Origin of the sequence: Polyangium jinanense (genome assembly GCF_028435265.1) — a bacterium.
Lineage (GTDB): Bacteria > Myxococcota_A > Polyangia > Polyangiales > Polyangiaceae > Polyangium > Polyangium jinanense.
In genome coordinates this window covers 115,343-170,833 of the sequence record NZ_JAGTJK010000019.1, presented here as the reverse complement: position 1 = coordinate 170,833, position 55,491 = coordinate 115,343, and the positions used below count along the sequence as shown (strand labels likewise).

Sequence of the window (55,491 nt, the reverse complement as noted above, 5' to 3'; positions counted from 1 at the left end):
AAGCCCTGGGCGAGGTCCGCCGGGGTGACCGGCGTTCCCCAGATGTCACTCACGATCGTGCTCACGAGATCCGGCCCGGCTTTCACCTGCGTCGTTCCGAAGTCGTAGGCGGCGACGCGTGGATCGAGCAGGTCCGCGAGCGCGGGCGAGGCGTACGTGATGTCCTTGCCGTCGACCTGGGCGTCGTGGACCGTCTGGAAGAAGACACGCAGCGCGGCGTCGTCGTAGTAGGCGAGCACCACGTCGGATTCGTTCGCGAGGGAGAGGTGCAGGTGCAGAAACCCGAGCGTTCGTGACGACGGGAAACCAGGCTCCTGCTCCAGCGCGCCGTGGGCCAGGTGAATCGCCGCGTAATCCACGGGCGTCCTGCGACGCCAGAAGAGCCCTCGCGCCTTGTCGCTGCACGTGGCCAGGAACGACTCCGTCTGCCCGACGGGCACCAGCGTGTCCCAGTCGTCCTGCGGGATCATCACGTCGCCGTCGAGCCCCTCGCAGAGCGCATCGCGCCGCCATTTTTCGAATGCCGCCTCGTTGTCCGCAGGTGGGCCGCCCGTGGTCGCCTCGATGCGCCGACGATATCCCTCGAAGAAGCCGAGTTCGTCCTTGTACGGATACACCGCGGGGAGCGTAGTTTTCCAGTAATCGTAGAAATCGACGAAATCGGTTGGGGGATTGGCCGCGGTCACGGCGCGGATCGACTGCCCTGCGGGGCGCCTGCCGATGCCCGCGAGCGCCATGAACCCGCCCCAGGAGTTGCCATGCACGCCGATGCGCTCGGCGTCGAAGTCGGCCGCGTGCGCCGCGATGTAATGGAACGGCGCGGCCGCGTCGGCGGCGTCGTCCGTGAGGTCACCGCCCGCATAAAAACGGCCGAACGCGACGATCACGGCGTGGCCGTTCAGCAAGTGAAAGGCTTCGCCCTGGATCTGCGTCTCCGCGGGCACGAAGCCGTACGCGCAATTCTCCGTCGACGGTGGATCGAGCGGCGCGTCCGTGTCCGGATAGAAGCTGAAGGGCCCGGCGTTCTCGGTCGCGTGGCGGGTATCGACCTCCTCGCCGGTCCAATCGATCCCCGTGTACGGCGCCATGTCGACGATGACCGGGGCCTTCGTCTTCGCGGCCGGGATCACCATCAGATACGACGTCCCGCCGTCGGATCGATGTGCGGCGACGAGCGTGGCCTCGTAGGTCGTCATGTCGAAGGTCGCGCTGCGCGTGCCGAGCGTCTCGAATTCGTAGGTGATCGCGCCTGAACCGCCGCCGCCGCCCGCGCCGCCGGCGCCGGATCCGCCCGATCCCGCGGAACCACCCGCGCCCGAAGGCTCATTCCCCCCGCACGCCGCGAGCAGCCCGAACAAACCGACCAAGGAAAAAAATCGCATGACACGAGCATACCCCGGGCAGGGAATTCGAGGTGCGCCCGGTTGCAATGCCTATTGACTTCCCAGCCTGATCTCTGGTACCCAGGATCTTAACGAACGATCGTTCAGTAACCCGGATCGCGGTCGAGGTGAACGATGTCGCACATCTACGTCGACGGGTGTGAGATTCAGTACGAGGTGAAGGGGCGAGGGGAGGTCGTGCTCCTCTTGCACGGCCTCGGTTCGAGCCTGCTCGATTGGGAGATGCAGGTCCCGGCGCTCGCGGAGCGGTACACGGTCGTCACCGTCGATCTGCGTGGCCACGGTCGGTCGGGGAAGCCCGCGGGTCCCTATCGGATCGCGACGTTCGCCGCCGACGTGGCCGAGCTCCTGCGACGGCTCGCGCTCGGCCCGGCGCACGTCGTCGGTTTCTCGATGGGCGGCATGATCGGCTTTCAGCTCGCCGTCGACGCGCCCTCGCTCGTCCGGTCGCTCGTCGTGGTAAACAGCGCCCCGGCCTTCGTGCCGCGCACGTGGCGCGAGCACCTCGCGGTCGTGCAGCGCCTCGTCGCTTTGCGCGTGCTCGGCGTGCGAGGGTTTGCCCGGAAGATCGCCTCCATGAACTTCCCGCGCTCGGACCAGGCGGCGCTGCGCCAAAAGCTCGCTGCGCGGCTCGGGCAGAACGACGAGGCCGCATATCTCGCCTCGACCAAGGCGATCCTCGGCTGGAGCGTGGCCGAGCGGATCGGCACGATCCGGTGCCCGGTCCTCGTCGTCACGGGAGATCAAGATTATACCCCGGTCGCGGCAAAGGAAGCCTACGCCGCCCGGATTCCGCGGGCCCGCGTGGCCGTCGTCGAAGGCTCGCGGCATTGCACGCCGATCGATCAACCAGAAGCATTCAACCGGCTCTTGCTCGAATTTCTGGAGGAGCAGGCGACGGCGCCGGCAGAACACGCGGAGGTTTGTCATGGTACGTGATGCTTGGCGATTCCTGGTGCCTCTCGTCGTCCTCGCGGGCGGGTGTAACATCAACATCGAGCCGCCCGGCGAAGGCCCTGAGGCCGCCTCGGGCTCCAGCAGCGGCGTCGGCGGAAGCAGCGGCGTCGGCGGAAGCGGCGGCGTCGGCGGAAGCGGCGGCGCTGGCGGAGGCGGCGACGTTGGCGGAAGCGGCGGCGTCGGCGGAGACGGTGGTTCCGCGGGCGCGGGCGGCGGCGCCGGGTCGCGCTGTACCGTCTCGCCCCAAGAGGTCGCGTGTCCTTACGAGACGCAGAGCATCCCGGCGCAATCGGGGATCCTGCGGGACGTCGCCTGGCAGGTGCCGCTCGGGACGCCGCCCGCGAAGGGTTTTCCCGTCGTGCTCCTGTTCCAGGGCTCGTTTTACGGTCCCTCGATGATGTTCAAGGGCGCCGTGGATGGCCCCCACGGGGTCTATCACCTGGCGCTCACCATCAAGGGGCTCCTCGACGCCGGGTACGCCGTGCTCGCCCCGGAGGCGCATGCGGAGGGCTCGACGTTCTGGGACACGAACGTCCCCCCGTATTCGATCGCCTGGTCGACCGCGCCGGACCACGACTTCATGCTCTCGATCTTCGACTCGATCGCCGCGGGCTCGTTCGGTCCGCTCGACGCGTCGCGCATGTACGCGACGGGGATCTCGAGCGGCGGCTACATGACGAGCCGGATGGCCGTCAGCTACCAGGGGAAGTTCCGCGCGCTCGCGATCCACTCCGGGTCCTACGCGACGTGCAGCGGCCCGATTTGCATCCTGCCCGACGCGCTGCCGGCCGATCACCCGCCGACGCTTTTCCTCCACGGAGAGGCCGATCTCGTCGTCCCCATGAGCACGATGGAGAAGTACAACGCGCGCCTCGTCACCGAGGGCAAGGAGACGCGCGTCGTCACCGAGCCGGGCGTGGGGCACGATTGGCTCGCGGCCGGCCCCGAGGAGGTCGTCGGCTGGTTCGATGCGCATCCCTGAGACGATCTCGTTGACAGAAACGAACGCTCGTTCAGACAATCGGCCCATGAGTTCCCTCAGGGCCTCTCGTTTGCGGGCTGCCAAGGCGACCCTCCCTCCGTCCTCCGTGCCCGACGGCACGCGACGGCGCATCCTGGAGGTCGCCTTGCAGCTCTTCGCGAACGAGGGCTTTCACGGCACCTCGGTCCGCGACGTGGCGAAGGCGCTGGAGCTGCAGCCGAGCGCGCTCTACGCGCACTTTCCCTCGAAGGACCACGTCCTCGCGGAGCTCGTCCGCGTGGGCCACGAGGTGCACGCATCCGGCCTGCGGGCGGCGCTGGCCGGTGCGTGCGACGATCCGATCGAGCAAATCTGCGAGCTCGTCCGGGCCCACACCCTCGTGCACGCGAATTATCCGCACCTGGCCGTGGTGGTCAATGAAGAAATCTACGCCCTGACCGCCGATCTCGCCGCGCCGGCGCTCGCGATTCGCGCGCAATCGATGGCGCTCCTCCACGGGGTCCTCGAGCGAGGCGTCGCGATGGGTCGGTTTTCCGTGCCCGACAAGGCGGCGACCGCCGCGGCGCTCTCCGCGATCGGCGTGCGGATTCCGTACTGGTACGAGCCGTCCGGGGCGCTCTCGCTCGACGCGCTCGCCGACGTACATGTCGAACTCTCGCTTCGAATGCTACGCGCCTACCGGAGCCCTGACGGACGGAGGGCTTGACCGGCGCTCGCGTAGAATTCGAGGGGAACGACGGCGAAAGCCAGCAAAGAGGAAAACGGTTTCCATGAACGGCGAACGATTGCATATCGGGCCGTGGCCGCGCCACGCCCTCTTCCTTATCCATGAGCTTGATGATCGCGGGTTGCGGCGGTGAAACCGCGCCCGCGCCTTTCATCGCCCCGGCGCAGGCCGCGCAGGAGGCGGATCTTCCGGTGGGGATCGATTCGCTCGTCGCCACCCAGCAGGCGAAGCTCCTGGCGAGCGACGGGGCCATGAACAACCGCATGGGCGGGGTGGTCGCGATCGAAGGGGACACGGCGCTCGTAGGGGGCTACGGCGGCGCCAACGCAGCCTACGTGTTCGTGCGGAACGCCGGCGTCTGGACCGAGCAGGCGAAGCTCGTGGCGAACGACAGCACGGCGATCGATCAATTCGGCAGCGCGGTCGCGCTGTCGGGGGACATGGCGCTCGTGGGCGCCCTCGGCAAGGGCCCGGGCGCAGCGTACGTGTTCGTGCGGAATGCGGGCGTCTGGACCCAGCAGGCGAAGCTCGTCGCGAGCGACGGGACGACGGGCGATTGTTTTGGCAACTACGTCGCATTGTCGGGGGACACGGTGCTCGTGGGGGCGTATGGGGACGACCCCAAGGGCGAAAGCAGCGGCGCGGCCTACGTGTTCGTTCAGAATGGAGGCGTCTGGACCCAGCAGGCGAAGCTCGTCGCGAGCGACGGGGCCATGCAGGACTATTTCGGCGATTCGGTCGCGCTGTCGGGGGACACGGCGCTCGTGGGCGCGCTCGGCGACGACGACAAGGGATCTTACTCCGGTTCGGCGTACGTGTTCACGCGGAGCGGCGGCGTCTGGACCGAGCAAGCGAAGCTCCTGGCGAACGACGGGGCGGCGACCGATGCATTCGGCGATTCGGTCGCGCTGTCGGGGGACACGGCGCTCGTGGGCGCGTATGGGGACGATGACAAGGGCATGGATTCCGGCGCGGCGTACGTGTTCGTGCGGAATGGGGCGACGTGGGCACAGCAGGGGAAGCTCCTGGCCCAGGACGGGGCGGCCGGCGATCAGTTCGGCGCGGCTGTCGCGATCGCAGGGGAAACGGCGCTCGTGGGGGCGTACCTGGACAGCGACCAGGGCGCGGAGGCCGGCTCGGCCTACGTATTCGTGCGGAGCGGCGGGGCGTGGGTCGAGGAGGCGAAGCTCGTCGTGCAGGGCGGGGCGGGGGACCAGCTTGCTTCGTCGGTCGCGCTTTCGGGAAATACGGCGCTCCTCGGAGCGCCCAGTGACGCAGACAAGGGCGAAAAGGCCGGCGCTGCGTACACGTTCGTCCTCGCGTCGAGCCTGGGGGATGCGTGTGCGACCTCCGCAGAATGCGCGAGCGGCTTCTGCGTGGACGGCGTGTGCTGCGACACGGCTTGCGGCGGAGGCGCGACCGGCGATTGCCAGGCGTGCAGCGTCGCGGCGGGAGCGGCGGAGAACGGGACGTGCGCGCCGCTCTCGGCCGGTGTCGAATGTCGTGCGTCCGCAGGCGTGTGCGATGTGGCCGAGGCGTGCGACGGGCAAACCGTGGCGTGTCCCGCGGACGGTTTTGTGGTGGATGGAACTCCCTGCACGGACGGCGTCTGTGAAGCCGGCGCGTGCATGACGGGAATGGGCGGTATGGGCGGCGCCGGTGGTATGGGCGGCGCCGGTGGTATGGGCGGCGCAGGCGGCGCCGGTGGTGTCGGTGGCGCAGGCGGCGCAGGCGGTATGGGCGGCGCAGGCGGCGCCGGTGGCGCCGGCGGCGCAGGCGGCGCAGGCGGCGCAGGCGGTATGGGCGGCGCAGGCGGCGCAGGCGGCGGCGGTACGACCGGCGGCCAAACCTCCGAGGAGAGCGGCTGTGGATGCCGGACGTCCTCGCAGACCGGAAGCGCGCCCGCGCTCTCCATGCTCGCGCTTGGACTCCTCCTCGCATCGCGAAGGCGCGTCCGGCGCGCGTGACGCCTAGCCCCTCTGCTCGCTAGCCCCCGTCCTCACCGCGCGCGAATCGCTCGATCGCCCGCACCTCGTCCACCGGCAAAAACGGCAGCACTTCCTCCACCGCGCCCGGCTGCATCGGCGCCGCGCCGAGCCGGAGCGCCGCCGCCTTGCCCACGGCCGCGACGAACGGGCTCGGGCTCATGCAAAGCGTGAGTACCTCCGAAAGCAGCTCCCGCGTCCTCAGCATGGCCGCGAGCATCGCGGCGAGTGGACCCTCGTCCACGGCGCGCCGATGCCCAACGAGCGCGCCCCGCAGGATCGACGCCGTCTCGTGCCCCGGCGTCCGCGACGCCACCCCTCGATACCCCGCCGCCGGCATTCCGAGCTGCGCCGCTCCTTCCGGCGACTCCAGCATTCGCCGCGCCCGGCCCAAAAGCTCCGCGAACGTCGCCTGCGTCCCTTCGATCGACACCGCGCCGTCGAGATCGAGCGCCACCGGCTTTTTCGCCGCCGCGACGTACCCCGCGAAAGCCACCGGCAGTACCGTGATCGGCGCCGAAGCGGGACAAACCGCGCGATACGTCCGGCCGTCGACCTCCACGAAAAACATCTCCACGGAGCTGTCCTCGCTCACCGCGACCGTGCGGTGCCGGATCTGCGAGATCCGCGGCCACGGGAGGACCTCCGGTTTGCCCTCGGGATCCAGCACGAACCCCCACGGCTCGATCCGCATGGCCACGCGGCGGCCGAACGGGCTCAGATCTTTGGCGATGACGATGCCTCGAAGGGCCCCGACGAGCGGGAGGCCGAACGCGTACCAGGCACCACCTTTGCTGACGGCGTAAATCCCTGCGCTCACGCCCGCGAGGACCACCGTATTCACGGCGGCCTGGATCCACGGCCCCGCCCCGGGACCCGGCTCGAGCTCCACGTGGCGCAGCTCGTCGATGACGACCACGCGAGGCTCGGGGCGGGCAAGCAGCTTGGTCATTGGCAATCGTATTTCTGGTAGCTCACGCCCTGCTCGGTCCGCACCGAATACACGACGCCGCCCTCGTCGAGCACTGCCATGTCGCGGAACGTCTCCTCGGGCATCGTATTCACGGGCAGGACCGCCGTGCCCGTCGGAATGCCCTTGAGCGGCTCGTGGCAAGACAGGACCACGGACTCCTGGTCGTTCTGCACGAGCAACGTCGCCAGGTAAATGGTCCCCGTCTTGTCCGTATCGAGCAGCAAGATCCCGCGGATCTCGCTCCCTTGCCGGATCTCGCGCGTGTACCGGTGCTGCATCGTCGCCCGATCCACCGACGAGATGTACATCCGCCCGGCCTCGGGCTCGATGATCCCGGCTTTGATGTAGCTCAACCCGTCGCGCGTCGGCCGGCCCGGGACCTCGGTTCGATCTACCGGCTGCCCGTCGGTCGTCCCGATTCGAAGGAGCGGGCCGTGTTCCTTTTCGACGTACACGTCCTTGCCGTCGACGAACACCCCCGTGACGAATCCGAGCTCGTCGAGTCCCTCGCCCTCGAGCGGCACCTCGCCGAGCACGCCGCCCTTCTCGTCGTACATCACGATCGATTTGCTGTTGAATCGATCCAGCACCGCGACCTTGCCGTCATCGGTCACGGCCATGTCTTGCGCCGCTTCTTGTTCCTTCAGCGGGATCACGGATTCGGGCTTGCCGTCCGGCCCGACACGCACGACCCGGCCATTGACCTGATCGAGCACGAACATGTTGCCCTTGGCGTCCATCGCCAGGCTCATCGGCGCCTCGGGGTTCGCCTCGTCCGGGCGCGACCGGCCGAGCTCGTTCATCCGGCTCCCGCCCCACGTCGCCGAAAACAGGACCTCCGGCCCCTTCTCCGACGGCGGCGCCGACGCATCCACCACGATGGTCACGGCCGAACCCATGGGCCGCGGCGCGTCCTCCGGCGAGGTCCCCGATGCGGGCTTTTCGCCGTTCGGGTTCGCCGGCCGCGCCTCCTTCGACGTCCCGTCGCCCGAGCACCCGCGCGCCACCACCACACCCGCGGCAGCCGCGGCGAGAACGGCCACGAGCGCCACCACCTTCTTGCGCATGGGCCCGTTCTACCAGAGCCGCACACGCAAGGAAAAGCCCGCGCCAAACACCAGGCTGGATCAACAAAGATCCACCCGGTGGGGAAAGATGGATCCAACCCTGGAATGGGAGGGTCGCCGCGCAGAATCCCAAGTCGCCTTACGCCGTCCCGATCGGTTCCATCATCGCCGAAGTTTTCGCTCGTGGTTGCGGCATTGGTCGTGGAAAACCCCTGCGCGAGGCCATGGACGCGTCTGGCACGAGGCTTGTACGATGGCCTTTCCACGTCCAGGAGCCAAAGCCCAATGAAGACCAACGCTCGCCGCCTGTCGCTGTCGATTGCAGCCGCCGCCATCGCCCTTGGAATGGGTATGCTCCCCGCATGCTCCGGGGACGACTCGTCCGAGGAGCTCATCGGCGCCAACGAGGATCTCGGCTCCACCAGCGAAGGCGTGGCCGGCACGATCGCCGTCGGCACGACCCTCAAATCGACGACGGACGTCAACCTCCGCACCGGCCCCGGGACGAGCTACTCGGTCCTCCACGTCGTGCCCACGGGCGCGAAGGTCACGGTCGAGGCCGCCGACCCGAAGAACGGGTTTTACAAGATCAAGCACGACGGCACGGTCGGCTGGAGCTCCGGCAAGTATTACACGACGGTCTCCTCGGGCGGCGGCAGCACGGGCGACCTGAGCGCCGCACAGCAGGGCGCGATCAACCGCGGCAAGTCCATGAAGGGCTTTTCGTACTGGTGGGGCCACGGCCGCTGGAAGGCGGACGGGCCGACCTCGTCGACGAAGGGCTCCTGCTCCGGGAGCTGCCCGAACTGCTCGCACAGCGGCTCGTACGGCGCGGACTGCTCGGGCTTCGTCGCCAAGGCCTGGAAGGTCCCCTCGTCGAACGACGACATCACGGTGGACTCGCACCCCTATGGCACGATCCACTTCGTGAAGGACTCATCGAACTGGAAGACGGTCTCGCGCTCGAACGTGAAGCCCGCCGACGCCCTGGTGTACAACTCGGGCGGCGCCGGCCACATCATCCTCTTCGAGAAGGGCGACGGCTGGGGCTCGATGTACGCCTACGAGTGCAAGGGCTGCTCCGCCGGCTGCGTCTACGGCCTGCGCACGGCCTCCTCGTCGTACAAGGCGATCCGCCGCGCCGGCTGGTGAAACGGCCGGGGTCCGGGGCTGAGCATTGGTCTCATCCTGGGAGGCGCTGCGCTGGGGCTTTGCCCCAGGCCCCACCAGGGGCTATCCGCCCCTGGACCTGGACCAGCGCAAGCGCTGGACCCGGGGTCGATGAACTGCGCAACGCGCAGTTCATCGAACAGGCCAGGTCAAGACCAACGACAACCCTGCCCCCCAAGACGCGGCGCTGACGATTCAACAGGCAACGTGCCCGTCGCCAGCGCGGCCTGTTGGAAGAACTGCGCATCGCGCAGTTCTTCCACGAACGGTCCAGGGCTTGCCCTGGTTCGGGTCGAGGGGCGAACAGCCCCCGCGGGGCCCGGGGCAGCGCCCCGGCGTGGCGGCCCCAAAAAGAGACCAATGCTCAGGGCTCAGCGCCCCCCGGACCTCGTTTTTCGTGACACACCATTGCGGGATCGCATCGCGTGTGCGATCCCGGCTTTGAGCGTCCCTTTCGTCACGATTGATCCAAGCTCGGCGCCGAGCTCGACCAAGGTCCGCGCCACCTCGGGCCGGATCCCCGTCAGCACGACCTCCGCCCCGAGTAGCGACACCGCTTTCGCGGCCTTCACGACGAGGTCCGCCGTCTGCGCCTCGACCTCCGGCACGCCCGTCACGTCGAGGATCACTGCGCGCGCCCCCGTCTGCGTCACGCCTTCGAGCAGCGTCGTGAGCACCCGATCCGCGCGCCGCTCGTCGAGCCCGCCTACCAGCGTCATGGCCAGGATCTCGTCGTCGATTGGCACGAGCGGCGTCGAGAGCGCGAGCAGGCTCTCCTCCTGCGCCTCGAGCACCCGCTCCCGGAGCTGGGCGTCGGTTCGCTCTGCCTCGGCGCGCTTCAGGTCCGTGATGTCCATCGTCACGCCGCGCAGGCCAATCGACGCCCCTGACTCGTCCCGGATCGCCGTCATCCGGCAGTTCACCCAGAGCGTCCGGCCATCCTTGGTGATCCAACGATAGGCGGACGAACCGCTCCCCTCCACCGAGGCGCGCTCCGCGTCGGCCTGGGCGTGCGCGTGATCCTCGGGGTGAACGAGCACGCGCCAGAAATCCGGACGCCCCCAGTCCTCGGGCGTGTACCCCGTGATCGGCAGGACCGCGTCGCTCACGTAGTTCGTCCGGTTCCCGCTGGGATCAACGACGAAATAACTCTCCCACGCGACGCCGGGTACGTTCGCGACGAACCCGTCGAGCCGCTGCCGGAGCGCGCGTTCTTTGAGCAGGACCTCCTGCGCGTTTTGCTCGGCGCAGGCGCGCCGGTTCACGTCGAAGACCACGCTGTGGAGCTTGGCCGGGCGCTCTTCTTCGGCCGGCTCGTACAGAAAGTGTGTATCGACCCAGGTATGACCGCCGCCCTTGCGCAGCATTCGATGCGGCGAGAGGTGCGACTCGCCGTCCTCGAGAAAACGCATCGCCTCCGCGTTCGCCTGGGCCCGATCGTCGGGGTGAATGATCGACGTGAAGAAGTCGGGCGAGCCCATGCAGTCCTCGACCGAATAACCGAGCAACGTTTGAAGCCCGATTCCGCCGATGAACGTGGGTCGAAAGACGCCGGAGGGCACCTGTTCGAACTCCAGGACCACCCCGGGCACGAGCGCGATGAGGTCCTCGAGGACGGCGGCGCGCTCCTCCGCGAGCCGCGCCCGCTCCTCTGCCGCCGCGAGTTCGGCGCGCAAGGACTCGATCGTATCGTTCGACTGCCCCATGGTCTGGATGCTCCTCCGGAAGAATTTGACCATACCAGAACTGAATCCAGGGCTCGGGCTTTTTCGGGGGGCGAGGGGCGCGGGCGGGGGAGGCGACGGGCGTGACGGATCACGGCCGAGCGTGCGCCCCTTTTGCGTCGCTCGTCCGCTCGCTGCACACGTGGCGAGCGGCATCGCGCGTGCATTGACGGCAAGCCGAGCAGAAGGTCCTCCGGACCCGCGCCCGAGGGGGCGTCCCCGCGCGCCGGATCTCGCGTCGAAAGTCGCGTCCTCCGAAGGGGACGCCCCCCTTTTTTCCGCGAGATTCCTCTAGCCGAAGACCTCGCGCGTGAGCGCCTCGATGGCCATGCGTACGGCGTCGTCGCTGGAATGGCGCACCCGGAAGCCTTTGGCCGCGAGCTTGTCCGGGCTCATCGAGGAGCGGGGCACGTCGCCGGGCCAGCCGCGATCGCCGCCGGTGAAGCGGATCGTGGCGTCGGGGTAGGGGGAGGTCTTCACGCAGAGCTCGGCGATGCGGGCGACGGAGGTCTGGTCGGGCGGGGCGAGGTTGTAGAGGCCGAGCCGCTCCTCGGCATGATCGAGCCCGAAGAGCATGCCGTCCGCGCAGTCCGAGACGTGGAGGTAAGGCTTGGATTGCCGGCCATCACCGAGCACTTCGAGCTCGGTCTTCCGGTCGCGTAGTTTTTTCAGGAAATCGAGCGCGGCGCCGTGGGTGCCGCGGGGGCCGACGACGTTGCCGAAGCGGAAGATGGTCGCGTGCAGGCCGAAGCACTCGACGAACGCGCTGATGAGCGCCTCGCCCGCGAGCTTGCTCGCCCCGTAGAGCGAGATCGGCAGGTGGCCGATGTGGTCCTCTTTGCACGTCTCCGGCGTGTCCCCGTAGACCGTGCCCGACGACGAGAAGACGAGCCGGGGGACGCCGGCGCGGCGCATCGCTTCGAGCACGTTGTATGTGACGATCGTGCCTTGTTCGAGGTCGAGCCGGGTCCGCTCGAGGCCCCAGCGCGCCTCGGGGTTCGCCGAGAGGTGGAAGACGACGTCGTGGCCGGCGGCGGCCGCCGTGAGCCGCTCGAGGTCGAGCGCGTCCGCCTCGACGAGCGTCACGCGCCCCGCATCCAGATGTTCCTTTACGAAGGCACGTTTCCCGACGGAAAGGTTGTCGTACACGGTCACGGGCCCGCGCCTGACGAGCCGGTCCACGAGGTGGCTGCCGATGAACCCGGCACCACCGACGACGAGCGTCTTCATGTGTTCTCCATCCCTGAGACGTGCTCGATCCGTGCCGCGAACTGAAGCTCGTCGCGTGTGACGAGCCGCATCGGCGTGTCGTGGATGCGCAGCGGCCAGCGGAGCTCGGTGATGCGCCCGCGCGCTTCTCGCACCATGTCGATCCACTGGGCCGGCGAGAAGTACGTCCCCCGCACGAGCACGCCCGCCTCCGCGTTGCCCACGACGTCCATCGCCAGGAGCAGCGCCTCCGAGACCGCGCCGAAGCGGAAATGATCCTTCACCAGCACCGCGCGCGAGGCCACGCGCAGGCACTCGGCGAGCACCTCGGAGGGCGCCTCGCAATGATGCAGGACGTCGGAGATCGTGACGATCTCGAACGCGCCGTCCGGGAACGGCAGGCGCCGGCCGTCGTAGGGCACGACCTCGATCACCGTGCGGGGACGAACCAGCACGTCGACGCCCGCGACGCGGCGCGCGCCCACGCGCTGCGCCACGGCCGCGGCGATGGCCCCGTCACCCGCGCCCACGTCGAGCAGCGATACCGCCTGTCCTGCGAGCTCGGCGAGCGCGTCCGTGATGCGTCGAGCCCGCGGCATCGTCACGGCGCGCCGGTGCAGCGCGAAGAGGGCCTTGTCGATCCCCAGCACGGACGGCGGCTTAGCCGAGGCGGCCCGGCGTGGCAACGTGCTAACGTCCGCGACGCTCGTGGACAAGGCCGCCCTCTCCCTTCCGCGCCGTTTGCTTGCCGCCGCGCGGCGTGATCCGCCCCGCGCCATCGCCGCGCTTCTCGCGGGCCTATCGATGCTCGCGGCCGTCGTCGTGGTGCTCTTGCCGTGGCTGCTGAAGACGCACACGTTCGGCTTCCACGACTGGGACGTGCAGACCTCGCACCGCTACCTGGTCAAGAAGAGCCTGCTCGATCACCACGAGATGCCCTTCTGGAATCCGTACGCGTGCGGAGGATTTCCCGCGTGGGGGTACGTCGAGGCGGGAACGATCGTCGTGTCGCCGTGGCTCCTCGCGTACCTGTTTTTGCCGATGAACCTCGCGATCCGGATCGAGGTCGTGGGCATGGCGCTCCTCGGCGCGGCGGGCGCGTACGCGGCCGGATCGCGGTTCACGAAGAGCCATGGGGCGCGGGCGCTCGTGGCCGCGCTCTGGGCGGTGAACGGGCGCTGGGCGCTGCAAACGGCCTCGGGCCACACCTGGCACCTCGCCTACGCGTTCCTCCCGTGGGCGCTCTTCTTCTTCGAGCGCGCGCGACAGAAGCCGCACCGCGCCCTCGACGTCGTCTTGCTCGGGGCCACGTTCGCCGCGCTCGTCTACACGGGTGGCATCTATCCGCTCCCGCACACGGTGCTCGCGCTGGGGCTTTATGCGATCGTGCTCGGCGCGCTGGAGAAGAGCGCGCGACCGCTCGTCGTGCTCGGCGCTTCGGGCCTCTTCGGCGTCGCGCTCGCCGCGCCGAAGCTCCTGCCGATGCTCGATGTCTTCGGCAAGGCGCCGCGGCTCGTGCCTTCGACGGAAGCGATCGACATGGGCGCGCTCTTCGCGATGCTCACGGCGCCCGATCAGGGCTTTCATTCGCGGCCCGTGCGCGTGCCGGCGTACGGGTGGCACGAGTGGGGGATGTACATCGGGCTGCCCGGCGTGCTGATCCTCGCGTTCGGGCTGCTTCTCGTGCAGGGCAAGCGGGAGGCGGCGCTCAAGGTGGTGGGCGCGATCTTCGGCCTGCTCGGGCTCGGGGCGTTTCACCCGAACGCGCCGTGGACGCTCCTGCACGAGCACGTGCCGGTGTTCCGATCGCAGCACGTCCCTTCGCGGTTCCTCTATCCGGCGGTGCTGATCCTCTCGATCGTGGCGGCGAGCGGGATCGGTCGGCTCGTGGAGCGGGCGGGCCGGCGGCGGCCCTTGCTCGACGCGGCGCTCGCGGCGGTCGTGTTTCTCCTCGGGATCGACGTGGCGCGGGGGGCGCAGAAGCCCATGACGCAGTCGATGTGGATGGTGCCGCCCGATCACATCCCCGCGAACCGGCCCTTCCATTTCGAGAAAAACCCGCCTTTCCAGTACAAGCAGCGCGACTGGGCGGGGCCGATGTACCTCGCGATGCTGGGCAACACGGGCGTGCTCGATTGTTACGGTGCGCCGCCGTTCGAGCGGAAAGGCGCGCTCGCGTCGGACGACGGGCGCCACAAGGGCGAGGTCTTCGTCGCGGAGGGGGCGGGGACGGCGAAGCTTTCCGATTGGAGCCCGAATGCCGCGACGATCGAGCTTTCCGGCGCGGAGGCGGGGGCGCTCGTCGTGTACAACATGAATTACGACGAGGGCTGGCGGGCGTCGGCGGGCAAGGTGGAGAACGTGGACAACCGCGTGGCCGTGCGATTGCCCCAGGGCGTGACGACGCTCTCCTTGTGGTATCGGCCGCCGGGGTTCGTCCCGGGGCTCTTCGTGGGGATCGCGGCGCTCGCTGCCGCGATCGCGCTCGTGCGCGCGGAAAAACGCGAGGACGAGGGGAAGGTGCAGGGATGAGGTGGCCGCGTGTGGCGCTCGGGGCCTTCGTGGCCCTCGGGATCGTCGAGCTCGTCGGGTTTTTCGTGTCCTCGCGGCGAAAGCCCGATTTCGCGGATTGGGCCGCCCTCATCGGACCCGTCGCCGAGGAGCGAAAGCAAGGCGAGCTCGTGGTGGTCGCGCCGTCCTGGGGCGAGCCGCTGGCACGGCAAGCACTCGGCGACGAGATCTTTCCATTGCGCGACGTGGCGCGGCCAGACGTGTCGCGTTATCGCACGGCGCTGGAGATCTCCGCGCTCGGGGAGACCTCGCCCGAGCTTTCGGGCTTTCGCGAGATCGGCCGGCGCGAGGTCGGGCCCTTCGTGATCCGGCGGCTCGAAAACCCGAGCCCCGCCGCGGTCGTCTTCGATTTCGTCGACGGCCTCGGCCCCACGCAGGCGAGCGTGCACACGACGAGCCCCGAGGCCCTGTGCCCGTGGACCACGAACGCCCGCGTCCTCGCCGGCGGCCTCGGCGGCCATCCCACGTTCCCCGCGGCGCGCTTCGAATGCCCTGGCGGGCCGTTTTTCAGCATCGGCCCGACCGTCATCGCGGACCAGGATTTCCGCCCGCGCCGCTGCCTCTTCGCGCACCCGCCGGCGCGCGGGGAGGTCGTGACACGTTTTTCGGGCGTGCCGCTCGGCAATGTGATCCGCGGGCATGGCGGGATGTACTGGATCATCGAGCGGGAGCGGAAAGGCGCGCCGGTCGCGCTCGCCGTGCGCGTCGACGGCGAGGAGATCGGGCGCTGGGAGCATCGCGACGGTGATGGATGGGCGGCGTTCGAGATGCCGCTCGGCGCCCACGCGGGCAAGAAGAGCGCGACGGTGGAGTTTTTCGTGTCGAGCAAGAACCACGCGCACCGGCACTTCTGCTTCGAGGCGGACACGCGATGAGCGGGACGAAGCTCACCTGGAAGGACGATCTCGTCGCGGCGCTGCTCGCGGGCCTCGTGATGGTCGTGCTCGTCGCGACCGTGGGAAACCTCGGCTATGCGCGTGACGAGGGGTTTTACTTTCACGCGGCCGATAGTTATCGCCGGTGGTTCGAGCTCCTCTTCGAGAACCCGCGGGCCGCGTTCGAGCCGAAGGCGATCGACAATGCGTGGCGGGTGAACAGCGAGCATCCGGGGCTCATCAAATCGCTGTTCGCGCTCTCGAACCTGTTCTTGCAGAAGAAGTGGCATCTCTTCGCGATGGAGGGGACGAGTTATCGTTTCCCGGGGATCTTCCTCGCGGGTGCGGGCGTCGCGCTCGTCTATCGGTGGGGGACGGAGGCACGCGGGCGGATCGCGGGGCTCTTCGCGGCGATCGCGCTCTTCTGCATGCCGAACTTCTTTTATCACGCGCACCTCGCCTGCTTCGACGTGCCGGTCGTGACCATGTTCCTTCTCGCCACGTATTGCTTCTGGAAGGCGATGCGGGAGGGCGGGTCCCGCTGGCCGATCGCGGCGGGCCTCGCGTTTGGCCTCGCGCTCGATACCAAGCACAATGCGTGGTTCTTGCCGATCCTCGCCGTGACGTACGTCGCGCTTTGCCTCGTGCGCGACCGGCTGACGGGCGGCGACATGAAGGAGACGCGGACGAGAGCGCTCGCGGCGCTCGGGGCGATGGCCGTGCTCGGGCCGCTCGTGATGTACGCGCTCTGGCCGTGGATCTGGCGGGACACGTTCGCGCGGCTCGCGGCGTATGCGTCGTTCCACCTGAATCACGAGTATTACAACATGGAGTTCCTCGGGCGGACGTACTGGACGCCGCCCATGCCGCGCCTGTATGCGCCGCTGATGACGGCGGCGACGGTGCCGACCGTGACGCTCGCGCTCTTCGCCTTGGGCCTCGTCGTGCGGTCGCGGGCGCGGATCCAGGCGTTTTTGCGGGCGCGGGCGGGCAAGGTCGCGCGGCGCGAGGGCGGGGAGACGGACCTGCTCTGGCTGATGGCGATCGGCATTTCGTACGGCGCCTGGCTCCTGCCGAAGACGCCCATCTTCGGCGGCACGAAGCACTGGATGCAGGCGTATCCGTTCCTCGCGCTCTTCGCTGGGGCAGGGGTGTCGTGGCTCGTCTCCGTGCTCCGCGTTGAGCTTCGGAAGCTGAAAGCGGGAAGCGTCCGCAAATTCGCGCATGGGCCGGCGGCGGCGATGGCGCTGCTCCCGGTGCTCTTGGCGGCGCCGATCGCGGAGACGGCAGCGTCGCATCCGTGGGGGCTCTCGAATTACGTGCCGCTCGTGGGCGGGGCGAAGGGCGCGGCGACGCTCGGGCTCAATCGGACGTTCTGGGGGTATACGACAGGCGCGGTGGTGGATTACCTGAACCGCGAGGTGCCGCGGGGCGGGACGGTGTACATCCACGATACGGCCTGGCCGTCGTGGGACATGCTGCAAAAGGATGGCCGGCTGCGGAAGGACATCCGCGGGGTCGGCACGGTGCACGAGGCGGAGTTTGCCCTCTACCACCACGAGCAGCACATGCAGGGGCAGGAGTATCAGGCCTGGGTGGCCTACGGGACGGTGCAGCCGGCGCACGTGGCCGGGCTGCAGGGGACGCCGGTCATCTGGATTTATCGGCGGAAGGGGCGGTAGGACGGGAGCCGCCGCCGTCATTCCCATCCACCCGCTTGATCGGCCGGGCCGGATTCCCCGCCACGACCCACCCCGCCGCGACATCCTTCGTGACCACGCTTCCCGCGCCGATCACCGCTCCGTCCCCGATCGTCACCCCCGGCAGCACGATCGCGCCGCCCCCGATCCAGACGTCGTCGCCGATCCGGACCGGCTTCGCGAACTCGCGCCCCGACGCCCGCAGCGCCGCGTCGAGCGGGTGCGTCGCGGTATAGATGTGCACGCCCGGGGCGAGCAGCGCGCGGTGGCCGATGTCGATCCGATTGCAATCGAGCAAGACGCAGCCGAAGTTCATGTAAAGGTTGTCGCCGGCGTGGATGTTCACGCCGTAATCACACCGGAATGGCGGCTCGATGAACGCCCCGCTGCCGAGCGTGCCGAAGAGCGCATCGAGGATCTCGCGCCTCAGGGCGGGCTCGTCCTCCGGGACCTCGTCGTAGGCCCGGCTGAGGCGGCGCGCATGGGCGCGGGCGGCCACGAGCTCCGGGTCGTCCGGTCGATAGAGTTCCCCGGCCAGCATGCGTTCGCGCTCGGACATGCGTGTGTCCTAGCGCCATGCCCGGTCCCCGTCCATACCCGTGCTCGTGTAACGAGCCCTGCGACGCCATTCTTGCAGCGAACCATGGGCACGTGTAAGCCTCGGCGGTGCATGGAAGCGACATTGATCTGAACCTCGTCCGCGCGTTCGTCGCCGTCCACGTCGAAGGCAGTTTCTCTGCGGCCGCCGCGCGGCTCGGCGTTCCGCGCTCCACCGTCAGCCGCGCGGTCGCCGTGCTCGAAGAAACGCTCGGCGTGGCGCTCTTCCATCGAACGACGCGGCGGGTCTCCATCAGCACGGCGGGCGCTGCATTGTTCGACCGTGTCGCGCCGCTTCTTCAGGCGCTCCAAGCGTCGCTCGCCGATCTGCCGGAGCGCGAGGCGGCCCCTTCGGGCACGCTGCGGCTCACCTCGACCGTCGACCTTGGTGCGATGGTCCTCGCCGAGGCGATCGCGCGGTTTTCGGTGCGTTATCCGAACGTACGCGTCGAGGCGCACCTCACGAATACGGTGGTCGATCTCGTGAAAGAGAGCATCGATCTCGCGATCCGCGTCTGGAGCAAGCCGCTCCGCGATTCGACGCTCGTGGCGCGAAAGGTCGGAACGCTCGCCATCCGCCTGTACGCCTCGCCGTCGTACCTTGCGAGGAGGGGTGTGCCGCGCGCGCCGGCCGACCTCGATGGCCACGACTGGATTGCGTTTCGAGGCGTTCCCCCGCTCTTGCTCTCGGGACCTACCTCGAAGGCGACCGTGTCCGTGACTCCACGTGTCACGGGCGACGACATGTGGTTTCTCCGGGAGGTCATCAAAGCAGGTGCGGGGATCGGTTCGTTGCCGTCCTTCATGGCCGACGCGGACGTCGCTGCGGGCACCCTGGTGCGCGTCCTGCCGCGCTGGCTCGCGTACAGCGGCACGGTCTACCTCGTGCATTCGGGCCGCAAGCACCTGCCCCCGAAGGTCACCGCGTTCCGCGAGCTCGTGGCCGAGATGCTTCGGCAGCGCCCGCTCTCGGGTCCTGACGAAGCCGAGCGCTGATTGTTGCAGAGGTGCACCAAAGATTCCCGTACGCAATCATTGTTATGAGAAGCGCGCGATCGTAGCTTCCGTCCCCAGGAGGCCAGCATGTCCAACTCCGCCGTTCTCGTCACGGGTGCCTCGGGGCACCTCGGTCGTCGCGTCCTCGAACTCTTGCTGGAGCAAAAGGTCGGCCCGATCGTCGCGACCACCCGCACGCCCGATTCGCTGAAAGACTTCGCCGCGAAGGGGGTCGAGGTCCGCCGCGCCGACTTCGACGACGAAAAAAGCCTCGCGGAGGCCTTCCGCGGGGTCGGCCGCGCGCTTTTGATCAGCACCGATTCCCTCGATCGTCCGGGCCGGCGGCTCGCGCAGCAAAAGGCCGCGGTGCGCGCGTTCGAGGCCGCGGGCGTCGAGCACGTGGTCTATACGTCGCTGCCGAACCCGGTTGGATCGCCGATCCTCATTGCGGACGATCACGCCGGGACGGAGGCTGCCCTCGTCAGCAGCCGTCTCGATTTCACGATCCTGCGCAACAACCTCTACACCGACATGCTGTTCGTGTGGCTGCCGCCGGCGCTCGCATCGGGCAAGCTGGTCGACGCGCGTGGAGACGGCGCGATTGCCTGGGTCACGCGCGACGATTGCGCGCGTGCGGCGGCAGCGGCGCTTGGGGACGGCGCGAAGGGGCGACGCACGCTCGACGTCACCGGCCCCGCGGCGCTGACGAGCAAAGAGCTCGCGGCGCTCGCGAGCGACATCTTCGGCCGGCCGATCGAGCACGTCTCGGTCCCGATCGAGGCGCTCGTGCAGGGCATGGTCGACCACGGAATGCCCGAGCCGATGGCGAAGACGTTGGCTTCGTTCGACAAGGGCATCACGAAAGGTGATCTTGCCACGGTGACGGACACGGTGCAGCGCCTCACGGGCCGCGCCCCGCAGTCGGTCCGCGAGTTCCTCGTAACAAACCGAGCCGCGCTCGCGAGCCCTCCGAAGGCCTGAACGCCACACGGCGCCGCGCGGCATGCTCGCGAAACGGAATCAGAGGGCCGCCGCGACGTCGTCGCAGCTCCAGTCTGCGACGTCCATGCAATTCTCGAGCTTCCCCGGGCCCCACGGCGACCACCGGCACGTCATGTCGTCCATGGCCGCGCAGCCGGCCTCGACGCCGCTACCGAGGACGACGTCGCAGATTTGATGCGCCGAGGAAGGCTCCCACGGAACCGGATTGGGACAGCTCCCGATTTCGCACTCCCGATGGCGCGATTGCACCAGCGCCTTGCCGTCGCCCTGCAGGATGATGAGCCGCTCGGTCTCGAAGAACTTGCCACCAGGCACCTCGATGGCGCTCAGCGCGCCCGGGGCGTTCGAAACGATGAGTTTCGCGGCGCAGATGAGGGCGTCCTCCGGCTCCGGGTAGAGGTGAATGCTCATCTGCGGGCAGTCGGTCGGCACGCCGCACGCGAACAGGTCGGTATGCACTTGGCCGCCTCCGGACGAAGACGACGACGAGGACGAAGACGACGACGAGGACGACGAGGACGACGAGGCGGAGGACGAGGACACGGCAGAGGAGGAGCCGCCGCTGCCGGTCGTGTCATCGCCGCCGTTCCCGGACGAACAAGCGGCGAAGGGGAGGGCCAGGGCGAGGGCCAAGGCCAGGGCGGTGTAAGAAAGCGCGTTCGAGTTCATGCGGATGGTACGAACGTAAACCATCTCGCACCCGTTGGGAAAGAGTCGTGCCGCCGAGAGCAAATCCTCAGCGCGGGAGACCTCCTACCGCGTGAAACGCACGCGGATCGGCGGCGTCGCGGCGACCCTCGGCGTGCCCGCTCGATCGAGCGCGGGCGTGTACCTGCGCGAAAGCGCGCAGAGGCGTGCTGCGCGACCGAAGCCATACCCCGGATCGCTCATGACATTCACGGATTGCGGCGTGCCGTCGGCCCGCACCGTGATGACGATCGACACGACGGCCTGATCGATCTGCTCCGCGTCGGCCTCGGGCGGGAAGGGACAATCCCACGCGGAGCTGCCGGCGAGCCCGGGAGGCTTCGACAGATCGGGCCCCTCGGGGGCCGGCGGCGTCACGGGCCCTGGCCCCGTTCCTTTGCCGCCTTCCTTGCCGTCGAGCGAAGCGCCCTTGTTGTACGTCGGCGCCGACCCCGTCCCCGCGGCCGACACCATTCCGTACCCGGGCCCCGCGCCATCACCCGTGACGAACCCTTGCCCCGTCATGTCAACGGGTTCTTCCGGATCGGGCTCCTGCGTGAGCACCTTCGCCGCTTGCGTGGGTGGGGGCGGCGGCTCGGGTTCGGGCCCCTTCGTCGGGGCATTCTCCTTGACCACTGGCGCTGGCGACGGCGGGGCTTCGGGCTCGGGCTCGGGCTCCGGGGGTTTTTCCTCGGGCCTGGGCTTTTCCACCTCTTCGGGCGGCAGAGCGATGTCGTATTCGACAGGGCTCGTCTCGCCGAGGGCGCCTCGCGTGTCGAAGAGCGACATCATCCCCAGCACCGACGCGTGGGACATCAGGGCAAACACGAGGCCGAGCCCCATGCCCATCTGCCCTGCGCGATGGCCGAGGCGAACGACATACGCGAGGGGATCACGACGCTGCTCGGCCGCCCCTCCGTACGGGGTGAACGCTGGGAGCTTTGGATCCTCCCCCTCGAACTTACCTGCCACCGAGCTCATGGTTTTTTCACCTCATGGAGTCGCGGGGACGGGCGGCGTTTTGCCGTCGTCGGCTGCGACGGGCGTCACGCCGAACGCGATTTTCGTAATGCCCGCCCGTTTGAGCACATCGAGCGCGTGAATCACGCGGCCATGCTGGACCGTTTGCTCCGCGCGGATGACGGCGCGCAGATCGGGCGTCTTCGCCTGCGCCTCCTTCGCGAGCGGGAGCGCGGCGTCGTCGTTCGGCAGCTTCTTGCCGTCGATGACCATGTCCCCGTTCGCGCGGAGCTCGACGCTGAAGACCATCTGCACGTCTTGCCCCGGCGAGGCCTTCGGCAGGTCGAGCGGCACGGCCTGCGACACGATGATCTTCGCCGTCACCATGAAGATGATGAGGAGCACGAGGGTGATGTCGACGAGGGGGGTGACGTTGATCCCCTCGACCATGTTGTCCTCGTTGCTCGAGCTCGACGCGGCCATCAGCGATCCTCCTCGCTGGACTCTACCTCGTCCTCGCCCTTCTTCGCTGCCTTCTTGACCGCACCTTCGAGCGCGCTCTCCTTCTCGCCGTGCAGGTGCGCGAGCAGGACACGCGTCAGCGCATCCGTATTCGCGATCGTCGACCTGATGAGCCGCTGGAAGTAGTTGTTCGCGGCGACGGCCGGAATGGCCACCGCGAGGCCGACGGCCGTGGCGACGAGCGCTTCGGCGATGCTCGACATGACCTGCTGCGGGGCCATCGCCGCGGAGGCCGCCTCCGCGAGCGGTTTGTCCGCGGCTTTGCCGAGCGCGTCGAACGCGCCGACGACGCCGATGACGGTGCCGAAGAGGCCGATGAACGGAGCGTTGTTGCCGAGCGTGCCGAGGTAGGCGAGGCGTTTTTCGAGCTTCATGCGTTGCAGCGCGAGCGCGCCCGCCATGGCTTCTTCCGCGGCTTTCGGGCCGCGTTGCGCCTCGACGAGCCCCGCGCTCACGACGGCGGCTTCGGCAGAGGGCGACCGGGCCATGCGCTCGTGCGCCGCCTCGATCGAGTCGAGGAGGGCGCCGCGCAGATCACGCGCGAGCACCACGACATCGTCGCGCAGGGACCAGAAAAACCACGCGCGTTCGACGATGATCGCGACGCTGATCACGCTCAGGCCGATCATGAGCCACATGACCCATGCGGCGCCGAAGCCGACCATGATGCGCTGCAGCCACTCGATGAGATTCATCTTCCATTAAGCCTTTCAAAGCGAGTGCCTTTTCGCCCCGGCTCTTTCCTATGCCGGCTCGCCGGCGGAGCGCGACGCTCATCCGACGAGCCGCGGGATACCTCCGACGAGGGGCCTCCCTCGGAGGACGAACCCCTTTCGCTCGCCGCGCTCGCGCCCCGTGGCGGCGCGCGACGAGCGCTCTCGTGGCTCGTGGCCCAAGGCAAGGTTTTCGTCGGAGGGATCCGACGGCTCGTCGGATCGAAGCTCCACGTGGCGGCCACGCGTGCATCCTTGCACCGAGAACCTTGGCTACTCTTTCCGACCATCCACTCCGTCGCGGCGCTGCCGTGGCTTTCCTCCTGACGTCCTTGGCATCACGGGACGCGCTCGCAGGCGCGCCCGACGAGCCGCCTGGCGCGACCGAGGCCGCCGCGCCGCAACCGGTCGTCGTCCCGCCGCGGCTCACGAACGACCCCGGCGTGAAGTATCCGGAGCAAGCGCTGAAACAGCGGTTTTTCGAGGAAGTCACGGTCGTCCTGATCCTCGAAATCAATGCATCCGGGGCGGTTCGGAAGGCGACCGTCGAAGCACCCCAGGGCCACGGATTCGACGAGGCCGCCGTCGCCGCAGCCGAGAAGCTCGTATTCGAACCGGCCCGGCGGGGCGACAAGAACATCCCGGCCCGGATCAAGTTCCGTTACGTCTTCGTGCCCCCGCCGCCCAAGCTCACAGGACGTGTCGAGCGCCAGACGAAAGGCTCGCCGATCGCCTCCGCGAGCGTCACGGTGCGGACCGCCGACGGCGCCGAGCACACGACGCAGACGGCCGCAGATGGATCGTGGACCCTCGAGAACGTGATGGGCGGCCCGACGCACATCACCGTCGCGGCTCAAGGTTATGAATCTCAATCCGCGGACGAAGAGCTCACGCCCGGGGAAGAGACCAACGTCGTCTTGAGATTGTTGCCCCAGAAGGCCCCCGAGGAGAAAGGCGCCGAAAGCGAGGACGAGCCACAGGTCCAGGAGATCGTCGTCCGCGGGGAGCGCCCGCCCCGTGAGGTGACGAAACGCACGCTCAAGAAGGAAGAAATCGCGCTCATTCCGGGGACGAACGGGGATGCGCTGCGGTCGCTGCAAAACCTCCCGGGCGTCGCGCGGCCGCCTCCGTTCGGCGGCCAGCTCATCGTTCGTGGGTCCGCGCCGCAGGACACGATTACCTATGTCGACGGCACGCCCGTGCCCATCGTGTATCATTTCGGCGGCCTGAGCTCCGTGGTGCCGACGGAGGCGCTCGACAAGATCAACTTCTATCCCGCGAACTACAGCGCGGTGTACGGCCGCGGGATGGGCGGCATGGTCGATGTCGGGATACGTGATCCCAAGAAAGACGGGCAGCTTCACGGCATGGCGCAGCTCGATCTCATCGACGCCCGCCTCCTCGTCGAGGGGACGATTCCGAAGACGGGCGTGAGATTTCTGATCGCCGGCCGCCGCTCGTGGTTCGACGGCTGGCTCGGCCCCGTCCTCACGGCCGCCGGCGCGGGCGTGTCGACGGCGCCGCGATATTACGACTACCAGGTCATGCTCCAGAAGGACTTCGGCCAGAGGGCGTCGCTGCGCCTTCTGTTTTTCGGGTCCGATGACGGTCTCGAGATCTTCAACGAGAACCCGAACGCCGGGGCCACGAGCTTCAGCGGCATCGGCACCCATACGAGCTTCTGGCGCCTCCAGGCCCGCTACGAGCACAAGCTCACGGACAGCACGGAGCTCAAGGTCACGGCCGCCGTCGGGCAGGACTCGATGGATATCGGCTTCGGCGCCCTGGGCTTCACGACGACCGAGCTCCCGATCAGCGGACGCGCAGAGATCTCGCAGAAGGTCATGCGGTCCGTCCGCGCGAACGTCGGGATGGACATGATCTACAGCCCCTATGACCTGCATATCCGCTTTCCGCGTCCCCGCCCGCCGGGGGTCCCCGCGGGTGGACCCGAGGACGTGCCGCTGGAGACGACACAATCCGGAAATCGCCTCTTCGGCGGCATGTACACGGAATGGGAGATCATGCCGTGGCGGGGGATGCGCATCGTGCCGGGGCTCCGCCTGGATTACACGAGCTCGACCCAGAGCTGGGACCTCTCTCCACGCTTGAATTTGAGGCAGGAGCTCACGAGCGGCTCCCCCCGCACGGCGCTCAAGGCGGGCGCCGGCATCTTTTATCAGCCGCCGGGGCCGCTGGAGACGGATCCCGTCTTCGGCCAGGAGGGCCTCAAATCGAACCGGTCCGTTCATTACGACGTCGGGTTCGAGCAGGAGTTCGGCCCCCGGGTAGAACTCTCGGTGAACGCGTTCTACAAGCAGCTCGACAGGCTGGTTTCCGATGGGGCAGGGAACGTCGGGGCGGGGGCCGTCTACGGTACCGAGTGGCTCCTGCGCTACAAGTCCGACGAGCGCTTCTTCGGATGGATTGCCTACACCCTGTCGAGAAGCGAGCGCCGCCCCGAACCCTCGGAACCGTCTGCGCTTTCCCAATATGATCAGACGCATGTCCTCACGACGATCGGGAGCTACAACTTCGGGCGCGGGTATCGGCTCGGCGCGCGTTTCCGCCTCGTCTCGGGGAACCCCTATACACCCACGGTCCGCGGCGCCTATGACGCGACGACCGGCAGTTTTCAGGCGGCGACCGCGTATCCGCCGTATGGCGCGCGGCTTCCGTTCTTCCACCAGCTCGATGTGCGCTTCGACAAGACGTGGACCTTCAAGTCGTGGAAGCTCTCGGCCTACATCGATATCCAGAACATCTACAACCACCAGAACCCCGAGGGGATTGCCTACAACTACGACTACACCCAGTCGTCCTACGTGAGCGGTTTGCCCATTCTACCGAGCCTGGGGCTGCGCGGGGAGTTATGACGAAAAATGCTTGGATCATGGGGGCTGTCTGGATGCTCGGAGCGACGGGGTGCAACTTTCCCGATTTCGCTCCGGAGAACGAGGTGGCGAGCGTGCGTATCCTCGCGACGCGCGCCGACAAGCCCTACGCGACGCCCGGGGATACGGTGAACCTCGATGTGCTCGCCTTCGACGGGCGAAAGGAGAAGGCGCAGCCCATGCGGGTGTTCTGGATTCCGACGGTCTGCACCGATCCGCCGGAGGGCGCGCCTTATGAATGTTATCCGGCCTTTGCGGGTGCGTTTCCGCGAGGCCAAGACCTCACGCCGCTCTTGAAGGAAGGTACTTCGTTCTCGCTCGACGTGCCCGAAGACGTGCTTGGAATGCCGGGGCCGTCCGGACCGCCCGAACCCGGGAGCGTGCCCTTCTACAAAACCCTCGTCGTCTTCAACATGGCGTGCGCCGGGCACGTCGAATACATCGGCGCACGCGGGATGGGCCCGCAGGCCGTCCCTTTCGGCTGTTTTGATGCGGATCGCAAGGAGCTCGGTCCCGAAGACTTCATGTTCGCGTTCTCGCGCGTCTTCGTCTTCCCCCTGCTTCCGAATTCCAATCCCGTGATCGATCACCTCAGCTTCGACTTCGCGACCATCGATCCGAACGACGGCATCACGGTGGATCACTGCACGATGCCGGAGATCGAGCAATGCCCTGTGAAGCCCCTCGACATCTCGGTCCCCGAATCGAGTCAAGAGCCTGATCCCAGCTATCGCACCGCGGACGGTGAGATGGGCAAGGAGAGGATCCTGGTCGATTACTACATCACGGGAGGGCAGGTGAACTCCACGCGCCTGCTCTACGATCCGGAGAGCGGCAAAGTCGGGACGACGGCCGCCGACCTCCGGGCCCCCCTCGCCGCGGGCGAGGAGATGCTTTTTGCGGTGGTCCGCGACAACCGCGGAGGGCTCGCCTGGCTCGAGATCCCCCTGCACGTCCGGTGAGCTCTCCTCGAGACGTCGTTTCCCCGCGGCCGCATCCGTGGGCTACCATCACGACCATGCGCGAGCAGCTCCGGCCCGAGACCCACGTCGAGGTGGTCCGATGACCGATGTCTCCGGGACCGTCGATACGTTTCGATTCCGCGTGCTCGTGGTCGAGGACGAGTGGCCCGCGCGCAACTATCTCGTCGAGCTGCTCGAAGGCTCGCACCTCGCCGAGGTCGTCGGCGCGGTCGCGAGCGTCGGCGAGGCGCGCCAGGCCTTGCAGCCGGCTGCCGCCGGGCTCGAAGTGGACGTCGTCTTCGTCGACATCGTGCTCGAGGGCGACGACGAGACCGGGCTCGATCTCGTGCGGACTTCGGCGCGAAACCCGCGGCGGCCGATGTTCGTGCTGGCGACGGCATTCAAGGAGCACGCGATCGAGGCCTTTGATCTCGGCGTCGACGATTACCTCTTGAAGCCATTCACCGAGGAGCGCGTCGAGCAATGCCTGCGGCGCCTCGCCGCCCGGCGTCGCGTCGTCATGCCCCAGAGCCAGAGCCCGCTCCGGATCGTGGCGCGCCGCGGACGAAGTCTCGTGTTCCTCGAGCAAAACGAGGTCTGGGCATTCGAGGCGGCCGACCGGCTCACCTCGGTGCACACGCCACACGGCACGTTCGACCTCGACCTGTCTTTATCGGCGATCGAGGCCTCGTTTGGCCGGGCGCTCACGCGTGTCCACCGCAACTGGCTCGTGAATGCGGCCCATATCAAGGAGCTCGAACGGGACGGGGGCGAGACGCGGATCTTCGTGGGCGTGGGCATCGGACCCGAGCGGCGCGGCGTGTGCGTGCCCGTCGCGCGCGAGCGCGCACAGGCCGTGCGCGAGATGTTGCTCGCCAGCGCGACGGGGCTGCGCCGGATCTGATCAGGCGAATTGTCGGCGGGGGCAGGGGTCGACCTCGGCAGCCATGCACGTCCCGCCATTCTCGCAGGGCGTGCCCTCGACCGGCAGCGTGTCCGGGCCGTGTCACCCGAGGTCCGCTTTGGGGCCTGCCCAAACCCCCGGCGGGCCGCCGCCCCATCCTCTGGGGCTTCCCCAAAGGCCACGCCGACCGCCGGGACCTTCCTTCGGGGCCTCCCCATGACCCATCCTGATCGCCGGGACCTCCCGTTGGGGCGTCCCCATGACCCATCCTGATCGCCGGGACCTCCCGTTGGGGCGTCCCCATGACGCACCCCGACCGCGGGAACCTCTCTTTGGGGCGTCCCCATGACGCACCCCGACCGTGGGAACCTCCCTTTGGGGCGTCCCCATGACCCATCCTGATCGCCGGGACCTCCCGTTGGGGCCTCCCCATGGCGCACGCCGACCGCCGGGACCTTCCTTCGGGGCCTCCCCATGACCCACCCCGACTGCCCGGCCCTCGCTTCGGGTCCTCGACACTCCGTTTTGGAGCACCAACAGGGCGTCGCCAGCGTGAAACGGACCTCCACCGCCTTGCCACCGGCCCGCTGGAAGAACTGCGCATCGCGCAGTTCTTCCACCCTCGGTCCAGGCCGTGCCTGGTCCGGGTCCAGGGGCGGACAGCCCCTGGTCGGGCCCGGGGTGAAACCCCGGCGCTACGCCCCCGAACCGCCTCTCCCTCAGCGCTTCTTCGTCGTGCGCGTCTTCGTCGTGCGTGCCTTCGTCGTCGTCGCTGGTAGCGCGCGTTTCTTCGTCGAGGCCTTCGTCGCCTTCTTGCGCGTGCCCTCTTCCGTCGTGCCGGGCTTTGTCGCTCGCTTCGCCGGCGCGCGCTTCTTCGTCGTGGTCCGTGCTGCTGCTGCGCGCGTGGCTGCGGGCGTGCGTGAGCTCGAGCGGGGCGAGCGCTTCGTCGTGGCGCGCGCCCGTGCGGGCTTCGGTGCCGGCTCCGAGGGCGGGGCCTCCTCCTCGACAGGCTCCTCGACGGGGAGCACTGCGCCGTTGCCGTTTGCGTGATGCAGCGGCTCGGGCGCCTCCGGTGTTGGCGCGGGCTTCGCGCGCCGCTGCGCGCGGGCAGGCTCGGCAGGGGGGGGCGGGGGAGACACGGCGGCCGTCGCCGAGACGAGCGGCGCGCCTGCGTCGGCGAGCAAGGTGTCGACCTCTGCCGCGAAGGCCGCGACGTGCATGTCGACGTCGCGCGCGTCCTGCTCCGAGAGCGGCGTGTAGACGACACGTACGCTGCGACCGTCCGGGATCTCCCACTGCGCTGCGTTGCCCGTGCGGCGGAGCGTGCGCGTGGCTGCGCGATCGATGAGGCGCGTCAGCCGCGCCCGCTCCGAGGGGCTGACCTCGTGCGTGAGCTGTGCTGTGCGTTCGAGCGTCGGCAGCTCCACCACCCCTCGCTCGACGAGCGCGCAGAGCTCGTCCGCGACGGCTTCTTCCAGCTCGAGGTGCAAGTCTGGGTTTGCCGGCGGCTCGGGCACGAAGACGGCTTCGCGCGCGGCTGGATCGTAACTCTCGAGACGCGCGCCTGCGACGAGCCCGGCGCGCTCGAGCGCGATCACGAGCGACTGTGGCCGCGCGCGTTTGCCCGCGGTGGCGGCGACGTACCCGAGCAGATCGAGCTCGACACGCACGACCGCTTCGTCCTGCGAGGCGCTCGCTTCACGCAGCGCGATGCGGGCTGCGTCGAGCACTTCGCGCTCGACGACGCTGCGATCGGCGAAGACGTCTTCGAGATGCTCGGAGGCGAGCAGCGCTTGCGCCACGCGGCCCGTGAGCCGCGAGAGCGCCTCGCGCGTGGTCGGATCGTCGGCTGCGTCGGCGCGCAGTGCGCGCTCGGCGAGCGGCTCGACGTAACCGGACATCGCGTCGTCCACGGCGCGGACGAGCGCAGCTGTCCCGCCCTTGACGACGAGGATCCGGCCTCGACCTTTGAGACCCTCGACGATGCGGGAAGCGAGCTTGCGCGAGAGGTTCAGCGCGTTCACGAAGCCTGAAGGTTACACGCTTTGGTGCGCGTGGGCCGCCGATTCGGCCGCGCACCGTGCGCGCAAAAAGATGGCAGCGATACGAGGGGAGGGGACAAGACGAACGTCCGCGCAGAGCGGCGGACGTCCGAGGCGCTAGTCGGTCTCGACGAGCTTGACGACGACGTCGCCGACGCGAGCAGGCACGCGGGCCTTTGCTTCGGCGAGCGTTCCGGGGCGAACGCTCACGCGCACGACGAACCCGATGCCGTCTTCGCGCTCGACGCCGACGCCGGCGCAGAAAGGCTCTGCGCCGATGTCGTTCTTCAGTTGTTCCTTCGCGCGGCGCGCGGAGCCGACGTCGCTCATTGGATCACTCGCTGTAGCCGACGGCGAGGACGCGGAAGGTGTCGGGCGGAGCGGCGACGTTGTAGATCTTCGCCGTGAAGATGCCGCCCGAGTTGGAGTCGAGATCGTTGCCGGCGACGAGGGCCTGATCTGCGCCGCAGATCTTGCCTTCCTTGTCGTAGAGCGAGACGAGCGCCCACACGCTCTTCGCCTTGAACGCGCTCTCGTTCGTGATCTTGCCCTCGACCTGGTGGGGGTTGAAGCCCTTCTTGGCCGTGAACTTGGTGTCCGAGATCTTGAGCTTCGCGGCCTTGCCCGTGAAGAACGGCTTCATCGGGTTCGACTCGGTCTTGTACGAGGCCCACTTCGTCGTCTTGTAGAGCGAGAACGTGCAGGGGACCTTCTCGCCCGGCGCGAGCTCGCGGATGAGGCTCGAGCAGGTGCCGCTGTCGATCGCGGTGTTCGCGTCGTCGTAGAACGTCACCTTGATGTTCGGGAAGCCGAGCGGATCCTTGCCCGTGTTGTGGATCTCGCCGACGAAGTGGATCGTGCTGCCGTACTCGGCCTTGTAGTTGCGGAGATCCTTCAGCTCGGCCTTGAGATCACCGGGCTTCGCGGGCTTGGTGAGGTCGCCGAGATCGCCGAGCTTCGGGCCGTCCGGGTTCGCCGAGTCGAGCGGGATCGCCGCGATCGCCTCGGACGTCTTCTTGGCCGCGTACCAGAAGAAGCCGACGACGCCGATGATGGTGACCAGGAGGAGGCCGCCGCAGCCGAGGCCGATGATGAGGCCCATGTTCGGGCCCTTCTTCTGCTGCGGGATGATCGGGGCGCCCATGGGAGGTCCACCCATCGGAGGCCCGCCCATCGGAGGCCCGCCGAAGTTGCCGCCGGGAGGAGGGCCGTAGCCGCCGCCGGGAGGAGGACCGTAACCGCCGCCGGGAGGCCCGCCGGGAGGACCACCAAAGCCGCCGCCGCCGGGAGGACCGCCGGGGGGACCACCGAAGCCGCCGCCGCCGGGAGGCGCGCCGGGAGGACCGCCGTAGCCGCCGCCGCCGGGAGGACCGCCGCCGGGAGGACCACCGTAGCCGCCGGGAGGCGCGCCGGGAGGAGGACCGTAGCCGCCGGGCGGGCCACCGCCGAAGCCGCCGGGCGGGCCACCACCGCCGAAGTTGTCACCACCGGAAGGCGGCGCCCCCGGGGGAGGTGCCGGAGGCGGCAATCCGCCACCACCGGGTCCAAATCCATTTGCCATGCGCGGCTCTCCCGTCGTGTTCTCGATCATGGCGACGGAGTATGCCGCAAAATGGGGAAGGACGGGCAAACGGATCCAGACGAGACGAACAGGATCCGCCGGTCGGGGCTGCGCGGCTGCTGCTAGGATCGACCCTCATGACGAGCCTGTCGCGGAAGGCGACCCGCACTATCCTTGCGATTTCCATGGTCTTCGTGTTCGCCGGGGGAGGCACGCTCGGTTGCGGAGGGGCCTCCGAGAGCGGGGCCGGGCCTGAGACGGCGGCGAGCCAAACCGCCCCGAAGGCCGAGGAGCCGCTGCCGGGCGAGGAAGTCGTGGAGGATTCGGGGACCCTCGATATCCTCTCGGATCCCCCGCAAGACGTGCTGCTCGACGGCAAGCCGATCGGGAAGACGCCGCTCACGAATTACCGGGTGAAGATGGGGAGTCACGACGTGACGTTCCTCGATCCGGCCGAGGGCGATCGGACGATGAGCGTCAATGTTTCGCCGGGCGATCACCAGACAGTGAAGCTCGATCACCCGCCGAAGATTCGCGAGCAGAAGTAACGCGGCGAGCAGCGACGAGAGGGGGACGCGAGACGTCCCCCTCGGGACTATAGATGCCGGCGCGCGATCTCGGCCCACGTGCCCGTGGGTTCGATCTCGAGGTACTTGCGCCAGCACGGCCGCGCCTTCGCGCTCTCGCCGACCTGCTCGTACGCCATCGCGAGGTTGAAGTAGGCGTCGGCGAAGCGCGGATCACTCTCGATCGCGCCGCGGAAAAACTCGACGGCCTGCGCCGCGTGACCACGTTCGAGCATGACGTAGCCGAGGTTGTACTGCGCCTCGGGTTGCTTGCGATCGATCTCGAGCGCGCGTCGATAGAGCGACTCGGCCTGCGCTTCGTCGCCGCGACGGAAGCAGATGTTGCCGAGGTTCGTGTACGCGATCGCGAGCCACGGATCGACCTCGAGCGCGCGACGGTAAAGCTCCTCGGCCTCGGTCATCGTGGACGGGTTCTCGTCGAGCTGGCTGGCGCGCACGTAGATCTCGTACGCGGTCTTCGCGCGATCACGACCGACCATCGGACGCAGGACGCGCACGACGTCGTCGCGCAGCGACTTCACGTCGAAGTCGAGCACCATCTGCCCGGTGAGCGGTTCGAACGTGCCCGCCGCGCTCTTCACGACGACGCGCTGTCCATCGGAGACGATGCGCAGCTCGGCGAGCGGGCGCGTGACCTTGGGCAGCGCGCCGCGGATGTTCTCGACCGCGCGCGCGACGTCGCGGAGACGCACCTTGCGCGCGAGCAGATCTCGCGCGGCGCGCAGCGCGATCACGTCCGAGAACGTGTACGCGCGGCGGCCCTTGCGACGACCGCTCGGCGAGACGATGCCCGCGCGATCGAGGGAGCGCAGGCGGCCCGCGGAGATGCCGAGCAAGCGACAAACCTCGGCGCCGGTGAACATGTCGCTCACGGGCTCGCGCGTCTGCGGTACGGGCAGCTCCGCGGGCAAACCCGACGGGGCGGGATCGGGCAGGCGCTTCGGAGGCTCGGCGACACGTCCACCGCCCGGCCCGAAGATCACGTGGATGACCTTGTTTTGCTCGGGGTCGCGGCGTTCTTTGTTGTTCATAACGCTAGAGAGGTCGCGAGGAGCGAAGAGCGAGCTTAGCGCGACGCGCCGCTCGCGGCGGAGGCATGTACGACGGCGACGACGTCGACCACCACGGCGACACCCGCGGAAGATGTGCGCACCTCGATCTCGGCGCGCACCGGTCCGAGCTCCCCCTGCACACGTGTACACGCCTCCCTTCGCGCAATGCGGAGCGCGCGGAGCTTGAGGTGTGGGTCACACGCGAGGAGCGCGGCCATGGACGCGAGGTCGGGATCGGGCAGCGTGCCACCGCGGGAGCGCGCGAGCAAAAGCACGCTCGTCGAGCCGTAGTAGACGACGCCGTCTCCTTCGGTGATGGGCATGCCCTCGCTGACGATGTCCGCGCCTTCGACCATGGCGCGGACGAGGCCGTCCTCGGCGGCGACGAGCTCGAGCTGCCTGCGCCGGACGAGGGGCCCCGGGCCTGCCTTGGCGATGCCCGGACGCGGGAAAGGAGGGCGATTTGCCATCGGCGGCGGATCGTAGAGATCTCGCGCGCCGGGATCGAAAAAACGGCCACGATCGCGTGGGAACTTGCGCTCGGGGGTGGTTCCGTGCCTCGGCGGTTTCGTGCGCGGGACCGCATGAACTTGGCCCTCGGACGTGTCGTCTGCGAGGGTCGCGGACGAGGAGCGAAACCGAGATGGGATACCCTGGCGTCGAGCGTCGAAGGCACTGCGTCTACGTCACGCGAAACACGGAGTACCACATGCGCGACGGGGTCTGCGTCGCGGTGCGGGACAGGCGGACGGGGAAGTTCGTCCCCGCGCACATCGCGGTCTCGTTGAAGCTCGAAGGGGGCGTGCGGCTGTTCCCGAACGGCGCGGTGATCCCGCGCATCGAGACACCCGGCGTGGGAGACGCGATCTGGTTCGCGACGGCCGTCGACGCGAGCCGGCAGATCGTGACGAGCCGGATCGAGGCGATCGAGCGTCCGTCGAAGGACGTCGTCGCCTCGTACGCGTGAGCGTGATCAGCCGATGTTGCAGAAGTGTTCGTAGTCGATGTAGCTCGTGATCGTCGGATCCGAGCCGCAGACGGGGCAGGTCTTGTCCTTGCGGAGCTTGAGCTCGCCGAACTTCATGCGCAGCGAGTCGTAGGTGAGCAGGCGGCCGATGAGCGGGCTTCCCTGGCCGAGCACGAGCTTGATCGCCTCGGTCGCCTGGATCGTGCCCACGACGCCCGGGAGGATGCCGAGCACGCCGGCCTCCTGGCAGCTCGGCGCGAGGTGCGGCGGCGGCGGCTCGGGGTAGAGGCAGCGATAACAAGGTCCGCCGGCCGCGGGGTGGAAGGTCGTGACCTGACCCTCGAAGCGGAAGATCGAGCCGTGCACGACGGGCTTCTTCATCCACACGGAGGCGTCGTTCACGAGGTAACGCGTGGGGAAGTTGTCGCAGCCGTCCACGATGATGTCGAAGTCGCGGAAGATGCGCTCGACGTTGTGGCTCGTGAGCCGCTCCTCGAACTTCACGACCTTCACGTCGGGGTTGAGATCGCGGATCGTCTTCTCGCCGCTTTCCACCTTGGGCAGGCCGACGCGCGACGTGGCGTGCATGATCTGGCGCTGGAGGTTCGAGGCGTCGACGACGTCGGCGTCGACGAGGCCGAGCGTGCCGACGCCGGCCGCGGCGAGGTAGAGCGCAGCGGGGCTGCCGAGGCCACCCGCGCCGAGCAGCAGGATTTTCGACGCGAGGAGTTTGGCTTGCCCCACTTCGCCGACCTCGGGCAGGAGCAGGTGGCGCGAGTATCGATCGCGCTGCGCGTCCGTGAGCTGGGGCGGGGTCTCCATCGGATACCCGAGATCCTTCCAGCGCACGAAGCCGGGGTTCGCGCTCTCGACGTGCGTGTAGCCGAGATCGATCAGCGTCTTCGCGGCGAGCGCCGAGCGCGTGCCGCCCGCGCAGTAGAGGACCACGGGCGCGTTCTTGTCCGGGACCTTCTGCTCGATCTGCATCTCGAGGAAGCCACGCGGGACGCTGATCGCGCCCGGGATGTAGCCGGCGCGGTTCTCCTCTTTCTCGCGCACGTCGACGAGCACCATCGGCTCGCGGGCCTCGAGGCGGCGCTTGATCTCCTCCAGAGTCACGGTCGAGACGGTCTTGCGGACCTCGGCGATCAGATCGGTGTAGGTCGTCGGCATGCGGCTCCTCGGTGGGCGGAGACGGGTTCGTCGTTCGGACGTGGGATGCCGTCAAGGGTGGCCCGGACGGCCGACCCGCGCACGTGGCGGGTCCTTGCTCACTTGGGCGCGGGCAGGTCCTCGGGGCGCGCGCGCAGGCCGGGCAGGACCTCGTCCTTGCGGAGGCCACCCTCGCACACGAGCTTCACCGTGCGCTGATCGGGCAGGATCTCCTCCAGCGTGACGATCTGCGTCTTCGCCTGGCAGAACGCGACGAGCTTCGCGCCCGGCAGGAGGCGGCCGAGGCGCAACGTGCCGCGCTTGACCTGGATCTCCTTGTCGTCGGCGAGGCGCTTGACCGTGACGTCTTGCCCCTTCACGGCCGAGACGATGCCGAGCTCGAGGTTCGCCTCGCCCTGGCGGAGCGGCGCCCAGACGCGCGTGCCGACGAGCTGATCGTCCGGCGGGATCCACTCGGTCGTGTTCTTCGGGGCGAGCCGCGCGAGCGGCGCCCAGCCGACGGCGCGCTCGAGCTGCACGTCGAGCGAGGCGCCCGCCGGATCGACGTCCGTGACGAGCGCGAGGTCCTTGGTTTGTCCGAGGATCCACACCTCGGTCGCGGGCGCGAGATCCCGCTTCGACGGGGCGTCGCTCTTCGCCGCGGGCAGGACCGCGACCTTGCCGTGCGCCCAGCGCTTCTCGGCCTTTTTGCCGGGCTTCATCTTCACGCGCTGGGCCTCGACCCAGACCGCGAGCGCCTGGCGCTTCTTCGCCACGACCTCGGGCGCCGTCTTGTCCTTGGCGACGGGCGCCATGTCCGGGCCCACGATTTCCCAGCGCGCGAGCTTGATGAGCTTGTCGACGTCTTCGAGCGCCTTCAGCGCCTCGCGGCCTTGCCCCACGGCCCGCGCCGCCATGCCCGCGATCTCGGGCGTGATCGCCGCGCGCACCACGCCGAGCAGGCCCTTCGCGCCTTCGTCGCCGATGTCGCCGTTCTTCTGCGCCTCGTCGATCTTCGCGATCGCGTCGGCCCAGCGCTTGGCCTTGAGCGGCTCGTCGAGCTCGGCCTTCTTCGCCTCGAAGATCGTGGTGTCGACCTCGGTCACGAGCTTCTTCTGCGCGGCGCCGCCGAGCACCGTCTTCGTGTCCTCCGAAGCGACGAGCGTGCGCGCCGCGGCGTACTTGCCCGCCGTCGTGGCCTCGTCGATCCGCGACTGCACGCACGCGAGGGCCTGCGCGCCGATGAGGCGACGGAGCTCGCGGACGAAGACATCACTCTCGAGATCGCGCATCGGGCCCGCGATCTCGCCGAACGCGCCCTTGCAGTCGCCGTCCTTCAGCGACGGCTCGACCTCGTTCGCCCAGAGCTTGGCGTGGCGCTTGTCGACCTTCTCGAGCTGCTCGGTGATCTGGAAGCTCAGCGACTCGACGTTCAGGTCCTTCGCCTGGCCGAGGAGCTTGCGCGCCTCGTCGAAGTCCTTGGCGTTGTAGGCCTCGTCGGCCTTCTCGATGAGCTTCTTGGCGTTTTCGATCTTGGACTTCTCGGCGCGCTCTTCCGCGCTCTCCGGCGGCTTCGCGGGCTCCGGCGGCGGGCCGCACGCGACGAAGGTCGCGGCGAGGCAGGCCGCGGCCGCGAAGCGCGCGAGGATCGTCGCGGCGCGCTGCGAGGTGCTCGGGAGGTGACGGAGGCTCGTTCGCATGGCGCGGGACTCTCCCATCCCACAACCTCGATCGTCAACTCGCGCGAGCGCCGAAACCTCTCGGCTTGACCGAGGTCCCCCGGCGTCCTAGGACGGCCGGACCATGGCGGACGAGTCGAAGCAGGGGGAGCAGGGCCCGACCGAGGGGACCCGCACGTTCAACAAGCCGCGGGTCACCATCAACCGGGTCTACACGAAGAAAGGCGACACCGGCGACACGGGCCTCGTGGGCGGCCAGCGCGTCCCCAAGGATGACGACCGGATCGAGGCTTACGGGACGGTGGACGAGCTGAACTCGTTCGTCGGCGCGGCCCGGCAGTCGATCCTGGAGGGGGTCGCCGTTGCGACGACGCGCCCGGAGAGCGCGGCGCCGCTCCGGGAGCTCGCCGATTCGCTCTGCCGGGTCCAGCACGAGCTCTTCAACCTGGGCTCGCTCCTCGCGACGCTGCCCGAGGACGTGCATCCGCGCCAGCCCCGGGTCACGGCCGCCGACGTCGAGCGGCTCGAAGAAGAGATGGATCGCTGCCAGGAGGAGCTGCCCGTGCTGCGCTCGTTCGTGCTGCCGGGCGGCTCGCGCGCGAACACGGACCTTCACGTTTGTCGGACGGTGTGCCGGCGCGCCGAGCGGCTCTGCGTGTCGCTCGCGCGGGAGACGGAGGTCGATCCGCTCGCCGTGACCTACCTGAACCGCCTGAGCGACGCGCTCTTCGTGTGGAGTCGCTTCGTCGCGCTCCACCTCGGCACGGGCGAGGTGCTCTGGGAGCCGGACAAGTCGGCGACGGGCCAGTCGAAGGCCCGCTGACGAACCGAGGCCTCGCCCACCACGAGCAAGAGGCCGTAAACGATCCCCACGTACACGAGCCCGAGCACCACGTCGATCACGTAGTGGTGCCCGAGGTAGACCGCGGCGAACGGCATCACGAGCGCGTAGGCGATTTGCAGGGCGCGCGAGGGCGCGCTCGCGGTGCGGAACGTCGCGATCAATCCATAAAGCGGATACGTGACGTGCAGCGAGGGGAGCGCGCCGAAGACCACGGCGCCGTGACCGTAGAGCGACGCGAAGTAGCCGTAGCCGAGCCACGCGTCGACCCGCGTGAGCGCGGCCGGTGAGCCGTGCGCCGCAAGATCGATCCCGCAGCCGTGCGTCGCGACGTACCAGGGCGGCGCCGCGGGCAGCAGCAGGTACGTGGCGAAACCGAGGACGTGCGTGCCGAGCGCGAGCCTCGTGAAGGTCCGCGCCGCGTCGGGCTTCTTCACGCAGAGGTAGGTGTACTGCGCCGCCATGATGCCGAGGTACGAGCCGTACGGCACGGCGCAGAGCAGATCGAGCGCGGGATGCGCGAGGCCCGCGAGCCACTCGTTCGGCGTGACGATCGCGCCGTGCACGCTCACGCCGAAGAACGCGAGCTCCACATCGCGCAGCTCGCAGCCGAGGACACGCGAGGCCGAGACGCTCGCAGGCCACAGGTACCGGAGCGCGTCGTACAGAACGAAGAGCGTGAGCGCCGGGATCGCGCCGACGTAGAAGCGACGCACGCGCTCACCGCAGCAGGCCGCCGTCGTGGCGAGGGCCGCGGCGAGGAGGATGTCCCAGCGCAGCCTGTCGACGGCCGCGACGAGCGCCGCGTATCCGATCCAGGGGAGGGCAGGCAGGAAGAACCAGCGCTCCCGGAGAGCGCGCGCTCGCGCCGCCATGGCTCGCCTCAGTGCTCGACGGGGAGCGGACCACGCGCGCCGGCGCCCTTTCGGGCAAACGACTTCTTCGCGTCTTTCGCCGCCGCGGGACGCGGATCGCGCAGCGCCGCGCGGGTCCTCGCGACGAGCAGGATCGACGCGACCGTGCCCACGACCGCCACGAGGCCCACGCCCAGGAGCGTGAGCGGCCGAGGCATGCCGCCGAGCACGTTCGTGTACGGAACGAGCGGCCCGAGGAGCAGCGACGCCGAGAGGTACACGACGCGCTCGTGCCTGCGCATGAGGCCGTTCGGGAGCACGAGGTTGTGCTGATCGGCCTTCGCACGCGCGTAACTCACGAGCGACGAGGCGACCATCGCCGCGAGCGGGATGACGAGCGAGAGGACGTTGTGCCGGTAGTAGATCGCGAGCCCGATGAAGGGCGCAGCGTCCGCGATGCGATCGACGAACGAGTCGAGCACCGCGCCCGACGGCGACGCGACGCCGCGCGCGCGTGCCACCATGCCGTCCAGGGCATCGAGCACCGATCCCACGATGACCACGGCCGCGGCCTCGGCGAAGCGCCCCGTCGCGGCGAGCGGCAGGCTCGCGCAGCAGAACACGAGCGAGGCATACGTGCAGGCGTCCGGCGAGACGTGCAGCGCGATGAGCGCTCGTCCCGGCGCGTGCATCGCCCAGTAGAAGGCCTCGACGAGCCAGCCGGGCAGGAGCGCGCTGCCGGGCGAGGGCCCGAGCCGCGGGTGCGACGCCCGTCCAGAGCGGGCCACACGAGTCGCGTAAGCCGCGACCACCATCGTGCACAGAAGAAGCGCCACGAGCGTGATGACCATGGTCACGACGTCCCCTGGTGCACGAGGCGCGCCCGCCCCCGCTGCGCGGTTTTCAGGCGGGTGCGCTGCATGGTTTGCTCGCTCGTTCGCTGGGGCCCCTCGCCGTGCTGCGTCAGTCGCAGCCGACCCGGCGCATCCGGATGCCGGCGTCTTTCTCGGCCCACGCCACGCCGAGCTCGCTCCCCGAGAACGCGACCGCCGGGTAGCGCGCGTTTTTGCCCGAGACGCGCAGCGTGGCTCCGTCACGCGCGAGATCCGGGCCGAAAACCGAGAGGAAGATCGAGGGCGGACCGCCCTGGAACTGGTAGTAGGTGACGGCCGTGCGCTCGCCCAAGACGGTCACGATGGGCCAGTTCGCGCTGCCCTCCGCGTCCTCGACGCGCACCTCGCCCTGCTTCGCGCCGCTTGCTGCCGCGCGCACAAGATAGATGCGCTCCGCTCCCTCGCGCGTGTCCTCCCACGCGACGAGCGACGCGCCGCTCGCATCGATTGCCACGCTCGGCAGCCGCGCCTCGCCGGCGCCCGTCCGCACCACCGTCCCTGTCACCGAGCTTCCGGGCATCCCTGTTGTCCGCGCGATCGAGAGCTCGGCGCCCGTGCTCCACGCCACGGCAAGCTCGTTGCCTCGGCTCGCGAGCGCCGGGAAACGCGCTCCGGGCAGCGCCGTTGTCGAGCTCATGCCCCCGCTGCTCACGAGCCCGAGCCGCACGCCCGGCGTCTCCATCCACGCCACGGCGAGTCCGCCCGACATCGGCGCCGTCGCGGCACGTGCTTCCGTTGCGTCGCTCGTGCCGAGCTGAATGGGCTGCCCGGTCGGCGTCCCGTCCGCGCCGAGCGCGAGCGCCTGGATGACGAGCCCGGACGGACCCACGTCCTCCCACGCGATCATCGGCCCGCTGCTCGTCGCCTGCAGCGAAGGGACAGCGTGCGAGCCTGCGAGCGTGGCCACGACGTGCGCGGGCGACACACTGCCGTCCGTGCCGATCCGCGCCACCCGCACCTCATCCGTCCCACCCGTGAGCGTCTGCCACGCGACGAGGTAGCTCCCGTTCGCCCACAGGATCGAGGGTGTCGTCCCGTCCTCCTGGCTCACGACCACCGTTTCGCCGAGCGGCGCGCACGCCGCCTCTTCGCCGCCCGGTCCTGCATCGGTCGTCGCCGGCGGCTCGGGCGGCTTCGCCCCGGACGGCTCCGGCACCTCGTCGCTCCCGCAGCCAAGGGCCCCGAGCGCCGCTCCGAGCCCCAACAAAAACATCAAGGACATCCGAACCATAACTATCCCCCCTGATCACGCGCCGGCTGTCCAGGGCGCCGCGAGGCGCGTGCGTCGTCAAACGCCCGCATCCCTCGCTCGGACCTCCGGCCAAGATTCGTTCGAGTATGCGGTGTTACTCATTCTCGGCCACGCCGTACGCTGGCAACGAACTCGTCCGTTTACACACCACAAATGTGCGTGAATGTGTTTGTTGGACCACAATCGATCGCATGCAGCATCAAGTGCGCGGCGGGGAGCGCTTGCGGTGGATCGGGGCGCTTTGGCTCGTGGGGGTCCTCGGGGTTGGGGAGGCGCGCGCGGAGTCTGCGCGGGGAGCGGCGCCTGCGGCGGCAAACCCGACGACGGTGGCGGTCCCGATCCCGGGATCCAATCTCGTGCGAGGGCGCGCGAAGGTGATCGTCGCCGCGCCGATCGACGCCGTGCGCGCGCGGGTGCTCGCGTTCGGCGACTACGCGCGGTTCATGCCGCATTACAGCCGCTCCAAGATCCTCGGTCGCACGAAGAGCGGCGATCGCGAGATCTACATGGAGGTCACAGCGCTGCACGGAGCCGTGCGCTTCTGGGCGCGGATGGCCGTTCGCAAATTCGTGGCCACGGCGGGGGGCGTCGAGACCTACGACGTCTCGATGCTCGAGGGCAACGTGAAGGACTTCCACGCGGTGTGGCGTCTGCGCGCGATCGACGAAGCGCACACCGAGCTCGAGCTCGAGGTCTTCCTCTTGCCGCGTCTGCCGCTGCCCACGAGCTTGCTCAACACGGAGAACCTAAAGGGCGCGAGCCAGGGCGTCCACGCGATGCGATCGTTCGTGGAGGGAAAACGCTGAACGCTTGGAGGCGCTGCGCTGGGGCGTTGCCCCAGGCCCCACCAGGGGTTGTCCACCCCTGGACCCGGACCAGCGCAAGCGCTGGACTCGGGGTCGATGAACTGCGCGATGCGCAGTTCATCGAACGGGCCCCTGCCAGCCAAGACAGCAGCGCTGACATCTCAACCGGCAACGGGCCTGTGGGAAGAACTGCGCATCGCGCAGTTCTTCCACGAACAGTCCAGGGCTTGCCCTGGTTCGGGTCGAGGGGCGAACAGCCCCCGCGGGGCCCGGGGCAGCGCCCCGGCGCGGCGGTTTTAGGGGTGAGGGACTCGTCCTGCTACGGACAACCGGCCGGCGTCGTGCCCTCGTAGGCCGTGATCACGCAGCCCTCGAGCGCTGGGACGAGGTCCTGGCAGGTCGTCTTCGACGCGTAGAACTCCAGGCATCCGTCGACGCTGCCCTTGTCGTACTGCAGACACTCGGCGCTGAACTCCGCGCGCAAAAAGCCCGGGCACGTGCGTGACGAGCCCACGCATCCGAGCGCGATCATTCGATCGCTGTGGGCGTCGACGAGCGTGTTGCATGCGTCGGCCTCGGTCGTGCGTTCGCCGCTCGCTGGCGGGCGGAACTTCCCGTCGTTGGGCAGGGGCGTCAGATCCAGATCGTCCCCGCCGCACGCGGCGAGCAGCATCGAGAGGACGATCGCGACGCGGAGCTCTCGCATGCGGCCTACTCTTTCTCTTCGAGGAGAGCGAGCGCGAGCGAGCCGAGCACGTCGCGCGCCGAGGAGACCTTTCGCGGCGGGAGCTTCGCCAGCGAGCGCCGCACGATGGCCTCCACCGTACCGATCTTCAGACCGTCGAGCTCGCGCCCGCGCGCCGTCAATTCGAAGAGCGCGCGACGCGCGTCGTCCGGATCGGGCTTGCGGCCGATGATGCTGCGCGACTCGAGACGCTTCAGGATCCCCGTGAGCGTGCTCGGGTGGATGTGCAGCACGCTCGCGAGCTCGCCTGCGGAGATCCCCGGGAAGCGCCCCACGATCCGGATCACGAGGCGTTGCGGCCCCGTGACGCCGAGCGACGCCTCCATGCGCTTCGACATCGACTGCAGGGCGTGATCAACGGCCCAGAGCAGGCGCATGAAATCCAGGACCTCGCCGAGCTTCTCGGACTTGTCCGCCTTCTGCTTCTTCTTTTCGCTCTTTTCGCTGGGTGCTGCGCTCATGACCGAGCCGATTCCCTTTCCGCCGAGCGAGCCACGCTAGCCCACCTCGCCCCGTCGATCGAGATCGTCGAAGGGTGCACCGCGCTGAGACCGCGCGGCGGCGCCAGACGACCCGTCGGAACGAAACGCGTCGAGGTTCCCCACGGACGATCGTTTTTTGCTCCGACGGTTTTTCTTTTGAGCGGCAACGACAGCTAGGCCATCCTCCCCTGGTGCGACTCGAGGACCTTGCCGTCATCGGAAATTGCCAATATTCCGCGCTGATAGACCGCATGGGGTCGATCGTGTGGTGTTGCCTGCCGCGCTTCGACGCCGAACCGGTTTTCTCCTCGCTGCTCGACGAGCAGGGCGGGGGGGTCTTCACGGTGGGCCCGGCGGGTGGTGAGCCGGGGGTACAGCGATACCTTCCGAACACAAACATCCTCGAGACGACCTTCCGGTCGTCCTCTGGCGCCTTCCGGGTGCTCGACTTCGCGCCGCGTTACTTCCAGAACGATCGGTTCTTCCGGCCGACCATGATCGTGCGGATCGTCGAGCCGATCTCGGGCATGCCGCGCGTGCGCGTCCGCTGCGAGCCGCGGCTTGGCTGGGGCAAGGGCGCCCCCGGTCGCCTCGTCGGTTCGAACCACATTCGCTACGAGGGCTTCGCCGCCCCGCTGCGCCTCACGACGGACATCCCGCTCTCGTACGTGACCGACATCCCGTTCGCGCTCACGGGCAGGAAGCACCTCGTGCTCGCGTGGGGGCCGCCGCTCGAGGAGTCGCTCCCCACGGCCTGCGAGCATTTCCTCGGGCAGACGCAGCGCTACTGGGAGCGCTGGGTCATGCACTGCGACATCCCGCCGCTCTTCCAGCAGGAGGTCATCCGCTCGGCGCTCGCGCTCAAGCTGCATTGTTTCGAGGACACGGGCGCGATCGTCGCGGCCATGACGACGAGCATCCCCGAGGCACCGGGCAGCGGCCGCAACTGGGACTATCGTTACTGCTGGCTGCGCGACGCGTACTACGCGCTCGCGGCGTTCCGGCTCCTCGGCCACTTCGAGGAGCGCGAGCAGTTCATCCAGTACCTCTTCAACATCGCCGCCTCCGCCGCGCCTTCGCTCTCGCTCGGCCCGCTCTATCGTGTCGACGGCACGCCCGACCTCGAAGAGTCGAGCCTCGACGCGTGGCCCGGCTACGAGGGGCACGGTCCGGTGCGCGTCGGCAACGCGGCGTCCACGCAGCTCCAGCACGACGTGTTCGGGGAGATGGTCCTCGCGCTCGCGCCCGTCTTCCTCGACGATCGTTTCGTGGCCGAACGATCGACGCACGGGCTCGATCTGCTGGAGCGGCTCGCGCAGAAGGCGATCGAGGTGGCGGGCACGCCGGACGCGGGGATCTGGGAGTTCCGCTCGGACGCGCGCCCGCAGACCTTCTCGAGCCTCATGTGTTTTTGCGCCGCCGATCGCATGGCGCGCGTCGCGGAGCGACACCGGCCCGCGCGGGCGAACCATTACCGCGCCGCGGCCGAGCGCATCCGCGCCGAGATCGTGGAGAGGGCTTGGCGCCCGGATCTGAACTCGTTCGTATCGAGCTACGGCGGCGAGGAGCTCGACGCGGCGCTCCTCCAGATGGCGCCCTTGCGCTTCTTGCCGCCGAACGATCCTCGCCTGCACGGCACGATCGACGCGATCCGTGATCGCCTCTCGCAGGGCGGCTGGCTCATGCGTTATCGCGGCGACGAGTTCGGCGAGACGAGCGTCGCGTTCATCATCTGCACCTTCTGGCTCTGCGAGGCGCTCGCGGCCGTGGGCCGCAAGGCCGAGGCGCGCGAGGTGCTCGATCGCGCGCGATCCGCGCTCTCGCCGGTCGGCTTGCTCTCGGAGGATTACGAGACCCGCAATCTGCGGATGTGGGGTAATTTCCCCCAAGCCTACTCCCACGTGGGCCTCATCCACGCGGCGTTCGCGTCCTCCCCGCCGTGGTCCGACATCCTCTAAGAAGAAGTCTCCTCCTCGCCCTCCTGTTCGGCGCGTTCCTGCCTTCGATCGCCTTCGGCGCGGAGGGGAGCGCGCATGCCGATCCGATCGGCGCCGTCGTCCTCTACCTCGCGGTGATCCTCGCCGCGGCCAAGCTCGGAGGGGATCTCGCGGTTCGGATCGGGCAGCCGGCCGTGCTCGGCGAGCTCGTCTTCGGCGTCTTGCTCGGCAACCTCGGGCTGCTCGGGTTTTCGGGGTTCGAGCCGATCAAGACGGACGCGAGCATCGACATGCTCTCGCGGCTCGGCGTGCTCGTGCTCCTCTTCGAGGTCGGGCTCGAATCGACGGTCGCGCAGATGCTCGAGGTGGGCGTCACGAGCTTCTTCGTGGCCACGCTCGGCGTCGTTGCGCCCTTCGCGCTCGGCTGGCTTTTCGGCGCGTGGATCCTGCCCGGCGCGAGTCCGTACGTGCACGCCTTCCTCGGCGCCACGCTCACCGCGACGAGCGTCGGCATCACCGCGCGCGTGCTGCAGGATCTGAAAGAATCGCAGAGCCCGGAGGCGCGCATCATCCTCGGCGCGGCCGTCATCGACGACGTGCTCGGGCTCGTGATCCTCGCGGTCGTCACGGGCATCCTCGGCGCGGCCGATCGCGGCGGCTCGATGAGCTACGGCGAGATCGGGATCGTCTTCGGCAAGGCCCTCGTGTTCCTCGTCGGCTCGCTCGTGATCGGCGCGAAGCTCTCGCGGCGCCTCTTCCCCATCGCCTCACGCCTGCGCGCCCGCGGCGTCTTGCTCGCCCTCGGGCTCGCGTTCTGCTTCCTCTTCGCGTGGATCGCGGGCCTCCTCGGCCTCGCCCCGATCGTGGGCGCGTTCGCCGCGGGCCTCGTGCTCGAGGACATGCACTTCCGCGATTTCACCACGCGCGGAGAGTCGACCCTCGAACACCTCCTTCAGCCGATCTCGTCGTTCCTCGTGCCGATCTTCTTCGTGCTCATGGGCATGCGCACGAACCTCGGCGCCTTCGCGCAGCCGGGCGTGCCGCTGCTCGCGGCGGCGCTCACGGTCGCGGCGATCGTCGGCAAGCAGGCGTGCTCGCTCGGTGTGGGCAAGGGGGTCGATCGGCTGAGCATCGGGATCGGCATGATCCCGCGTGGCGAGGTCGGGCTCATCTTCGCGAGCATCGGCCAGTCGCTCACCGTGGGCGGCAAGCCCGTGATCGACGGCGCGGTCTTCTCGGCCGTCGTGGCGATGGTCATCGTCACCACGATGGTCACGCCGCCCGCGCTCAAGTGGAGCCTCTCCCGGCGGGCCGCGAAGGCGCCGAAGCCACCGATCCCCGACGCGCATTGACCTAGCGGTGCGGTGCTCGTAACAACGATCTGTGGACGCGCTGCGCACCGACCTCTACCAGTTGACGATGGCCGCGGGGTACTTCCACCGCGGCATGCAAGACAGGCGTGCGACGTGCGAGATGTTCGTGCGCCGCTTGCCGCGCAGGCGTCGATACCTCCTCGCCATGGGGATCGAGCGGCTGCTCGGTTACCTCGAGAACCTCTCCTTCACCGAGGACGAGATCCGCTACCTGCGGGATCTCCCGGCGCTGCGCGATGCGATGACGGAGCCGTTCGTCGAGTACCTCCGGCGCTTCCGGTTCCGCGGCGACGTCTCGGCCGTCCGTGAGGGCACGGTGGTGTTCGCGAACGAGCCGCTCGTGCGGATCTCGGCGCCGATCATCGAGGCGCAGATCGTCGAGACGTTCCTGCTCTCGGTGGTGAACCACGCGACGATGATCGGGTCCAAGGCGGCGCGCGTGGTGCGCGCGGCGGGCAGCGCGGGTGTGATCGAGTTCGGCACGCGGCGCACGCACCCGGAGGCGGCCATCGACGCGGCACTCAGCGCGTACGCCGCGGGGTTCGTGGGCACGTCGAACGTGGAGGCGGGCAAGCGCTTCGGCATCCCCGTCATGGGCACGGCCGCGCACATCTGGACGATGGCGCACGCGACGGAGGAGGAGGCGTTCGAGAACTACGTCGCGACGTTCCCGAACGCGTCGATCCTGCTCATCGACACGTACGACACGCTTCGCGGAGCCGAGCGCGCGGCGCGCATCGCCAAGGACAAGCTGAAGGGCGTGCGGCTCGACTCGGGCGATCTGCTCGCGCTCTCGCGCGCGGTGCGTCCCATCCTCGACGCGGCCGGGTGTACGTCGGCGAAGATCGTCGCGTCGGGGGATCTCAACGAATACAAGATCGAAGCGCTGCGCCGCGCGGGCGCGCCGATCGATCTGTACGGCGTGGGCACGGATCTCGTGGCGAGCATCGACTCGCCCGCGCTCGGCGGCGTCTACAAGCTCGTCGAGATCGAACAGGACGGGAAGGTCATCCCGATCTGCAAGTTCTCCGAGGGCAAGGCCACGTTCCCCGGGCCGCACCAGGTCTACCGCTTCGTCGACGGCGCGGGCGTGCTCGCGCGTGACGTGATCGCGCTCGCGGACGAGGATCCGCGCAGGCTTGGTGAAGGCCAGCCCGAGGCGCTGCTCGTGCCGCGCATGAAGAACGGAGCGCGCACCGAGCCGGCCGAGGGGCTCGACGTGGTGCGTGCGCGGGTCGCGCGGGAGCTAGCGCGTTTGCCGGAGGCGCTCCACGTGCTCGACGAGGCGCCGCCGCCCACGGAGCGCACGGACGAGCCGTATCGTGCCGTGCCTTCCACGCGTCTGCTCGAGCTCGTGGAAGATGTACGCGCCCGGGTCGTGGGGGCCGCGACGTAGGAGGGAAGGATCATGCGGACGATCTTCGTCGACGTGGATGTGCAGAACGATTTCTGCGAGCCGAGCGGCTCACTTTACGTGAAGGGATCGCCGACCGACGCGATGCGCAAGCTCGTCGCGTACGCGGTCGCCCATCACATCCCGATCCTCGGATCGGTCGACTCGCACGCCTGGGATGCGTGGGAGTTCGCCTCCACCAGCGGCACGGGTCCGAACGGGGAGAAGCCGAACTTCCCGGATCATTGCGTGAAGGGCACGCCGGGCTGGCTGAAGGTCGACGGCACGCTGCCGCCGCACTTCCGGTTCGTGCCGAACGTCGCAGACGCGCCGATCGCGCCGATCGTGGACGAGGTCGTCCGCGGCGACACGCAGGGCGTGTACTTCGAGAAGGAGGTCTACAGCCTCTTCGTGAATCCGCTCGCGGATCCATTCGTGAAGGCGCTCGCCGCTCGGTACGACGAGCCGCTCTCGTTCGTCGTCTTCGGCGTGGCCACGGACTACTGCGTGCGCGCCGCGGCGCTCGGGCTCGCGGAGCGTGGATATGCGACGACGCTGGTGACCGATGCGAGCGCGGGCATCACGCCGGATGGCGTCGCGCGAGCACTCGACGAAATGACGAACGCCGGCGTGAAACTCGCCACGTCGTCCCAGGTGATGCGGTGAGCGACAAGGAGTACCCGAAGCCGAGCTTGACGGCGGACGTCGTCACGTTCTCGCTCGATGACGAAGGTCGCGTCTCCGTGCTGCTCATCCAGCGCGGCAAGGATCCATTCGCAGGGCGATGGGCCATCCCCGGCGGATTCTGCGAGCCCTCGGAGACGGTGCGCGAGAGCGCAGCGCGCGAGCTTTTGGAGGAGACGGGCATTCAAGATTTGCCTATGGTCGAACTCGGCGTGTTCTCGCGGCCGGGCCGTGATCCACGCGGCTGGGTCGTGAGCGTCGCGCACGTCGCGATTCTCCCCGCCGACCGGCGCGGCGAGGCGAAGGGCGGCGACGACGCGCGCGCGGCGAAGTTCTTCTCGATCGGTCTGGACGAGCGAGGTCGTGTGAAGCTCACGGCCGACGGCGAGGAGGCAGGCCCGCTCGCATTCGATCACGACGAGATGCTGGCGCGGGCAATCGCGCGGCTCGAGGCAAGCTCGGACATGCTGGGGCCGATGCTCTTTGGTCAACCCATGTCGGGAGAAGAGGCGCAGCGAGCGGTCGAGACCGCGCTCTCGCGAGGATGAAATGCCCTTCGTATTTTTCGGCCTGACGGGCGGAATCGCGTGCGGCAAGAGCACGGTCGCAGCACGCTTCCGCGAGCAAGGCGTGCAGGTGATCGACGCGGACGTGGTGGCGCGTCAGGCCGTCGCACCGGGGACGAGCGGGCTCACAGAAATCGTAAAGCTCTTCGGCGAAGGCGTGCTTCGGGCCGATGGCACGCTCGATCGAGGCAAGCTCGGAGTGATCGTGTTCGGCGACGAGGAGAAGCGCCGCGCGCTGAACCGGATCCTGCACCCGCGCATCGGGGCGCGGACGATGATGCTCGCGCAAGAGCTCGCGGAGCGCGGCGAGCCCCTCGCATGTTACGAAGCGACGCTGCTCGTGGAAAACGGCATGCAAGACGCATTTCGCCCACTCGTCGTGGTGACCGCACCCGAAGAGCTGCAAGTCAAGCGCACGATGGAGCGCGACGGAGTCGACGAGAAGGCCGCCCGCGCGCGAATCCGCGCGCAAATGCCAGTCGCAGAGAAGGTGAAGGTCGCCGACTACGTCATCGACACGAGCGGCACGATGGAGGAAACACTCCAGCGCGCCGACGAGGTGCTCACCGCGATCCGCGCAAAGGCAGCCGAGAGCTGAGAGGAGCGTCGCGCCGCGCCGCGCCGGGGTTTCACCCCGGACCCCGACCAGGGGTTGTCCACCCCTGGACCCGGACCAGCGCAAGCGCTGGACTCGGGGTCGATGAACTGCGCGATGCGCAGTTCATCGAACAGCCAGTGGCAAGACAGGCGACGACCTTGCCAGCCAAGGCAGCGACGCTGACGGCTCGATGGGCAACGCCCGTCGCCGCGTGAGACGACCCTCGTGGTCTTGCCACCGGCCTGCTGGAAAAACTGCGCGGAGCGCAGTTTTTCCACCTGAGGTCCAGGGCTTGCCCTGGTCCGGGTCGAGGGGCGGACAGCCCCCGCGGGGTCCGGGGCAGCGCCCCGGCGCGGCGCTCGCCTATGCGCGCTTTGCGCGGAGCGTGGCTTCGTCGCGGGCCCAGGTGACGCGGATGAAGGCGGTTGCGTTGCCGCCTCGATCGGGGTGCGTTTCGAGTGCGAGGCGCCGGAAGGCGCGACGGATGTCGTCGGGGGAGGCGGACTTTGGCAGGCCGAGGACTTCGAATGGACAGACGTTGGGATCGGCGACGGAGGGGATGAATTTGCGACGTTTCTGTCGTGAATCTTCGGGCGGTGGTTCTTCGCGGCGGGTGCGTTCTTTGGTCTCCACCCAGGGCGGCTGACCTGCTTGCACGCGGATCCAGGCGCGCGCCCAGACTGCTTCGATCTCGCGGAGGGGACGGCCGGCGGCGCGCTCGGCTTGCTTGTGCGCTTCTTCGAGGGTCTTGGCGCCGCCGGAGGAGGCGTCGGGCTTGCGGAAGGGCGTGCGCGTGGGCTCGCCTGTCCACCATGCGCACCAGAGGTAGCGGCGACGCTTGGTGGTGGTGATGGAGACGACGCCGGACATGAGGACTTCGGCGCGAAGGATGGCTGCGAAGCGGCGGGCTGTCACGCGGGAGTGGGGGCCCAGGCGAGCTCGTTGACGCCGCGTCTTCGCGAAGCCCACGCTTTCCCTCGTGCCGTCTTCGATCTACCGACCTGGACCTCCGCTCGGCGCGTTCGTCGACTGCTTGTGGCATTACGACGGCGATCCTGCGCCTGCGGACCGCGAACGCGCTCTTCCCTCTGGCAGTCTTGATCTCATCATCAACCTCGATGCCGACTGCCTCGAGTTCTTCGCGGTGGATGCCGTGACTCCGCTCGGGCCGTTTCCGGGCATCGTGCTCAGCGGCGCTGCCGCCGGCTTCGTCACCATCGGCCCGAAACCACGAACTACCGTCATGGGCGTGCACTTCAGGCCTGGCGGCGCGTTTCCTTTTCTTGGCGTTCCGGCTGGCGATCTCGAAGGCACGCAGGTTCCGCTCGAGGCGCTCTGGGGCCCGAGCGCGCGTGATCTGCGCGAACGACTCGCCGAGGCGGCCACGCCAACACGACGGTTCGCGATCCTCGAGGCTTGCTTGCGCGAGCGCGCGCGGAGACCGCTCCAGCGTCATCCCGCCGTCGCTGAAGCGCTGCGCGCCTTCGAGGACCCGTGGCTCGAGAGCGTGGCGCAAGTCAATGCGCGCACTGGCCTATCGCCGCGTCAGCTCATCGCGCGCTTTCGCGACCAGGTTGGGCTCGCGCCGAAGGCTTACTGGCGCGTGCGACGCTTCCAGGCGGCCCTGCGGCGTCTGGAAAGCGCGCGCGACACGCGCGGAGCCGAGATTGCCGCCGAGCACGGCTACTTCGACCAGGCGCACTACAACCGCGACTTCCGCGCGTTCACCGGCATGAGCCCGCGCGCGTATCTCGCTCGCGAATGCGCACGCCCGAACCACGTGCCCCTGCGCGGCAAAAATATCCAAGATCCCACGGCCTGAGCGCGGCACGGTCCGCGCCATGGACCATCCCGTCGAGACCACCGCTCTGCTCGTCGCCGCCATGCGCGCCGAGGAATCCATCCGCAGCGATCGCCTCTTCGAAGACCCGTTCGCGCACGACCTCGCAGGCGAGGCCGGACGCGCCGCGCTGCGCGACTACCGCGCCGCCAGCGGCGCTTCCATCCCGATCATCGAAGTGCGCACGCGCTACTACGATGAGGCTCTCTTGCGGGCGCAAGATGCAGGCATCACGCAGTTCGTGATCCTCGCTGCCGGCATGGACGCGCGCGCGTATCGTTTGCCCTTCCGCAGTCACGCGCGGCTGTTCGAGCTCGATCAACGCGCGATGATCGAGGCCAAGGCGCGTGGGCTCTCCGCGGCGGAGCCTCGTTGTGAGCGGCATGCGCTCGCCGTGAATCTCGCCGACGACTGGCCCGCCGTGCTCCTCGCTGCGGGCTTCGATCCGAACGCGCCCACGGCCTGGCTCGCCGAAGGGCTCTTGCAGTATCTCGAGGCGAGCGTCGTGCATGGCCTCTTCGAGCGGATCGGTCGCCTCTCGGCCCGAGGCTCGGTCTTGCTCTACGACGTCGTCGGCGAAGCGCTCCTCTCGGTCATGCGCGAGTCCGTGCTCCGCTACATGCGCGAGCTCGGTGCGCCATGGATCTTCGCGACCGACGACCCCGCTTCGCTCGCTGCCGCGCATGGCTTCCAGACCGAGATCACAGACGCGAGCGTGATCGGCAACGCGTGGGGTCGCTGGCCCTTTCCCGCCACGCCGCCGCACGTGCAGGGCGTCCCGCGCGGCTACCTCGTCGAAGCTCGCAAAGGCTGAGGGCTACGGCGGCTTCTTTGGGTGCGCAAAACCGACCGGCCCGAGGCGGCAGTCGCGACCATGGCGATGGGGTAACGACCGGCCCGAGGCGGCAGTCGCGACCATGGCGATGGGGTAACGACCGGCCCGAGGCGGAAGTCGCGACCATGGCGATGGGGTAGCCCTCACCCCGAGGCGGAAGTCGCGACCATGGCGATGGGGTAGCCCTCACCCCGAGGCGGAAGTCGCGACCATGGCGATGGGGGAACGACTGGCCCGAGGCGGAAGTCGCGACCATGGCGATGGGGGAACGACTGGCCCGAGGCGGAAGTCGCGACCATGGCGATGGGGGAATGACCTGCACGCGACGGAGGTCGTCTCTCGCGAGCGCCCCCGAACCCTGTCTTGATGTTCAGTGTTGGTCGTGGCAGCCTGCCCCCGGGAGCGCATGGCCTCATTCGCATCCAAGCTCGCCCGCTTGCCGCCGATGCCCGGCGCCGCGCCTGCGTCAGCAGCCGCGCCCGCGCCCGCCGCCGCTTCCGCTCCCGCTTCCGCCGCCGCTCCCGCCCCCGAGCCCGTTCCCGTCCCCGAGAACGCCGCGGCCGCGCTGAAGTCAAAACCGTCGCTCGACGAGCTCCGCGATCGGATCGCCCGCATCATCGGCAAAGCCGCGCCCACCGCGCCGCGGCCCGATCCCACACGTACCGAGCTTCCATTTTTCGTCGAGCACACGACACGTGGTCCACTCTACGTGCGTCGCGACCGCACCCCGCCCGCCGCGCGTGTCGGTCGGGCCCCGCTCGTCGCCGCGCGGGACGCCGAGCCAGGCTTGCTCTCACTGCTCGCGCTCGATCCCGCGCTCGCGACCTGCAACGCGCGGCGCGCGCTCTTCATCGACACCGAGACCACGGGGCTCCAGGGCGGCACGGGCACAGTCGCCTTTCTGCTCGGGATGTCGTTTTACGACGAAGCCCAAGGCGCATTCATCCTGGAGCAAGCGCTACTCCGGCGGCTCGGCGAGGAAGGGCCAATCCTGGAGCTCCTCGCGCGCAGGCTCGACGAGGCCTCGATGATCGTCACGTTCAACGGCAAAGCATTCGACATGCCGCTGCTCCGCGCGCGCTTCGTGATGAACCGCATGCCGCCGCCCCGAGAGCTGCCCCACCTCGACCTCGTACACGTCGCGCGTCGCATCCACGGGCACCGGCTGAAGAGCCGCACACTCGCCGCCATCGAGAGCGAGGTGCTCGGGCGCGAACGCGTAGGCGACGTCGGCGGCGCAGACGTGGTCGCCTGTTACATGCACTATCTACGCACGTCGGACGAAGGCGCGCTCTCCGGCGTGGTGACGCACAACGAGCACGACGTGCTGTCGATGGTGGCCCTCGTAGGTCTCTACGGCGAGCCCATGCACGGCGGGCTGCCCGGCGCAGATCTCGCCGGCGTGGCCAAGACGCTGCGTCGCGCAGGCGAGCTCGATCGCGCAGCCGAGACGGCAGAAGCCGCCGTCAAGCGAGGCGGCGGCGCACTCGCAAAACGGACACGCGGCGACATCGCAAAAGCACGCGGAGACAAGGCACGCGCGCTGCTCGATTACGAAGCGCTCGCCGAGGAAGTCGACGATCCCTCGGTACGGCTCGAGCTCGCAAAGCTCTACGAGCACCACGTAAAATCCTTCGCCGCAGCCCTCGCGCTCGTCGACCGTGGAACCGGCGAAGCAGAAGCAGCCACAGAGAAGCGGCGCGCACGGCTCCGGCGAAAGATCGAGAAGCAGCCGTGAAGAGGCTCCTCGTAGCGCTCGCAGCGCTCCTCGTAGCGCCAAGCTGTGGCTATCGGGTCGTGGGCGCCGAAGCAGATCCCGCAGGGCCACTCGCCGTCGTACCCGCACCCGGAGTTGTCGCATCCGCCGTCGCCGAGGAGGGCGTCCTCGCCGGCGCGCGCGCCGAGCTCGCCGCCACAGGCCTCCTCGCATCCTGTGCCCCACACACCGACGCACGATGCCCAGCCCTCGTCGTCGAACTCGTACGCGTTGAAGAAGGCGGCGCCGCACCAGGCGTCGCCACCCGCGACGGCCCCCCCCTCGCACGCTCCGTGACACTCACACTCCGCGGCCGCGCCTTCATGCGTCGCACAAAGGACGCCCCCCCCGAACGCCTCGGCCCCGACATCACCGTGCGCGAATTCGCCGCCCGAGACGACGACCCCACAGCATTCCACGCAACCCGCGAGGAAGCCCTCCGCCGCGCAGCCGAGCGTCTCGGCGCGCTGCTCGTGCGCCGGGCGCTGGAGTAGTGCTGCCACAGCGTGGCGCCGGGGTTTCACCCCGGACCCGACCAGGGGTTGTCCACCCCTGGACCCGGACCAGCGCAAGCGCTGGACTCGGGGTCGATGAACTGCGCGATGCGCAGTTCATCGAACGGGCCAGGGTCAAGACCGGCGATGGTCTTGCCAGTCAAGACCGCAGCGCTGCGTGTCTGCTTGAGCCGAGTCGCGCCGCCGCCTCGGCTGGCAACGCCGCTCGTGGTCTTGCCACAGGCCCGTCGGAGAAACTGCGCATCGCGCAGTTTCTCCGCCCTCGGTCCAGGCCGTGCCTGGTCCGGGGTGCAGGGGGTGGACAACCCCCTGCTGGGGTGCGGGGCAACGCCCCGCTTCCGCCTCCGCGTGGAGGTTTGCCCACTGCTCCAGACCCGTGTGCGCCCTCTTCGGGGCGGGGCCTTTCTCCAGCAATGACAAACAGCGACGCGTACGCTACCGTGGGGGGTGATGATTACCGTCGGCTGCGCCGGCTTTCCCGTCCCAGCGACGCGGTACTTCCGCGAATTCATGTTCGTGGAGGTTCAGGAGACCCACATGTCCATGCCTGGCCCTGGGACCATCCGGCGGTGGCGGCGTGAGGCACCGGAGGGGTTTCGGTTCGCGTTGCTTGGTCCGCGCGAGGTCGGGCAGGAGGGGTTCCGGGACGGCAAGGTCATCGAGACGGCGCTGAAGGGTCTCGAGGGCGTCGCGGAGGAGCTCGAGGCGAAGACGGCGGTCTTCGTGGCGCCGCCTGAGTTTGCGCCTAGCAAGACGAACAAGAGCATGCTTCGCGAGTTCCTCCAGGCCGTGCGCTCGCGCTTCGACCGCGTCGTCTATGAGCCTGCGCCTGGGTGGGACCCGGACGAGTGTGACGAGCTCACGCAGGAGGTTGGCGCGCTCGCGGCGCGGGATCCGTTGGTCTCGGGCCTCTCGAAGCTGCCGACGGGTTACTACCGGCTGCATGGGCCCGCGGGGCACAAGTCGCGGTACGAGGACCCGGCGATCGAAAAACTCGCCGACATTGCCCGTGGCGGCAGGCATCACAAGGATGCGACGTACGTGTTCACGAACGTCGACATGTTTGCGGATGCGAAGCGCTTCAAGAAGGCTTTGAAGCTGTAAAGTTCGCGCCTAGAGCATCGACCGGTTCGATGCTCGGAAGATCGCGAAGCGATCTTCCCTCGGGGGGTGAATCGTCCGGGCTTTGCCCGGACGAGAGGGGGACGCGAGGCGTCCCCCTCGGGACAAGAGAGCTAGAACATCGAGCGGTTGCAAACCGATCGATGTTCTAGCGGGGGGGCCGCTTCTCGCGGGCGGGGGCTTGCGTTAGGCTGTCATCGTGCGCGCCTGGCTGGCTTGCTTGTTCATGCTCGCGCCGACCGTGGTGCTGGCGTCGAGTTGTGCTCTCGAAGGCTTCGAGAAGTTCACGCCTCCGCCTGAACCCGCGGAGCTCTGCGGCCATGCCTCGGTGCCGGGACCTCCCGCGCCGACGCCGCCGAATGATGCGGAGCCTGAGGAA

The 55,491-nt window shown here is 68.7% G+C and carries 53 protein-coding genes and 1 pseudogene (2 of these 54 only partly in view); 30 read left to right on the top strand and 24 right to left on the bottom strand.

Annotated features, from left to right (window positions below; translation table 11 throughout):
- On the bottom strand, window positions 1–1,382 hold the 5' portion of the coding sequence (locus tag KEG38_RS29540; RefSeq protein ID WP_272423240.1) for an alpha/beta hydrolase family protein. The gene continues 13 nt to the left of window position 1, outside the view; only the first 1,382 of its 1,395 coding nucleotides appear in the window; the start codon lies at window positions 1,380–1,382; its stop codon lies beyond the left edge, outside the window.
- Window positions 1,383–1,517: 135 nt separating this feature from the next.
- Here KEG38_RS29540 and KEG38_RS29535 point away from each other — a divergent pair, with 135 nt between their 5' ends.
- The 4 genes from KEG38_RS29535 (at window position 1,518) to KEG38_RS29520 (ending at window position 6,036) form a co-directional block, all read left to right on the top strand.
- Window positions 1,518–2,342 carry an alpha/beta fold hydrolase gene (locus KEG38_RS29535; protein WP_272423239.1) on the top strand — a complete coding sequence of 275 codons (825 nt, stop codon included), beginning with the start codon at window positions 1,518–1,520 and terminating at the stop codon, window positions 2,340–2,342.
- Window positions 2,332–3,342, top strand: a complete 1,011-nt coding sequence (locus KEG38_RS29530) for an extracellular medium-chain-length polyhydroxyalkanoate depolymerase (RefSeq protein WP_272423238.1) — start codon at window positions 2,332–2,334, stop codon at window positions 3,340–3,342. The genes KEG38_RS29535 and KEG38_RS29530 overlap by 11 nt, the downstream gene beginning before the upstream one ends.
- Window positions 3,343–3,388: 46 nt before the next feature.
- On the top strand, window positions 3,389–4,048 hold the full coding sequence (locus KEG38_RS29525; protein WP_272423237.1) for a TetR/AcrR family transcriptional regulator: 660 nt from the start codon (window positions 3,389–3,391) through the stop codon (window positions 4,046–4,048).
- A 122-nt stretch (window positions 4,049–4,170) separates the two neighbouring features.
- The gene (locus KEG38_RS29520) at window positions 4,171–6,036 is read left to right on the top strand and encodes an MYXO-CTERM sorting domain-containing protein (RefSeq protein WP_272423236.1); all 1,866 of its coding nucleotides are present in this window, start codon (window positions 4,171–4,173) and stop codon (window positions 6,034–6,036) included.
- Window positions 6,037–6,055: 19 nt separating this feature from the next.
- On the opposite strand, the gene KEG38_RS29515 is transcribed toward KEG38_RS29520, so the two are convergent.
- On the bottom strand, window positions 6,056–7,006 hold the full coding sequence (locus KEG38_RS29515) for a hypothetical protein (protein ID WP_272423235.1): 951 nt from the start codon (window positions 7,004–7,006) through the stop codon (window positions 6,056–6,058).
- A complete protein-coding gene (locus KEG38_RS29510) occupies window positions 7,003–8,094 on the bottom strand; it encodes an NHL repeat-containing protein (protein WP_272423234.1) in 1,092 nt (363 codons plus the stop codon). The genes KEG38_RS29515 and KEG38_RS29510 overlap by 4 nt, the downstream gene beginning before the upstream one ends.
- 285 nt (window positions 8,095–8,379) lie before the next feature.
- Here KEG38_RS29510 and KEG38_RS29505 point away from each other — a divergent pair, with 285 nt between their 5' ends.
- Window positions 8,380–9,246: an SH3 domain-containing protein gene (locus KEG38_RS29505; RefSeq protein WP_272423233.1), complete on the top strand. Its 867-nt coding sequence runs from the start codon at window positions 8,380–8,382 to the stop codon at window positions 9,244–9,246.
- A 389-nt stretch (window positions 9,247–9,635) separates the two neighbouring features.
- Here KEG38_RS29505 and KEG38_RS29500 read toward each other — a convergent pair whose 3' ends face one another.
- From KEG38_RS29500 to KEG38_RS29490, 3 genes are all read right to left on the bottom strand, one after another.
- A complete protein-coding gene (locus KEG38_RS29500; protein ID WP_272423232.1) occupies window positions 9,636–10,970 on the bottom strand; it encodes a PAS domain-containing protein in 1,335 nt (444 codons plus the stop codon).
- Window positions 10,971–11,279: 309 nt separating this feature from the next.
- Window positions 11,280–12,218, bottom strand: coding sequence for an NAD-dependent epimerase/dehydratase family protein (locus tag KEG38_RS29495; RefSeq protein WP_272423231.1), 939 nt, complete (start codon window positions 12,216–12,218; stop codon window positions 11,280–11,282).
- On the bottom strand, window positions 12,215–12,847 hold the full coding sequence (locus KEG38_RS29490; RefSeq protein ID WP_272423230.1) for a methyltransferase domain-containing protein: 633 nt from the start codon (window positions 12,845–12,847) through the stop codon (window positions 12,215–12,217). The genes KEG38_RS29495 and KEG38_RS29490 overlap by 4 nt, the downstream gene beginning before the upstream one ends.
- Window positions 12,848–12,884: 37 nt before the next feature.
- On the opposite strand from KEG38_RS29490, the gene KEG38_RS29485 reads away from it, so the two are divergent.
- From KEG38_RS29485 to KEG38_RS29475, 3 genes are read left to right on the top strand one after another with little or no spacing between them, the layout of a single operon-like run.
- Window positions 12,885–14,729 carry a putative glycosyltransferase family protein gene (locus tag KEG38_RS29485; protein WP_272423229.1) on the top strand — a complete coding sequence of 615 codons (1,845 nt, stop codon included), beginning with the start codon at window positions 12,885–12,887 and terminating at the stop codon, window positions 14,727–14,729.
- On the top strand, window positions 14,726–15,643 hold the full coding sequence (locus tag KEG38_RS29480) for a hypothetical protein (RefSeq protein ID WP_272423228.1): 918 nt from the start codon (window positions 14,726–14,728) through the stop codon (window positions 15,641–15,643). The genes KEG38_RS29485 and KEG38_RS29480 overlap by 4 nt, the downstream gene beginning before the upstream one ends.
- A complete protein-coding gene (locus KEG38_RS29475; protein ID WP_272423227.1) occupies window positions 15,640–17,325 on the top strand; it encodes a glycosyltransferase family 39 protein in 1,686 nt (561 codons plus the stop codon). Before KEG38_RS29480 ends, KEG38_RS29475 begins: the two co-directional genes overlap by 4 nt.
- Here KEG38_RS29475 and KEG38_RS29470 read toward each other — a convergent pair.
- Window positions 17,294–17,902, bottom strand: coding sequence for a sugar O-acetyltransferase (locus KEG38_RS29470; protein WP_272423226.1), 609 nt, complete (start codon window positions 17,900–17,902; stop codon window positions 17,294–17,296). The two genes, KEG38_RS29475 and KEG38_RS29470, sit on opposite strands and share 32 nt — an antisense overlap.
- Before the next feature lie 107 nt (window positions 17,903–18,009).
- Between KEG38_RS29470 and KEG38_RS29465 the strand changes: the two genes are divergently transcribed.
- A complete protein-coding gene (locus KEG38_RS29465) occupies window positions 18,010–18,936 on the top strand; it encodes a LysR family transcriptional regulator (protein ID WP_272423225.1) in 927 nt (308 codons plus the stop codon).
- An 87-nt stretch (window positions 18,937–19,023) separates the two neighbouring features.
- Window positions 19,024–19,917, top strand: coding sequence for an SDR family oxidoreductase (locus tag KEG38_RS29460; protein ID WP_272423224.1), 894 nt, complete (start codon window positions 19,024–19,026; stop codon window positions 19,915–19,917).
- Window positions 19,918–19,956: 39 nt separating this feature from the next.
- On the opposite strand, the gene KEG38_RS29455 is transcribed toward KEG38_RS29460, so the two are convergent.
- Window positions 19,957–20,349, bottom strand: coding sequence for a hypothetical protein (locus KEG38_RS29455; protein ID WP_272423223.1), 393 nt, complete (start codon window positions 20,347–20,349; stop codon window positions 19,957–19,959).
- On the opposite strand from KEG38_RS29455, the gene KEG38_RS29450 reads away from it, so the two are divergent.
- On the top strand, window positions 20,342–20,587 hold the full coding sequence (locus tag KEG38_RS29450; RefSeq protein WP_272423222.1) for a hypothetical protein: 246 nt from the start codon (window positions 20,342–20,344) through the stop codon (window positions 20,585–20,587). The genes KEG38_RS29455 and KEG38_RS29450 overlap by 8 nt on opposite strands.
- A 104-nt stretch (window positions 20,588–20,691) precedes the next feature.
- Here the strand turns inward: KEG38_RS29450 and KEG38_RS29445 are convergent, their stop codons facing one another.
- Genes KEG38_RS29445 through KEG38_RS29435 form a run of 3 tightly spaced genes read right to left on the bottom strand, consistent with a single transcriptional unit; the run spans window position 20,692 to window position 22,802 of the window.
- Window positions 20,692–21,606, bottom strand: coding sequence for an energy transducer TonB (locus KEG38_RS29445; RefSeq protein WP_272423221.1), 915 nt, complete (start codon window positions 21,604–21,606; stop codon window positions 20,692–20,694).
- Between the two features lie 12 nt (window positions 21,607–21,618).
- Window positions 21,619–22,068 (bottom strand): ExbD/TolR family protein, encoded by a 450-nt coding sequence (locus KEG38_RS29440; protein ID WP_272423220.1) that lies wholly within the window; start codon window positions 22,066–22,068, stop codon window positions 21,619–21,621.
- The gene (locus KEG38_RS29435) at window positions 22,068–22,802 is read right to left on the bottom strand and encodes a MotA/TolQ/ExbB proton channel family protein (RefSeq protein WP_272423219.1); all 735 of its coding nucleotides are present in this window, start codon (window positions 22,800–22,802) and stop codon (window positions 22,068–22,070) included. Before KEG38_RS29435 ends, KEG38_RS29440 begins: the two co-directional genes overlap by 1 nt.
- 350 nt (window positions 22,803–23,152) lie before the next feature.
- Between KEG38_RS29435 and KEG38_RS29430 the strand changes: the two genes are divergently transcribed.
- From KEG38_RS29430 to KEG38_RS29420, 3 genes are all read left to right on the top strand, one after another.
- Entirely contained in the window at window positions 23,153–25,696 is a 2,544-nt protein-coding gene (locus KEG38_RS29430) for a TonB family protein (protein ID WP_272423218.1), read from the top strand.
- Window positions 25,697–25,713: 17 nt separating this feature from the next.
- Entirely contained in the window at window positions 25,714–26,676 is a 963-nt protein-coding gene (locus tag KEG38_RS29425; RefSeq protein WP_272423217.1) for a hypothetical protein, read from the top strand.
- A gap of 100 nt (window positions 26,677–26,776) precedes the next feature.
- On the top strand, window positions 26,777–27,580 hold the full coding sequence (locus KEG38_RS29420) for a LytR/AlgR family response regulator transcription factor (RefSeq protein WP_272423216.1): 804 nt from the start codon (window positions 26,777–26,779) through the stop codon (window positions 27,578–27,580).
- Window positions 27,581–28,299: 719 nt separating this feature from the next.
- On the opposite strand, the gene KEG38_RS29415 is transcribed toward KEG38_RS29420, so the two are convergent.
- From KEG38_RS29415 to KEG38_RS29405, 3 genes are all read right to left on the bottom strand, one after another.
- Entirely contained in the window at window positions 28,300–29,604 is a 1,305-nt protein-coding gene (locus KEG38_RS29415; RefSeq protein ID WP_272423215.1) for a hypothetical protein, read from the bottom strand.
- Window positions 29,605–29,739: 135 nt separating this feature from the next.
- Complete coding sequence (locus KEG38_RS29410) at window positions 29,740–29,952, bottom strand: hypothetical protein (RefSeq protein WP_272423214.1); 213 nt, start codon at window positions 29,950–29,952, stop codon at window positions 29,740–29,742.
- Window positions 29,953–29,956: 4 nt separating this feature from the next.
- Window positions 29,957–31,213 carry an FxLYD domain-containing protein gene (locus tag KEG38_RS29405; protein ID WP_272423213.1) on the bottom strand — a complete coding sequence of 419 codons (1,257 nt, stop codon included), beginning with the start codon at window positions 31,211–31,213 and terminating at the stop codon, window positions 29,957–29,959.
- Between the two features lie 107 nt (window positions 31,214–31,320).
- Between KEG38_RS29405 and KEG38_RS29400 the strand changes: the two genes are divergently transcribed.
- Complete coding sequence (locus tag KEG38_RS29400; RefSeq protein ID WP_272423212.1) at window positions 31,321–31,731, top strand: PEGA domain-containing protein; 411 nt, start codon at window positions 31,321–31,323, stop codon at window positions 31,729–31,731.
- Between the two features lie 47 nt (window positions 31,732–31,778).
- Here the strand turns inward: KEG38_RS29400 and KEG38_RS29395 are convergent, their stop codons facing one another.
- Window positions 31,779–32,801, bottom strand: a complete 1,023-nt coding sequence (locus KEG38_RS29395; RefSeq protein ID WP_272423211.1) for a tetratricopeptide repeat protein — start codon at window positions 32,799–32,801, stop codon at window positions 31,779–31,781.
- 35 nt (window positions 32,802–32,836) lie between these two features.
- Window positions 32,837–33,292, bottom strand: coding sequence for a hypothetical protein (locus KEG38_RS29390; RefSeq protein WP_272423210.1), 456 nt, complete (start codon window positions 33,290–33,292; stop codon window positions 32,837–32,839).
- A gap of 173 nt (window positions 33,293–33,465) precedes the next feature.
- On the opposite strand from KEG38_RS29390, the gene KEG38_RS29385 reads away from it, so the two are divergent.
- Window positions 33,466–33,789 carry a hypothetical protein gene (locus KEG38_RS29385; protein ID WP_272423209.1) on the top strand — a complete coding sequence of 108 codons (324 nt, stop codon included), beginning with the start codon at window positions 33,466–33,468 and terminating at the stop codon, window positions 33,787–33,789.
- Between the two features lie 6 nt (window positions 33,790–33,795).
- Here the strand turns inward: KEG38_RS29385 and moeB are convergent, their stop codons facing one another.
- Both moeB and KEG38_RS29375 read right to left on the bottom strand, forming a co-directional pair.
- Entirely contained in the window at window positions 33,796–34,962 is a 1,167-nt protein-coding gene (moeB, locus tag KEG38_RS29380) for a molybdopterin-synthase adenylyltransferase MoeB (RefSeq protein ID WP_272423208.1), read from the bottom strand.
- Between the two features lie 98 nt (window positions 34,963–35,060).
- Entirely contained in the window at window positions 35,061–36,641 is a 1,581-nt protein-coding gene (locus KEG38_RS29375) for a hypothetical protein (protein WP_272423207.1), read from the bottom strand.
- A 103-nt stretch (window positions 36,642–36,744) separates the two neighbouring features.
- On the opposite strand from KEG38_RS29375, the gene KEG38_RS29370 reads away from it, so the two are divergent.
- Window positions 36,745–37,443: a cob(I)yrinic acid a,c-diamide adenosyltransferase gene (locus tag KEG38_RS29370; protein ID WP_272423206.1), complete on the top strand. Its 699-nt coding sequence runs from the start codon at window positions 36,745–36,747 to the stop codon at window positions 37,441–37,443.
- 44 nt (window positions 37,444–37,487) lie between these two features.
- Here KEG38_RS29370 and KEG38_RS29365 read toward each other — a convergent pair.
- The 3 genes and pseudogenes from KEG38_RS29365 to KEG38_RS29355 all read right to left on the bottom strand — a co-directional run.
- Window positions 37,488–38,336, bottom strand: a pseudogene (locus KEG38_RS29365) (phosphatase PAP2 family protein); the annotation flags it as partial.
- An 8-nt stretch (window positions 38,337–38,344) separates the two neighbouring features.
- Window positions 38,345–39,166 (bottom strand): CDP-alcohol phosphatidyltransferase family protein, encoded by an 822-nt coding sequence (locus tag KEG38_RS29360; protein WP_272423281.1) that lies wholly within the window; start codon window positions 39,164–39,166, stop codon window positions 38,345–38,347.
- 112 nt (window positions 39,167–39,278) lie between these two features.
- Window positions 39,279–40,424, bottom strand: coding sequence for a hypothetical protein (locus KEG38_RS29355; protein WP_272423205.1), 1,146 nt, complete (start codon window positions 40,422–40,424; stop codon window positions 39,279–39,281).
- 227 nt (window positions 40,425–40,651) lie between these two features.
- Here KEG38_RS29355 and KEG38_RS29350 point away from each other — a divergent pair, with 227 nt between their 5' ends.
- Window positions 40,652–41,266, top strand: a complete 615-nt coding sequence (locus KEG38_RS29350; RefSeq protein WP_272423203.1) for a type II toxin-antitoxin system RatA family toxin — start codon at window positions 40,652–40,654, stop codon at window positions 41,264–41,266.
- A gap of 319 nt (window positions 41,267–41,585) precedes the next feature.
- On the opposite strand, the gene KEG38_RS29345 is transcribed toward KEG38_RS29350, so the two are convergent.
- Together KEG38_RS29345 and KEG38_RS29340 are read right to left on the bottom strand one after the other, a co-directional pair.
- Complete coding sequence (locus tag KEG38_RS29345; protein WP_272423201.1) at window positions 41,586–41,972, bottom strand: hypothetical protein; 387 nt, start codon at window positions 41,970–41,972, stop codon at window positions 41,586–41,588.
- A gap of 5 nt (window positions 41,973–41,977) precedes the next feature.
- Window positions 41,978–42,472: a MarR family winged helix-turn-helix transcriptional regulator gene (locus tag KEG38_RS29340; protein WP_272423200.1), complete on the bottom strand. Its 495-nt coding sequence runs from the start codon at window positions 42,470–42,472 to the stop codon at window positions 41,978–41,980.
- Window positions 42,473–42,684: 212 nt separating this feature from the next.
- Between KEG38_RS29340 and KEG38_RS29335 the strand changes: the two genes are divergently transcribed.
- The 6 genes from KEG38_RS29335 to coaE are packed head-to-tail and all read left to right on the top strand — an operon-like array spanning window position 42,685 to window position 49,044.
- Window positions 42,685–44,451 carry a glycoside hydrolase family 15 protein gene (locus KEG38_RS29335; RefSeq protein ID WP_272423199.1) on the top strand — a complete coding sequence of 589 codons (1,767 nt, stop codon included), beginning with the start codon at window positions 42,685–42,687 and terminating at the stop codon, window positions 44,449–44,451.
- Window positions 44,433–45,782, top strand: a complete 1,350-nt coding sequence (locus KEG38_RS29330; protein ID WP_272423198.1) for a cation:proton antiporter — start codon at window positions 44,433–44,435, stop codon at window positions 45,780–45,782. Before KEG38_RS29335 ends, KEG38_RS29330 begins: the two co-directional genes overlap by 19 nt.
- Before the next feature lie 31 nt (window positions 45,783–45,813).
- Entirely contained in the window at window positions 45,814–47,199 is a 1,386-nt protein-coding gene (locus KEG38_RS29325; RefSeq protein WP_272423196.1) for a nicotinate phosphoribosyltransferase, read from the top strand.
- Window positions 47,200–47,211: 12 nt separating this feature from the next.
- The gene (locus KEG38_RS29320) at window positions 47,212–47,862 is read left to right on the top strand and encodes a cysteine hydrolase family protein (RefSeq protein WP_272423194.1); all 651 of its coding nucleotides are present in this window, start codon (window positions 47,212–47,214) and stop codon (window positions 47,860–47,862) included.
- On the top strand, window positions 47,859–48,428 hold the full coding sequence (locus KEG38_RS29315) for an NUDIX domain-containing protein (protein WP_272423193.1): 570 nt from the start codon (window positions 47,859–47,861) through the stop codon (window positions 48,426–48,428). The genes KEG38_RS29320 and KEG38_RS29315 overlap by 4 nt, the downstream gene beginning before the upstream one ends.
- 1 nt (window position 48,429) lies before the next feature.
- Entirely contained in the window at window positions 48,430–49,044 is a 615-nt protein-coding gene (gene coaE, locus KEG38_RS29310; RefSeq protein ID WP_272423191.1) for a dephospho-CoA kinase, read from the top strand.
- Between the two features lie 363 nt (window positions 49,045–49,407).
- Here the strand turns inward: coaE and KEG38_RS29305 are convergent, their stop codons facing one another.
- Window positions 49,408–49,914 carry a J domain-containing protein gene (locus KEG38_RS29305; RefSeq protein WP_272423189.1) on the bottom strand — a complete coding sequence of 169 codons (507 nt, stop codon included), beginning with the start codon at window positions 49,912–49,914 and terminating at the stop codon, window positions 49,408–49,410.
- 109 nt (window positions 49,915–50,023) lie between these two features.
- On the opposite strand from KEG38_RS29305, the gene KEG38_RS29300 reads away from it, so the two are divergent.
- From KEG38_RS29300 to KEG38_RS29275, 6 genes are all read left to right on the top strand, one after another.
- Window positions 50,024–50,866 carry a helix-turn-helix domain-containing protein gene (locus tag KEG38_RS29300; RefSeq protein WP_272423187.1) on the top strand — a complete coding sequence of 281 codons (843 nt, stop codon included), beginning with the start codon at window positions 50,024–50,026 and terminating at the stop codon, window positions 50,864–50,866.
- A 19-nt stretch (window positions 50,867–50,885) separates the two neighbouring features.
- Window positions 50,886–51,698, top strand: coding sequence for an SAM-dependent methyltransferase (locus tag KEG38_RS29295; RefSeq protein ID WP_272423186.1), 813 nt, complete (start codon window positions 50,886–50,888; stop codon window positions 51,696–51,698).
- Window positions 51,699–52,125: 427 nt separating this feature from the next.
- Complete coding sequence (locus KEG38_RS29290; RefSeq protein ID WP_272423184.1) at window positions 52,126–53,457, top strand: ribonuclease H-like domain-containing protein; 1,332 nt, start codon at window positions 52,126–52,128, stop codon at window positions 53,455–53,457.
- Window positions 53,454–53,969, top strand: a complete 516-nt coding sequence (locus KEG38_RS29285) for a hypothetical protein (protein WP_272423182.1) — start codon at window positions 53,454–53,456, stop codon at window positions 53,967–53,969. The genes KEG38_RS29290 and KEG38_RS29285 overlap by 4 nt, the downstream gene beginning before the upstream one ends.
- A 471-nt stretch (window positions 53,970–54,440) precedes the next feature.
- Window positions 54,441–55,094: a DUF72 domain-containing protein gene (locus KEG38_RS29280; RefSeq protein WP_272423181.1), complete on the top strand. Its 654-nt coding sequence runs from the start codon at window positions 54,441–54,443 to the stop codon at window positions 55,092–55,094.
- Window positions 55,095–55,311: 217 nt separating this feature from the next.
- On the top strand, window positions 55,312–55,491 hold the 5' portion of the coding sequence (locus KEG38_RS29275; protein WP_272423179.1) for a hypothetical protein. It continues 918 nt past the right edge of the window; only the first 180 of its 1,098 coding nucleotides appear in the window; it begins with the start codon at window positions 55,312–55,314; the stop codon falls past the right edge of the window.

Excerpts from the sequence above, each read along its gene's own strand:
- KEG38_RS29290 (WP_272423184.1), top strand. The coding sequence starts at position 52,126 with ATGGCCTCATTCGCATCCAAGCTCGCCCGCTTGCCGCCGATGCCCGGC.
- KEG38_RS29410 (WP_272423214.1), bottom strand. The coding sequence starts at position 29,952 with ATGAGCGACGTCGGCTCCGCGCGCCGCGCGAAGGAACAACTGAAGAAC.
- KEG38_RS29280 (WP_272423181.1), top strand. The coding sequence starts at position 54,441 with ATGATTACCGTCGGCTGCGCCGGCTTTCCCGTCCCAGCGACGCGGTAC.
- KEG38_RS29360 (WP_272423281.1), bottom strand. The coding sequence starts at position 39,166 with ATGGTCATCACGCTCGTGGCGCTTCTTCTGTGCACGATGGTGGTCGCG.
- KEG38_RS29420 (WP_272423216.1), top strand. The coding sequence starts at position 26,777 with ATGACCGATGTCTCCGGGACCGTCGATACGTTTCGATTCCGCGTGCTC.
- KEG38_RS29445 (WP_272423221.1), bottom strand. The coding sequence starts at position 21,606 with ATGAGCTCGGTGGCAGGTAAGTTCGAGGGGGAGGATCCAAAGCTCCCA.
- KEG38_RS29450 (WP_272423222.1), top strand. The coding sequence starts at position 20,342 with ATGCTCATCTGCGGGCAGTCGGTCGGCACGCCGCACGCGAACAGGTCG.
- KEG38_RS29370 (WP_272423206.1), top strand. The coding sequence starts at position 36,745 with ATGGCGGACGAGTCGAAGCAGGGGGAGCAGGGCCCGACCGAGGGGACC.
- KEG38_RS29460 (WP_272423224.1), top strand. The coding sequence starts at position 19,024 with ATGTCCAACTCCGCCGTTCTCGTCACGGGTGCCTCGGGGCACCTCGGT.
- KEG38_RS29305 (WP_272423189.1), bottom strand. The coding sequence starts at position 49,914 with ATGTCCGGCGTCGTCTCCATCACCACCACCAAGCGTCGCCGCTACCTC.
- KEG38_RS29480 (WP_272423228.1), top strand. The coding sequence starts at position 14,726 with ATGAGGTGGCCGCGTGTGGCGCTCGGGGCCTTCGTGGCCCTCGGGATC.
- KEG38_RS29390 (WP_272423210.1), bottom strand. The coding sequence starts at position 33,292 with ATGGCAAATCGCCCTCCTTTCCCGCGTCCGGGCATCGCCAAGGCAGGC.
- KEG38_RS29530 (WP_272423238.1), top strand. The coding sequence starts at position 2,332 with ATGGTACGTGATGCTTGGCGATTCCTGGTGCCTCTCGTCGTCCTCGCG.
- KEG38_RS29340 (WP_272423200.1), bottom strand. The coding sequence starts at position 42,472 with ATGAGCGCAGCACCCAGCGAAAAGAGCGAAAAGAAGAAGCAGAAGGCG.
- KEG38_RS29470 (WP_272423226.1), bottom strand. The coding sequence starts at position 17,902 with ATGTCCGAGCGCGAACGCATGCTGGCCGGGGAACTCTATCGACCGGAC.
- KEG38_RS29525 (WP_272423237.1), top strand. The coding sequence starts at position 3,389 with ATGAGTTCCCTCAGGGCCTCTCGTTTGCGGGCTGCCAAGGCGACCCTC.
- KEG38_RS29535 (WP_272423239.1), top strand. The coding sequence starts at position 1,518 with ATGTCGCACATCTACGTCGACGGGTGTGAGATTCAGTACGAGGTGAAG.
- KEG38_RS29505 (WP_272423233.1), top strand. The coding sequence starts at position 8,380 with ATGAAGACCAACGCTCGCCGCCTGTCGCTGTCGATTGCAGCCGCCGCC.
- KEG38_RS29510 (WP_272423234.1), bottom strand. The coding sequence starts at position 8,094 with ATGCGCAAGAAGGTGGTGGCGCTCGTGGCCGTTCTCGCCGCGGCTGCC.
- KEG38_RS29375 (WP_272423207.1), bottom strand. The coding sequence starts at position 36,641 with ATGCGAACGAGCCTCCGTCACCTCCCGAGCACCTCGCAGCGCGCCGCG.
- KEG38_RS29345 (WP_272423201.1), bottom strand. The coding sequence starts at position 41,972 with ATGCGAGAGCTCCGCGTCGCGATCGTCCTCTCGATGCTGCTCGCCGCG.
- KEG38_RS29500 (WP_272423232.1), bottom strand. The coding sequence starts at position 10,970 with ATGGGGCAGTCGAACGATACGATCGAGTCCTTGCGCGCCGAACTCGCG.
- KEG38_RS29425 (WP_272423217.1), top strand. The coding sequence starts at position 25,714 with ATGGGGGCTGTCTGGATGCTCGGAGCGACGGGGTGCAACTTTCCCGAT.
- KEG38_RS29495 (WP_272423231.1), bottom strand. The coding sequence starts at position 12,218 with ATGAAGACGCTCGTCGTCGGTGGTGCCGGGTTCATCGGCAGCCACCTC.
- coaE (WP_272423191.1), top strand. The coding sequence starts at position 48,430 with ATGCCCTTCGTATTTTTCGGCCTGACGGGCGGAATCGCGTGCGGCAAG.
- KEG38_RS29440 (WP_272423220.1), bottom strand. The coding sequence starts at position 22,068 with ATGGCCGCGTCGAGCTCGAGCAACGAGGACAACATGGTCGAGGGGATC.
- KEG38_RS29295 (WP_272423186.1), top strand. The coding sequence starts at position 50,886 with ATGGACCATCCCGTCGAGACCACCGCTCTGCTCGTCGCCGCCATGCGC.
- KEG38_RS29405 (WP_272423213.1), bottom strand. The coding sequence starts at position 31,213 with ATGATCGAGAACACGACGGGAGAGCCGCGCATGGCAAATGGATTTGGA.
- KEG38_RS29455 (WP_272423223.1), bottom strand. The coding sequence starts at position 20,349 with ATGAGCATTCACCTCTACCCGGAGCCGGAGGACGCCCTCATCTGCGCC.
- KEG38_RS29515 (WP_272423235.1), bottom strand. The coding sequence starts at position 7,006 with ATGACCAAGCTGCTTGCCCGCCCCGAGCCTCGCGTGGTCGTCATCGAC.
- KEG38_RS29400 (WP_272423212.1), top strand. The coding sequence starts at position 31,321 with ATGACGAGCCTGTCGCGGAAGGCGACCCGCACTATCCTTGCGATTTCC.
- moeB (WP_272423208.1), bottom strand. The coding sequence starts at position 34,962 with ATGCCGACGACCTACACCGATCTGATCGCCGAGGTCCGCAAGACCGTC.
- KEG38_RS29350 (WP_272423203.1), top strand. The coding sequence starts at position 40,652 with ATGCAGCATCAAGTGCGCGGCGGGGAGCGCTTGCGGTGGATCGGGGCG.
- KEG38_RS29475 (WP_272423227.1), top strand. The coding sequence starts at position 15,640 with ATGAGCGGGACGAAGCTCACCTGGAAGGACGATCTCGTCGCGGCGCTG.
- KEG38_RS29435 (WP_272423219.1), bottom strand. The coding sequence starts at position 22,802 with ATGAATCTCATCGAGTGGCTGCAGCGCATCATGGTCGGCTTCGGCGCC.
- KEG38_RS29395 (WP_272423211.1), bottom strand. The coding sequence starts at position 32,801 with ATGAACAACAAAGAACGCCGCGACCCCGAGCAAAACAAGGTCATCCAC.
- KEG38_RS29320 (WP_272423194.1), top strand. The coding sequence starts at position 47,212 with ATGCGGACGATCTTCGTCGACGTGGATGTGCAGAACGATTTCTGCGAG.
- KEG38_RS29520 (WP_272423236.1), top strand. The coding sequence starts at position 4,171 with ATGAGCTTGATGATCGCGGGTTGCGGCGGTGAAACCGCGCCCGCGCCT.
- KEG38_RS29385 (WP_272423209.1), top strand. The coding sequence starts at position 33,466 with ATGGGATACCCTGGCGTCGAGCGTCGAAGGCACTGCGTCTACGTCACG.